This window comes from Exiguobacterium sp. s133 (assembly GCF_018618595.1).
Lineage (GTDB): Bacteria > Bacillota > Bacilli > Exiguobacteriales > Exiguobacteriaceae > Exiguobacterium_A > Exiguobacterium_A oxidotolerans.
This window is the reverse complement of sequence record NZ_JACSMK010000011.1, coordinates 57,672-114,936: the sequence shown is the minus strand read 5'-3', so window position 1 is coordinate 114,936 and position 57,265 is coordinate 57,672. Positions and strand designations below refer to the sequence as shown.

Below are 57,265 nucleotides of genomic sequence, written 5' to 3'. Positions count from 1 at the left end.
CGATTTTTTATGATTTCGACATCGGTCATCAGCCGCCCCAATTGACACTCGTCAATGGTGCGACGGCAACAGTGACGCTTCAAGGAAAAGATTCACGGCTTGATATGACATTCAACTAAGGAGATTTCATATGGCGACACGACATTTTCAATCGCTTGGTGCATATAAGCGAATCTATATCAATCCGGAAACACGCCGGATGACGTTACCAGAACCTTTTTATGATGCACTCGGACTGACGGATGAAGTAATGATTGCGCAAGTCGGACAAGTCCTCGTCATGCGCAATCCAGACGAGATGGTCGAGATGGAGACCGAATTATTATCGCAAATCGTTGAAGAAGGATTTGCGGGGCAAGAGCTCATTCGCGAATTCGCTTACCGGAAGGCGCAGCATGAACAACGGTTGCGCCAGCACATATTACAAGATGATCATCCAGAGTCGTCAGCTCAACTAGAAATCGAACTATAACAACAAGGAGTGAGGACCGGATGCGAACAGGTACAAAAATTGGTTTAGGCGTGATTGGTTCAGGGATGCTTGCAGCAAGCTATTACTTTTACGAAATGGCGATCGCAACGAATCCGAAACCCTTCTTGACGAACAACCGTGATTTAAGTGACGAGATGGTCCGATTGATGCAACCGGGTCAGACATGGATTAAGGAACAACCGTTAGAACTCGTCGCGACGCAAGCAGATGATGGATTGACGCTTCGCGCACATTACTTACCGCCACTCGTTGCGTCCGATCGAGTCGTCATTCTCGTACATGGTTACGGTGGTGTCGGAACAGACTTAGCAGGATTCGCCTATCTGTATCATCAAGCGGGTTTTCATGTGTTGATGCCGGACAATCGTGGTCACGGAAAAAGTGACGGAAATTACATCGGTTTCGGGTGGCATGACCGGCAAGACTGTCTGCGCTGGATCGACTATTTAATCGGATGTGTTGGTACGGATTCTTCCATCTTTTTACATGGTGTATCGATGGGGGGCGCGACGGTTTTGATGACGAGTGGAGAAACATTACCTGCTCAAGTCAAAGGCATTATCTCCGACTGTGCTTATACATCAGTCAACGCAGTCCTCGCCTATCAGATGAAACGGATGTATCGTTTGCCGCACTTTCCGTTCCTTGCGATGACGAGTTTATTGACGAAATTAAAGGCTGGTTACTTCTTCAGTGAAGCTTCCGCATTAAAACAAGTCAAAAAGGCGGCGGTACCGATCTTATTCATTCATGGGGATGCAGATACGTTCGTTCCGACATCGATGGTCTATGAACTGTATGATGCTTGCCAAACGAAGAAGGAACTCGTCGTCATTCCGAATGCGGCACATGCAATGGCTTATTTTGAGGCACCCGATCGATACGATGAAGTCGTCGAGGCGTTCGTTCGGCGCGTAATGTCAGCATGACAAATGAAAGTGTATGAAGTGGAAGGAATGGATTGACAAAAATCAGTCCATTTCGTATTCTACAATCATATAAGCTATGTCGTCGTGGCGGAATCGGTAGACGCGCTAGACTCAGAATCTAGTGGTGGCAACACTGTGGAGGTTCAAGTCCTCTCGGCGGCATTTCCATAAGTTGAAGACCTGTTAGTAGGTCACAGACTGTAGACAAACTAGATGGAAGGTCACTTGCATGTGATTTTCTATCTTTTTTTGTTCTCTCTTTCCTTCCTAAGCGTCTTCCTGTGGCAAACATCGCGCCGCTACAGCGAAGCTGCAGGGTCGCTCCTGTTTGCTTTCCACTAGAAAGCGATTAGATCGAAAATCGCGACTTTTTTAGTTTTCTTTCAGATAATTCAGTTTTTTTACCAAAACATGTTTCAAAGGGACCATTATTAAGGAAAATATCCTAATAGAGGGCCGTGCCTTCAAAAGAAGGGGGTAAAAAGGATGAATAAACGTTTTTCTATCTTATTTTTATTGATGGGATGTCTGTTCGTATTAAGTGCGTGTAGCATCGGTTCAAATGATGATTCATCGTCAGAGGACAAAACGTACAAAGTCGGGATCGACGTCACCTATCCACCATTCGAGTACAAGGACGGGGATACGTACAAAGGAATCGATATCGATTTGATTCAAGCGATTGCAGACGACCAAAACTTCAAGATTGAATTTGAAGCGATGGACTTTAGCGGAATCATTCCTGCTCTGCAGGCGGATCAACTCGACATCGCGATTGCCGGGATGAGTATCACACCGGAACGTGAAAAAGTCGTTACCTTCTCTGACCCGTACTTTGAAGCCGGACTGATTCTTGTCGTCAAAGACAACAATGATGACATCAAGTCGGTTGATGATTTAAAAGGGGAACGCGTGGCAGTTAAAAAAGGGACGACGGGGGCAAAGTATGCAACGGATAACGCGGATAAGCTAGGCATTAAAGTTACACAATTCAATGATAGTCCAGCGATGTTCCAGGAAGTCAAAAATGGGAATGCAGCAGCCTTGATTGAAGACTATCCAGTCATCTCGTATGCCAACAAACAACAAAACCTTGGTCTGAAACTCGTGGGAGATCGTTTAAATGGTGATAATTACGGGATTGCCGTCCTTAAAGGGGAAAACGAAGACTTGATGAAAAAAATCAATACAGGTTTAGCGAATTTAAAAGACAGTGGCGAGTACGACGAAATCGTTGATCGTTATTTAAAATAATCACCCGATTGAGTGAATGATGAGGGAGTTGAGCTGCTGATGGAAGTAGCAAAAGCTGCATTTCCGTTTTTCTTAGATGGGTTACAAGTTACCTTATATATCTTTATCATCGCCGTCATCGCAGGATTCTTGATTGGTCTCATCGTTGCCTTGATGCGCTTGTCTCCATTAAAACTTTTAAATGGGATCGCAATCGTTTATATCGATGTGATCCGTGGGACACCGTTCATCGTTCAACTGTTCTTCATTTATTTTGGTTTGAACTCACTCGAATGGTTATCGATGGACCGGATGTACGCGGGGATTTTGACGGTCGCGATCAATGCAGGGGCCTATTTTGCAGAAATCATCCGGGCCGGCATCCAGTCGATTGACAAAGGTCAAACCGAAGCCGCACGATCGCTCGGGATGACGGGCCGTCAAACGATGGTCCAAATCATTTTACCGCAAGCTTTTCGGAGAATGTTGCCGACCATTACGAACCAATCGATCATTAGTTTAAAGGATACTTCGTTGCTCTCGATTATCGGCATCGCCGATTTGACGCAACAAGGACAAGTCCAGCAAGCGACGACGTTTGAACCGTTCATCGTCTGGTCCGTCGTCGGCTTAATGTATTTCGTCATCATCTATCTGCTGTCGATGTTAGCGAAATTCTTGGAACGGAGGTTTACGCTACGATGAGTATCATTCAAGTAGATAACTTAAAAAAGTCATTCGGAAAAAATGAAGTCCTAAAGGATATCTCCGTTGAAGTAGAAGAGAAAGAAGTAGTTTGCGTCATTGGTCCATCTGGTTCTGGGAAAAGTACGTTTCTTCGTTGTCTGAATCGTCTGGAAGACATTACAGGTGGGACAGTCATCATCGATAAGCACAATATTACGGACCCGAAAGTCGACATCAATAAAGTCCGAGAAGAAGTTGGGATGGTCTTTCAGCACTTTAATCTCTTTCCGCATAAGACGGTTTTAGATAATGTTATGCTCGCACCGATTAAAGTCCGTAAAACGGAAAAGGGACAAGCAAAGGAACGTGCGCTTGCATTACTTGATAAGGTAGGGCTCCGCGAAAAAGCGGACAACTATCCTGGAGAACTTTCAGGCGGACAGAAACAACGGGTCGCGATTGCCCGTGCACTCGCGATGAATCCGAAAATCATGTTGTTCGACGAACCGACATCGGCACTTGATCCGGAGATGGTCGGGGATGTCCTTGAAGTCATGAAACAATTGGCAATCGAAGGGATGACAATGATTGTCGTGACACATGAAATGGGCTTCGCCCGTGAGGTCGGAGATCGCGTACTCTTTATGGACGGCGGCTATATCGTCGAAGAAAATGTTCCGAGTGAACTGTTTGATTCTCCGCAACATGAACGGACCCAATCGTTTTTAAGTAAAGTGTTGTAAACGAGGACGCCGGTGCCTGAAAGATAGGCATGGGCGTTTCTTTTCGTGTGCAGAAATGACACTACCGTGAAAGAAATGTTTGTATCATAAATCACTGATGCTGACATCATAAGAAAAACTTATACATTTAGCACAGAGAAATTGGGAATTCGAAACGCACTGAGGCTTAAGAAGTAGTAAGATAATAACTAAGGCAAACACTTTGGTATAAACGCCTTCAGTCGTGGTCATCCATCTTAATTCATAGAGGAAGTGCCACTGTCGATTTTTTATGCCACTATATTTGAAAGCGCTAACAGGTAGAGAGTTGGGAACGGGCTGTGTTGAGCAGCTCAAAGGGTGAAATGAATGAAACGGGGGGAACCGTACATGGCAAGCCGGGAACAGGAGAAACAAGCATTTTATGGACCGAACCTTGGGTACATCATCGAGATGTACGAACGATTTTTAGAAGATGCTTCTTCGATTGACGAAGAGACGCGTGCTTATTTTGAAACACACGGTGCTCCGGTCACAGAAACTGTCACACCAGTGCACGTAGAAACAGGGGATTTCGAAAAATATTTAGCCGCGCATCGTCTCGCAGAACGTATTCGGGCGAAGGGTCACCTTGCGGCAGATATTTATCCGTTGAAAGATCATCCGCGTGAGAACGAATTGCTTGAATTAGAGCAGTTCGGATTAACGGAGGCAGATTTACGGACGATGCCGGTCTCACTCGTTTGTCCAGATCCACCTGCAGGTCTTTCGGACGCATTCGAAGCAATCGAGCACTTAAAAGCGCAATACACGGGAGCGGCGGCAGTCGAACTCCAACACGTTGATGATTTAGACGAAAAGAAATGGTTACGTCAAAAAGTCGAACAAGGCGCATTGACGGCGAAACTGACGAATGACCAAAAGAAACAACTTTTCAAACGACTAGCTGAAACGGAGTTGTTCGAGAAGTTTCTTCATAAAACATATGTCGGACAAAAACGTTTTTCAATCGAAGGACTCGACGCGATGGTTCCATTGCTTGATACGATTATCGGTCACTTGATTGCGAACGGTTCAGAAACGATCAATATCGGGATGGCTCACCGTGGACGCTTGAACGTGCTCGCTCACGTGCTCGGGAAACCGTACGAAATGATTTTCGCAGAGTTCCAGCACGCGCCAAATCATGACCTTGTCCCGTCAGAAGGATCAATCGGAATTACGTATGGTTGGACAGGCGATGTTAAGTATCACCTCGGGCTCAATCGCAAAATGGAACAACAATCGACGAACGTCCGCGTGACACTTGCGAACAACCCGTCACACCTCGAGTTCGTCGATCCTGTCGTCGAAGGGTTCACGCGGGCGGCGCAAGACGATCGCTCCAGCAAGGGGATGCCGACGCAAAGTCAAAATAAAGCAGCCGCGATTTTAATTCATGGTGATGCTGCCTTTCCTGGTCAAGGAATTGTCGCAGAGACCTTGAACATGACGAACTTGAAGGGGTACAACACGGGCGGTACAATTCATATCATCGCCAACAATACGATTGGCTTCACGACAGAGCCAACCGATTCACGGTCGACACGTTATTCGAGTGACTTAGCGAAAGGTTATGAGATTCCGATCTTCCACGTCAATGCGGATCAGCCGGAAAGCTGTTTAGCAGTCGCGCTCTTAGCAAGCGAATACCGTGCGAAGTTCAACAAGGATGTCTTGATTGATTTGATCGGATATCGCCGGTTTGGTCACAATGAGATGGATGAGCCGATGAATACGAACCCGGTCCTGTATGAGTTGATCCATAACCATGACACAGCGCGTGTCCTTTATGCAAAAGATCTTGTCGAACGCGGGGAAGTATCGCAAGAGGAAGTCAAAACGATCGAAGCTGAGATTAGTGATGTGATGAAAGCGGCGCGCGAAAAAGTACCAAACGTCGAAAAAGAATACGGGGGCATCATGCCGGATGTCGTATTCAAAGGGGTTCCGTCGATTGAGACGGGGGTCGAGAAGGACAAATTGATTCATTACAATGACCAGCTACTCGCATGGCCGAGTGGGTTCACGGTCTTCCATAAGCTTGAAAAAGTTTTAAAACGGCGAACGGATGCTTTAACGACGCACAAGGGAATTGACTGGGGACATGCAGAAACGCTTGCCTTTGCTTCAATCCTGTCAGATGGCACACCAATCCGTCTCAGCGGTCAAGATTCTGAACGGGGAACGTTTGCACAACGTAACATTAACTTGAATGACGTGAAAACAGGGAAATCGTTCTCACCGATGCACGAGTTAGAATCAGCGCAAGCATCATTCGCCGTCTATAACAGTCCGTTATCGGAAGCTGGCGTACTCGGGTTTGAATATGGATATAACGTCTTTGCGCCAGAGACACTTGTTTTGTGGGAAGCGCAATACGGTGACTTTGCAAACTCAGGGCAAGTCATCTTTGACCAATTCATCGCCGCAAGTCGCGCGAAGTGGGGTCAAACATCAGGTCTTGTCATGCTCTTGCCACACGGGTACGAAGGGCAAGGTCCAGAACACTCAAGTGGTCGCTTGGAACGTTTCCTGACATTGTCCGGTGAAAAGAACTGGACCGTCGCAAACGTCACGAGTGCAGCGCAGTACTTCCACTTGTTGCGTCGTCAAGCCGCTATTCTCGGCAAAGACGAAGTTCGTCCGCTCGTCGTGATGACGCCGAAAAGTTTACTTCGTCATCCGCTTGCGACATCTGACTTGTCGGAATTGACGTCGGGTTCGTTCAAGCGAATCGTCGAACAAGAGGGGTTAGGTCAATCACCGGAACGCGTCGAACGTCTTGTGTTCGCAACGGGTAAAGTTGCGATTGATTTAGCGGATGCACTCGCGAAGTCGGACGAGTCATATGACTGGCTGCATATCGTCCGCGTCGAGGAAATCTATCCGTTCCCGGCGAAACAGTTGAAAGAGTTAGTCGCGCGTTATCCGAATGTGACAGAAGTCGTATGGGTCCAAGAAGAACCGAAAAACATGGGCGCGTGGTCTTATATCGAACCACGTCTTGAGTCCGTCGCACCAAACGGGATCACCCAAGTGCGTTACATCGGTCGCAGACGCCGGTCGAGTACAGCTGAAGGAGATCCGACCGGTCACAAAGTCGAACAAGCGCGTATCATTCATGATGCGTTGACTCGGACAGCAGCACGGACGGAGAACGAACAACAAACATCGAATACGAACGCGTAACGAAAGCGATTTAGCAGAGATTGAACCATAGTCATAGGGGGACAAAAACGATGGAAATCAAAGTACCAGAACTTGCCGAATCAATTACAGAGGGGACGGTCGCTTCATGGTTGAAACAACCGGGCGATCACGTAGAAAAAGGGGAAGCAATCGTTGAGCTGGAAACGGACAAAGTAAACATCGAAGTACCGTCAGACGAAGCGGGAACATTATCAGAAGTGATGGCAGCAGAAGGGGATACAGTGCGTGTCGGGGAAACAATCGCCGTCATCACGGTTGGTGGAGAAGCGGAAGCACCTAAACAAGCAGAAGCGCCAAAAGCAGAACCGAAACAAGAAGAAGCCAAGCAACCTGAAAAAGAACAACCGGTCGCAGTCGCAGCAACTGAAAAAACGTCAGCGGCTGATCGTCCGATCGCTTCTCCGGCGGCTCGGAAATTGGCACGGGAAAAAGGAATCGATCTCGCACAAGTAGCGACGCAAGACCCACTCGGTCGGATTCGTGTTCAAGATGTCGCGACGTTCGAAGTTTCACCTCGTGAGCAAGCACCTGTTCAGGAAAAACAAGCAACACCAGCACCGAAAGCACCAGCACAAGCAGCTCCAGGTAAACCGGAAGAGCGGATTAAAATGTCACGTCGTCGTAAGACGATTGCCAACCGTCTCGTCGAAGTGCAACAGACGGCAGCGATGTTGACGACATTCAACGAAATCGATATGTCGGCCGTAATGGCATTACGGAAACGACGCCAAGAAAAATTCGTCAAAGATAACGACGTCAAACTTGGTTTCATGTCCTTCTTTACGAAAGCAGCCGTCGCAGCACTGAAAAAAATGCCGTACTTGAATGCTGAAATCCAAGGCGACGAAATCGTCCTTAAGAAATTCTATGATATCGGCATTGCCGTGTCTGCTCCAGACGGACTCGTCGTGCCGGTCGTTCGTGACGCGGATAAAAAGAATTTTGGTGAGATTGAAAAAGATATCATCAGTCTGGCTGTTAAGGCACGCGATAACAAATTAGGGCTGTCTGACTTAACGGGTGGGACGTTTACGATCACGAATGGTGGGACATTCGGTTCATTGATGTCGACACCAATTTTGAATGGTCCTCAAGTTGCGATTCTCGGAATGCATGCGATTAACTTGCGCCCTGTCGCAATCGATGCAGAACGGATGGCCAACCGCCCGATGATGTATGTCGCACTTTCATACGATCACCGGATCGTGGACGGAAAAGAAGCCGTGACGTTCTTGAAACACATCAAAGATTTACTTGAAGATCCAGAATCATTGATTTTTGAAGCGTAATCAACGTTACATGTGCGGCGTTCTCCTTTAAATAGGGAGGACGCCTTTTTGTTTGCTTGGGAAAAGGATGACATCAGTAGTTGCGTATTTGTCATCGTTTCTAAAAGCTTCTTCATCCGAACTACATGTTTCCTTCACAGTCATAGCGTAAGATTCAGTCTGTAAGTTACTTTTAAGGGGGAATCCAACATGATGAAACAGATTGGCGTTACCGTACTTACAGGAGCAATCGTTGCAACAAATTTCGGGAGCATCGATGCTTCGGCACATCAACAGAAACACGGGTTACTCGATCAGAATCGAGTCGTCAACATCGCCCACCGCGGTGCTTCTGGATACGCACCTGAACATACGATGACGGCGTACCAACTGAGTCATAAAAAGTTGAAAGCCGACTACATCGAAATCGATTTACAGATGACGAAGGATGGTAAGCTGATTGCGATGCACGATGAGACGGTCGACCGGACGACAAACGGAACAGGTGCCGTCAAAGATAAGACGTTAGCAGAAATCAAGCGACTTGATGCAGGAAGCTGGTTCAATACAGCGAACCCTGAATATGCGAAGGACGAATATAAGGGACTGCAAGTTCCGACTCTCGATGAGATTTTTGATACGTATGGCAAACATGCGAACTATTATATTGAAACAAAATCTCCTGAAGTCTACCTGGGAATGGAAGAAAAATTATTGAAAACGTTACAACGTCATGGTCTATCAAGTGATCACGTCAAACCGGGGCAAGTTATGATTCAATCATTCAGTCAAGAAAGTTTGTTGAAAGTCAAGCAGCTGGATGCACGTCTTCCGCTCGTTCAATTGATGGACGCGGCGACGGTCAAAGCGATGACGCCTGAGGCACTCGACGAGCTACAGACGTACGCAGTCGGACTCGGACCGTCCTTTAAAGGATTGACGCGGGAAAATACAGCGATGATCCGCGAGCGTGGGTTATTGCTCCACCCCTATACAGTCAACGAAAAAGTCGACATGGAGCGGATGCTTGACTTCGGTGTAACCGGAGTCTTCACAAACTATGCCGATCGATTTAATGAAGTGTTGCACGCCCTGAATAAAAGAAATAAATGAATACCAGAAAAATCAGTTGTCTCCCGTTATGGAAGGAGATAGCTGATTTTTTTATTGTTCATAAAAAAACGATCCAAGAGCGATGTGCTTACGTATGCTTGTATGAAAAACTGTTAATTCGCCGAAACGCGTGAGGATGAAAAAAATTTAAATCGGACATTTGATTTTCAGATTCTATCTAAAAAATGGTACGCTAGGCATAGAGAATTCGGATGAATTAAAACTTTTTAAGACGCTTGAGCGAAAGGACGGGTTGGATGCGCATCACACAATATACGGATTATGGATTACGGGTCCTGATTTATCTCGGTGTTCATCGAGATAAAGTTACGCCGATGCCGATGATCGCGAGCCATTATGGAATTTCAGCGAATCATTTGATGAAAGTCACGCAACAGTTGACGAAACTCGGGTACGTTGAATCGACGCGTGGACGGACAGGTGGATTACGATTGATAAAGGATCCGGCAAATATCAATATCGGACAAGTCGTACGTGAGATGGAACCGATGGAAATCGTTAAATGTTTTTCTAAAGAAGGCCGATGCATCATTGAGCCGAATTGTCATTTAAAAGGGATTCTTGGACGCGCTTTACGTGCGTTTCTTAAAGAACTCGAACAACACTCACTAGCAGAACTCGTTGAAAATAAAGAGGAGTTAACCTTTTTATTTGCATCAGAAACGACATCCGTTCAATCGTAAATACGTGACGACGTTCACGAAAAAGGACATCATCTCCCGTAAAAAATCGGAGGATGATGTCCTTTTTGCGTTGAATTAACAAGAATTAGTTATCTCGGTTGATGCGTTTTTTCGGCATGACATGTTCTTTGTTTTTCGAGAGGTCATCTTGAACAGATCCTTTCCATAAGGGAACATCACTGTAGTAGGCAGCACGGGCGATTAAATGACTTCCGATCGGTGCAGTCGTCAGAACGAACAGAATACCTAAAAATGTTCGTGATGAAAAGAGTCCTTCTTCTGTCACGAAGAAAATGATGACGCTGATCAAAATACTCATGACGCCGAGTGTGGCGCTCTTAGAGGCTGCGTGTGCGCGTGTATAGATATCGGGTAGACGAATCAGCCCGAGAGCCGCGACGATGCTGAAAAAGGCTCCAATTAAAGCAAAGGCGACTACGAAGATTTCATTTATTGCGATCACGTTCGATGATCTCTCCTTTCTCAATGAATTTCGAGAAGGCGACAGTCCCGATGAAAGCTAAAATACCGATTAACAAGATGACTTCTAAATAGTCACTTGTCCGTAAGAGAACGGATACTAAACCGACGATGGAGATTAAACTGATGCCGATTGAATCAAGTGCGATGACGCGATCAGCAATCGAGGGTCCTTTGATGACGCGGTAAAACAAACCGAGCATGGAAATGAAAACGCCTCCGAGTGCGATATAGATCAGCATTTCAAACATTATCGACTCACCTCCAGAATCGCTTTTTCAAAACTATTCCGGATGGCAGCGACAGCTTCATCCGCTTCTGGCATATGAAGCGCGTGGATATACAGTGTTTTATTATCATCTGAGATATCGACGACGAGTGTTCCGGGTGTCAACGTAATCAACATAGAAAGTAACGTAATCTCCCAGTTTTTCTTTAACGTCGTCTCGTACGCAAAGATACCGGGCTGAATATCGAGTCGCGGTTTTAAGATGACGGCCAGAACTTCGATATTCGCAACGACCAATTCGTAAAGAAACCGAATCGAGAGGCGAACTAGAGCGATGACCGGACCGAGATAAAACCGGCTACTGAAACCACGACGCATCGCGAACATCGCAATCAACCCGAGTAGATAACCGACGATGAATGACGAAGTCGTGAAGGAGTTCGATAGAAACATCCATAAGATGGCTAAAAAAGCATTGAGCATTAATTGAAATGGCATCGATTAGCCCTCCTTCAGTACAGCTTGAATATAAAGTGATGGATCGACGAGCGGATCAACGGCTTGGGTGATGAATGGACGAACGGCTTCTGCCCCGACCCCATACGCGACGGTAATCATTACTAAAAGAATTGATGGAGCGAGCAATTGTTTGACGAGATGACGTCGTGAACCCGTATACGTCTTCGGTGTACCCCAAAATCCGCGAATGAAGATTTGCATGACGGAATAGAGGACAAGCAAACTTGACGCAAGGACGATGAACGGTCCGACGAGGTCACCGGCTTCAATCCCGCCACGGACGATCAGTAGTTTACCGATGAACCCGCTGAACGGCGGGATACCAGCCAAGGACAAGGCAGCGATGAAATACGTCCAGCCAAGCAACGGATAAGCCTTAATCATTCCACCCATGCTTTTAAGACGGCTCGAGCCCGCAATTCCGACCATGATACCGACGAGCAAGAAGAGAGCTGCTTTGATTAACATATCATGTAACAGGTAGAAGACGGCTCCTTCGAGCGACTGACGAGTCATGACGGAAACGCCGTAAAGAATGACGCCGACGGCAACGATGATGTTGTAGATTAAGATTTGTTTCGCATCTTTTGTCGCGAGGGCGCCGATGACACCGATGATGATTGTCGCCAGTGCCAATCCCCCAAGAAGCGAGTGGATGATCCCGATTTCGTTCGAAAAGAACAAACTATACGTCCGCAAGATGCCATAGACACCGACTTTCGTCAAGAGAGCACCGAACAAGGCGAGGACGGGTGTCGGTGGCACTTGATACGAGCCAGGTAACCAAAAATAAAGCGGGAAAATCGCTCCTTTTAAGCCGAAGACGACTAAAAATAAAATCGCGATGACACTCAAGATTCCGGGCTGATTGATTTCAGAAATCTTTTGCGAGATATCTGCCATATTGAGCGTGCCGATGATGCCGTATAAAAAAGCGACCGTCATGACGAACAAAGCAGATGAAATGACATTGACCAACAGATACTTCAACGACTCGCGTAACTGCGCCGGTTTACCACCGAGCACAATCAAGACATACGATGAAATCAAGAAGACTTCAAAGAAGACGAACATGTTAAAAATATCACCGGTCGTAAAGGCGCCATTGACACCGACGAGCAAAAACTGAACGGCGATGTAGTAATAAAAACGTTGATGTTGCTCCGACAGATACGTCATCGAATACCAAATGACGAAGAAAACGAGCACGCTCGTCGTCAAAACGAGTAATGCGGATAACATATCTGAAACGAGTGTGATGCCGAACGGTGCCGGCCAACTGCCGAGTGTGACCGTCAAAATCCCGTTTGCCTTGACTTGAGAGACGAGGTAAAGCGAGACACCAATCGTCAACAGCGTCGACAAGAAGGACACGATACGTTGCATCCACAGACGTTTCGTGAAAAACATCAACAAGACACCAGTCAGCAGTGGAATTAAAATCGGTAATAGCGGTAAATTAATCATTCGTATCGGTTCCTTTCATTTCCTCGATATTATCGGTCCCAAGCTCTTGATACGCTCGGTAGGCAAGAACGAGGAAAAATGCTGTTACCCCGAAACTAATGACGATTGCGGTCAAGACAAGCGCTTGCGGGAGTGGGTCGGTATATTTCGTCACTCCGTCTTCAAGGACGGGCGCAGCACCAGTCTTCAGTCCACCCATCGTCATGACGATTAAGTGGGCAGCGTGACTGAGCAAGCCGGTTCCGATGATGATGCGTAAAATACTTTTTGAAAGAATGAGATAGACGGCACACATCGTCAAGATGCCTGCAGCTATCGCCATGATAATCTCCATCTGTTAATCACTCTCCCCAATCGTTTGAATGATCGTCATCGTGACGCCGACGACGACGAAGTAGACACCTAGGTCAAATAACATGGCCGTATGCAAAGACGTTTTTCCGAACAATGGTAAATCAAAGTACCCATGGGCGTGGGTGAAGAACGGTACATTAAACAGTAAGGCACCGGACGCCGTCAAAACAGCGATCAACATCCCGACGGCTGTCACCATCTTGTAGTCGAACGGCAGGATTTGCCGAAGCGTCTTGATGTCGAAGGCAAGCAAAATCAACACGAGAGCAGACGCAGTGACTAGTCCACCGATGAATCCGCCACCTGGCGTATAATGTCCAGCGAAGAACAAGTAGACGGCAAACAAGAAAATAATGAAGGTGATGAACGTCGTCGCCGACTCTAGAATGACGTCATTCGTATTCTTTTTCATTGGTTTTTTCATTTGTCGATGCCTCCTGTCTTTCTGAAGTGAATCATCGCGTAGATGCCAAGACCAGCAATGGCAAGCACGCTGATTTCGAACAGTGTATCAAAACCACGGAAATCAACGAGGATGACGTTGACCATGTTTCCGCCAGCCGCCAATTCATACACGTTATCAATATAGTACTTAGCAATTGAGGCAAACGAGCGTTGGCTGAGTGATGACAAGGCAACGAGTGTCACGCTGAGACCGACCAATACTGAAATCGCAGCATTTCCAAGTTTAAATTTAATTCGTTCTTCTTTACGACTGATTTCCGGCATGTGATAGAACACTAGCAGGAACAGTGCGACAGAAACTGTCTCGATGACGAGTTGCGTCAAAGCGAGATCCGGTGCCCGGAACAAGACGAAGAACAAAGCGACCGAATAACCGGCGACTCCGAGCAAAATGATTGATGTCAAACGCGACCGAGCGAACGTGATCGAAAGCGCACTGCTGACGAGGACGAGCACTAAGATGATTTCGTAAGCGGAAATCGAGCTTAAGGGATCGACGTCGAAGGCGAAGGCATCGAAGAAAAACAGGCTCGATAACACAAGGAGGACAATGAATCCGAAAATATAAACGAGATAAGACCGCATGTATCCGGTCATGACCGCATCGTGAATCGCCGTCGAAACTTTTTCACCGCGGCGTAACAAGCCATCATATTGATGGTTCAGCGAGAAACTTTTCGGCATCCGGTTATAGAGTGACTGCCATTTCGGGAAGGTCTTGAACAAGATGAACCCGACCGTAATGATGATGACGGTGAAGAGAAGTTCAAGATTCAATCCGTGCCAAAGCTTAATGTGGACATCAATTTCACCACCAGCAGCTAGGACCTGCGGTAAGATCGCTTCGGCCGCCGGACGGATGATCGTTTCCGACAACATATTCGGGAAAAGACCGATCAAGATGACGAGTGAAGCCAAAATGATAGGTGAGATCAACATCCCGATTGGTGCTTCGTGTGGTTTTTTTGGTAACTGATCGTGCTGTTTTGGTCCAAGGAACGTCCGGTAGACGATCAGTAAACTATAAACAAACGTAAAGATACTTCCGACGACGGCGAAAAGTGGGAATAAGAAGCCGAACGTTTCCAAGTGGAATAAGCCGGATTCAGATACTTCGTTGACTCCAGTCAAGAACATCTCTTTACTTAGGAAACCGTTGAATGGTGGGACACCTGCCATCGACAATGTTCCAATCATCGCAATTGTAAACGTGACCGGCATCAATTGTGATAGACCACCGAGCTTACGTAAATCGCGTGTTCCGGTTTCGTGGTCAACGATTCCTGCCATCATGAACAAGCTTCCTTTAAAGGTTGCGTGATTAATCAAGTGGAAGACGGCCGCGACGGTCGCGATCGTATATAAACTGTCAGGCAATGCCTCGACCTGCAAGGCGGCGGCTCCTAAACCGAGGAGCGACATGATGAGACCGAGTTGAGAAATCGTCGAGTACGCTAATATTGCTTTTAAATCGACTTGTTTGACAGCGTTGAGAGATCCCCAGAATAGCGTGAACATTCCGACGCCAGAGACAAGATAGAACCAAAGTGGCGTCTCGGCAAAGATCGGACTCATCCGAGCGACGAGATAAAGACCGGCTTTGACCATCGTTGCCGAGTGGAGGTAAGCACTGACCGGTGTCGGCGCTTCCATCGCATCCGGTAACCAAATATGAAACGGGAATTGAGCCGATTTCGTAAAGGCTGCCAATAAAAAGAGGACGAGTGCAACAAGAAACATCGGATCATTACTGTACGTACCGAGTGTACTGAATGACTCGCGGATACTAAAGGAGCCGGATAGTAACGAAAGAATCGAGATTCCACCGAGCATTGAAAGTCCACCAAAGACGGTGATCAACATTGATTTTTGAGCACCATAGCGGGAACGTTCCCGTTCATACCAATACCCGATCAACAGGAATGAAGAAATCGAAGTCATCTCCCAAAACATGTACATGACGATCATGTTGTCGGAGAGGACGATTCCGAGCATCGCCGTCATGAAAAGAAGCAAGTAGACATAAAAATTATGCAGCGCCTCTTTTTTTGCATCAAGATAATAGACGGAATAGAGAACGACGAGCGTCCCGATTCCTGTGATCAACAGGGCGAACAATAGTCCGAGACCATCGATGTAAGCGACGAAGTTGATTCCGAGTGACGGGATCCACTGCATCGATTGCGTGACAGTCTCCCCAGCCATCGTCTGACTGATGTATTGACTAAAGTAAAGAACGAGCGAAAGAGGGACGAGCAAGACGAACCATCCCGTATGCACGGAGCGAAACTGTTTGTACAAGAATGGGATGAAGGTACTAGCAAGTAATGGCAACAAGATGGCCAAATGAAGCAATGACACAAGATTCCCTCCTTTGAAATGAACCGAGTAAATGAAAGAAGGACTTCGTACGCAAGCGTTTGTTCTGCTTGGGACTTGTCCTCTCAGCCATATTCATTCGATTTTATGATTGAGCACCTGTTAAAAGTATAGCGTACATTTGCCGTCTCTGCATGACTAGAACCCTCATGAAGCAAAGGAGACCAGTGTTTTTAGATTGAAATATTAAATATGTAGAAACACGGGTGAAAAGGATTGAAAAAAATTTTTAGCCTTGGTTAGAAAGTGATTAATCTGCAATCATTGAGGGAACATTATTCAAGTAAGATCATTTACTATGGAAAGCAGGGGGAACCAAATCATGAATACTACATTAAAGCGCAGTCTGTTTGTAGGTAGCTTAGCCGCAGTGTCTGTTTTCGGAATCAAGCAATATAAACGTTCATGCGCGAAACAAAATCAAAGCATCAGTGATTCAGCTGAGCTCGATCGTCGTCCGAGTGTCGATCAAGGTCAAGATGAATCGGAAGTTGGCTTAACACAACTCGATTCTATCCAAAAAGCAGAGTGGCAAGCGAATGGTTTCCCGCAAACACATGCGGAACGTGAGCGTCTAGAAAACGAAGAAGTGTAAAAAAACAGCGCGTCCTGTAATGGGAGGCGCTGTTGACATGTATTAGAAAACCACTTAAGCACTCGTACTTTCGAGGGCTTGAATTCGTTCGCTATGGGCAGTATAGGATGAAAGATGTTCGAACTGATGTAACGTCAGTGTCGTCATCCGGCGTTGACCGGTGCTTGATTCGAGGAGTAAATACGCCTCGTTTTGATCTTCACCACCACCGTCGAAACGGATGTGAGCAGTAATTAGGCGACCATCGTTCGTCTGCATATAAATATCGTAACCACCAAAGTCGACCCGATTAAAGCGAGTAGCCTCGTTGACGATGTGTTTAAAAGTTTCAATGACTGCATATGACATGATTATTCCTCCTTCTTCTCTTACAAAACAAACGGGCTATTCCAAAGATTAACCGTTCCGATTAATAATTTTCCCATTAAATTGAAGAACTAAACATAAAAAAAGAATCTTTTTTTTGCTTGTCATGAAACGCGTTTCATATATGTATTTTGTAAATAAGGTAGCGCGTAATTGGAAGGATAGTTAAACCAAGCGTCAGCTAAAAAAGGAAAAAGCAGCCAAAAGGCTGCTTTTTTATCGTTTAAAGTTCAACGTTATGATAGACCTGTTGCACATCTTCTAAATCTTCGAGTGCATCGACCATTTTTTCGAATTGCTGCACATCTTCTTCAGATAAAGCGACTTCGTTTTGAGCGAGCATAACGAGCTCGGCAACTGAAAATTCCGTCACACCGGCATTTTTTAATGTTTCCTGGACCGTGTGGAACTGATCGGGTTCCGCGTAGATGATAACGGCTTCCTCTTCTTCTAGGATGTCACGGACGTCGATATCCGCTTCCATCATCAATTCAAGAACATCATCCGCCGATTTTCCTTCAAAAGCAAAAATGGCAGTCGCGTCAAACATATAGGCAACGGAACCACTGACACCCATGTTGCCTCCATTTTTCCCAAAGGCAGCCCGCACGTCTGAGGCCGTCCGGTTGACGTTGTTCGTTAATGTCTCGACGATGACCATCGAGCCGCTTGGTCCGAATCCTTCATAACGGAGAACATCGAAGTTCTCTTCCGCGCCGCCTTTTGCTTTTTCAATCGCCCGATCGACGATTGCCCGTGGCACGTTATACGTCTTCGCACGCTCGAGAACAACTTTAAGTGCTTGGTTTGATTCAGGATCCGGTTCACCTTGTTTCGCAGCGACATAAATTTCACGACCGAATTTCGCATAAATCCGGCTGGTGTTTTTGTCTTTCGATGCCTTTTTTTCTTTAATGTTATTCCATTTACGACCCATCAGAATCCACTCTCTCTTTCACATGACTTCGATTTTAGTTGGAAACCAGACGGCTTCCTCTGCGTTATCAGTATACATCAAAAACAGGGAAATACTGAATCAAAATGGTGAGGGAATAGCTGACTTTTTGCGGAAAACGTTTATAAGAGGTACGAAGTCGGGAACAGGAATTAAATCTATAGCTATTCTGAAGGGGTGACGGATCATTAATAAGCAGGCAGTTTTTCACCGGGCGATGTCGCCATATGTCTACAAGTACGATCAAGAAACAGTCCATATCAGGTTGACGACAGCAAAAGGGGATGTCGACCGTATCCGACTGATTCATGGCGATCCATACGAATGGGATGCAGAACGAGAAGAAGATCGGGACTGGAACTTTGATCCGGATAAAGAAAAGTTTTGGAAAACGCAACAAACACCGATGATTCGGACAGGTGCTGACGCGACGCACGACTATTGGTTCGTCGCCATAAAACCGAGTCGAAGACGTGTCCGTTATGGATTCGAGTTGTCGACTGCTGAGGAAACGGCAATCTACACGGAACGGGGATGGTACGACGAGATTCCGCTTGACCACCCCGGTTATTATTTTGCCGTTCCGTACATCAATGCAGTCGACGTATTCGATGCACCGGCATGGGTCAAAGAGACGGTCTGGTATCAAATTTTCCCTGATCGGTTTGCGAATGGAGACGTTACGAACGACCGACAAGGAACGGTCCCGTGGGCGTCGGAAGCACCGGCTTACGAGAATCACTTTGGTGGCGATTTTCAAGGTGTGATTGACAACATCGGTTATTTGAAAAACTTGGGGATCAACGGGATTTATTTCTGTCCGGTTTTCGCTGCACCCTCCAATCATAAGTACGACACGCTTGACTACTTGAAACTCGATCCTGCATTCGGGACGGAAGAGAAGTTTCGTGAGATGGTCGAATTGTTACATGCGAACGGGATTCGCGTATTACTCGACGCCGTCTTTAATCATGTCAGTGTCGACCACCCGACGTTCCAAGATGTCATCAAGCGGGGGGCTGATTCAGAATATGCCGATTGGTTCATGATTGATTCGTTTCCGATCGAGATGGACCCGCCGAACTATGAAGTATTTGCTTTTGAAGCCAACATGCCGAAGTTGAACACGGCGAATGCAGATGTCAAAGCCTATCTGTTGAAAGTCGGACGATACTGGGTCGAAGAGTTTGGAATTGACGGCTGGCGGCTCGATGTCGCGAGTGAAGTCGATCATGCCTTTTGGCGTGACTTCAGAAAAGAAGTACGTATGGCAAATCCGGAAGCCTATATCGTTGGAGAATGCTGGACGGATTCGCAAGAGTGGTTGTTTGGAGATCAATTTGATGCCGTCATGAACTACGGACTGACGGAAGCGTTCTTGACCTTCTTTGCGACGCGAGAAACGACAGCCTCTGAATTTAGTGATGCCGTCGTCCGGAACTTGAACGGAAACGCGATGAACGTCAACGAGGTGATGTTTAACTTAGTTGGCTCTCACGACACACCACGTGCATTGACACGAGCGGGTGGCGATAAGGAACGGATGCGACTGCTGTTATTATCGCTCTTAACCTTCACGGGAAGTCCTGTCATCTATTATGGTGATGAAATCGGTATGACCGGTGGGCAGGATCCGGCAAACCGGAAATGTATGGAGTGGGATCAAGAAAAACAAGACACAGAACTGCTTAGCTACGTAACGGAATTGATTGCGTTACGAAAAGCCCATCCGGCGCTCGCGAATGAAGCATCGTATGTCTTTGAGCAAATCGATGACGAAAAAAATCAGTTCGTTATCCGGCGCTCCTCACCACATGGGGACTATCTCATCCTCATCAACAATGGGGAGAAAGAAGCGCGGTTCGAATTTTCAGGACGTGCAGTCAACTTACTGGACGGAACAGAGTGGGCTGGTGAAATCAACGTAGGGCCAATCCATGGGACGATCTTACAAATAAAGAATGGATAAGAAAAAGGATTGGCGCAATTTTTGCGCCAATCCTTTTATATTGTCAGCTGAAAAAGCGATGAATCAGTAAACCGCTACGCAGTTTTGGTTCGAACCACGTCGATTTTGGCGGCATGACTTGATTTGCATCCGCGACTTGCATCAAATCCGTCAAGTCGGTCGGATGTAAGTGAAAGGCAACTGCCATCGTCCCGTGATCAACGAGTTGTTCTAGTCCAGCATACCCACGGATGCCACCGACGAATTGAATCCGTGCATCGGTCCGAGGATCTTCAATCCCTAAAAAGGGTGTCAAAAGTTCATGCTGAAGGATAGAGACGTCAAGATTGTCTTTGACAGTCGTCTGTTGCGCCGTGTAATCGAGCGTATACCATTGTTGCTTAAGATACATCTCAAACCGGTGTTTTTGCGTCGTCTCAGCACGACCAACCGTCACGGTGAAGCGTTGACTGATCCGTTCGAGTAATTCGTCGACCGATTGTCCGTAAAGATCTTCGACAGCGCGATGATACCCCATGATCTTTAATTGATCACTTGAGAAGGAGACAGCAAGGAACAGTTGTGCCTCTTCGTTGTCCGGATGTAATTTTGCAACTTTTGATGCCGCTTCTGCCCGGTGATGTCCGTCCGCGATGTACAGTGCGTCATGACGAGCAAACTGACTCCCAATCGTCAGCATGTCAGAGCGATTTGTAATTTTAAAGATTGTATGTTCAATCCCGTCCTCGGTGGTGAACTGATAGAGCGGGACATTCGTACTCTGTTCTGCAACGATTCGATTGAGTTCATCATCCGGTTGATGGGCGAGTAGGATGGGGCCGGTATGTGCCTCTAACGCATCGATTTGACGGACGCGATCTCGCTCCTTATCAGGACGCGTAAATTCGTGTTTACGGATGAAGCCGTCGTCGTAATCAGTTACGGACACGCAACCGACAAAACCTGTTTGGACATGTTCGCCATCACGGAGACGATAGAGGTAATAGCATTCGTCTTCGTCAAGCTTTAGGATTTGACTATCGCGTGCATCCTTGAAGTGGAGGGCAGCTTGTTGATAAACACGCATGTCGTGCTCATCGATTAGATTAGGTAGCGTCACTTCAGCTTTGTCGATCCGAAGGAAGGATAAAGGGCGACGGCGTACCTCGACCCGTCCTTCAGCCCGGTTGAAGACATCATAAGGTAGCGAAGAGAACGTTTCTGCATATTTACTTTGTGGTCGTAGTGCCTGGAAAGGTTCGAATGTTGGCATGAGATCACTCCTTTAAAGTAGTCGCGTTTTTAAGATGCCGGGAATCGCATCGAGCTGTGTCAAGGAAATCGTTTCGTCAAGATGGTTATCGATGTCGATGATCGTATAGGCAATCGGCCCTTTGCTACCGTTAATCATGTTCGCGATGTTAATACGCTCCGTCGCGAGGACAGAAGCAATCTGACCGACCATGTTCGGAATATTTTGATGGGCAATCGTCAAGCGACGTTTACCTGAATCGGCGAGTTCGACTGACGGGAAGTTGACGGAATGACGGATGTTGCCGGTCTCAAGAAACGTTTTTAGCTGATCGACGGCCATGATGGCGCAATTTTCCTCCGCTTCAGCCGTCGATGCCCCGATATGCGGCAACGGGATGACGCGCGGTAATGATAAAATGAAGGCATTCGGGAAATCGGTCACATAGTTCGCGAGGCGACCAGATTTCAGGACGGTTGCGAGTGCAGCTTCATCAATCAACTCACCACGCGAAAAATTAAGTAGCGTCGCACCTTGCTTGACTTTCGACAACAAGCGTTCATCGAGCAGGTGATGTGTTGCATCGACGAGTGGAAGGTGAAGCGTGACATAGTCACTCGTCGCAAGAAGTTCTTCAAGATTCGTCACCCGATGAATTTGATTTGAGACCCGCCATGCGGATTCAATCGACATATGCGGATCGTAACCGGAAACGGTCATCCCTAACTCATGCAGCGTATTAGCAAGATTTGCCCCGATTGCCCCGAGGCCAACGATGCCGATTCGTTTACCTAACAGCTCTGTCCCGACAAATTGCCGCTTGTTGGCTTCGATCCGTTCCGGGATGTCTGGTCCGCGTAAATTATTCGTCCAAAGGATACTCGGTATCAATTTTCGGGCTGTTAAAAAAAGACTGGCGATGACGAGTTCCTTAACGGCATTCGCATTCGCACCGGGCGTCGAAAAGACGGGGATCCCACGATTTGCGAGTTGGTCGAGCGGGATCGTATTGACACCGACGCCAGCACGGGCGACCGCCTTCAAGGAGTCGGCGAACTGCATCCCGTGTAAGTCCTTGCTTCGAACGAGGAAAGCATCTGGTGCCTCAACTTGGCGATGGACGTGGTAATCGTCCGTAAAGCGACTCAGTCCTTTTTCAGACAAATCATTCCACAACTGGATTTGGTACATTTAACGTTCCCCCTGTTCAAATTTACGTAAGACGGATAGTAAAGCTTCGACACCAGTGGTCGGCATCGCGTTATAAAGGCTAGCCCGCATACCGCCGACAGAACGATGTCCTTGTAGGTTCACTAAGCCGTGTCGTTCGGCGTATGCGATAAAGGCATCGTCTAAGGCTTGTTGTCCTGTCGAAAACGGGATGTTCATCAAACTTCGATCTGCGTGAGCGACTTGATTCGAAAACAGGTCGGAGTGGTCGAGCGCATCATAAAGCGAGGCGGCTTGAGCACGGTTGCGTGCCGTGATTGTCTGTAATCCGCCCTCTTGTTTTATCCATTCGAGAACGAGTTTCGTTAAATAAATACTATACGTAGGTGGTGTATTGTAGAGTGAATGGTGTTTCGCATGAACGTCATAACGTAAGTATGAACCGAGAGCAGAAGGTGTCTGCTCGACTAAACTTTTTTTGATGATGACAAGTGTCATACCGGCAGCACCGAGGTTTTTTTGGGCGCCTGCATAGATGACGTCGAACGCGCTGACATCAATCGGTTCTGATAAAATTGATGAAGAAAAATCAGCGACGAGCGGGACGTTGACACGTGGAGCTTCCTGAAAAGTCGTCCCTTCAAGCGTGTTGTTCCATGTCACGTGTAGATAATCGGCATCCGAAGTAAAAGGACCGGCCGGAATCGACCGATAGTGATCGTCTCGGGAAGAGGCGATGATGCGTGTCGATGCATAAGGAGCAGCATCGGCAATCGCCTTTTGCGACCAGCCGCCCGTATCGATGAAGTCGACACGATGAGTCGTCGCAAGGTTCAGTGGCAACATAGAGAATTGGAGCGTTGCGCCACCCTGTAAGAACAAGACATCATAGTCTGACGGCACTTCAAGCAGTTCGCGGACGAGCGACGTTGCATCGTCTAAGATTGCTTCGAATAGGGCGGAGCGATGACTGAGCTCGAGGACAGACTGATGGGACCCTCGATAATTCAATAATTCCGATTGTGCTTTACGTAAGACAGGTTCAGGTAAAACGGCTGGACCTGCGGAAAAGTTAAAAACAGTCATCCAATTCCTTCTTTCTCGTTAATTTTCAGAAAATACATGCAACTTCAGTGTAACGGAATGAAAACGGATTTTCAAATTGCTTTCAGATAGATTTCAAGTACCGAATTCGAATAAATAAAGAGGCTGACTCAAAAGTTGCTCCAAAACCAATTGCAGTGACGGACGGTTCCGGTTTTACGCGGCTTTTACAGAATAAAACGGAAGAGCTCGCACCGTCAGATACAAATAGGCCCGTTTCCCTGTCCATAGTGAGCAGGGAAACGGGCTTTTGTCTCACCCGAGAAAAAGTGAGAGAGCCATTCCTTGTTAAGGCCGTTGATCGTCATCGCAGTAAATGAGAGGAGTGGATCCATGTCATTTAATTTTGATCAAGCGACGTCGCTTGCGAAAAATGCCACTTCCAGCCTGTGTCCGTCAGTTGATAAAGAGAAACGATACGAAAACGTCCTACATAAGACGTCGTTCCATATTGAAACTGGTCTTCTGTCAATGTTTGTACCAAGGCAGTCGTCTCAAAAAGCTCGACAGTCATCGATTCATCTATAGAAGAAACCCATTTTATCAAATCAACGTCAACATAGTGGTCTAAATAAGTTTCTGCGTCGAATTGTCGTCCAAGTCCATCGATGAACGAGAAACTAGGAGTTAAAAGTTCGTTCATCGCTTCTCGGTTTCCAGCCATCAAATGGTCGTGTCTTGCTTGTAAGACATGTTGCAGTTGTTCTTGTGTTGAGAGTTGCATGGAAATTCTCCTTTCTATACGTATGAAGTTTATCATGAATGAAATTAAAAAAAGACCTTGCATCAGCAAGGTCTTAAAAAAATTAAAGTTTAGTAACGTTAGTTGCTTGCGGTCCGCGTTGGCCTTCTTCAACTTCGAAAGAAACCTCTTGACCTTCGTCAAGTGATTTGAAGCCATCAGTTTGGATAGCTGAGAAGTGAACGAAAACGTCGTCGCCGCTTTCACGTTCGATGAAGCCAAAACCTTTTTCTGCGTTAAACCATTTTACTTTACCTTGTTCCATGTGTGTTGCCTCCTGCGTGTGACTGAGTCACACTGATTATTACTACCGTGATCAATTTCATCGAGTTAAAAGTGTAACCTTTTTATCTCCACCGAACAACAATAATTACTTAATAATATACCATGGATCGATTGAAAAAGAAAGGGGAGATAAAAAAGAATTAAAAAAGAGGATTTGCATCAGCAAATCCTCTAAGGAAATTAAAGTTTAGTAACGTTAGTTGCTTGCGGTCCGCGTTGACCTTCTTCAACTTCGAAAGAAACCTCTTGACCTTCGTCAAGTGATTTGAAGCCATCAGTTTGGATAGCTGAGAAGTGAACGAAAACGTCGTCGCCGCTTTCACGTTCGATGAAGCCAAAACCTTTTTCTGCGTTAAACCATTTTACTGTACCTTGTTCCATGTGTGTTGCCTCCTGCGTGCGACTAAGTCACACTGATTATTACTACCGTGATCAATTTCATCGAGTTAAAGCGTAAACTTTGTATCTCCACCGAACAACAATAATTACTTAATAATATAGCATGCCTTCGAAAAAAAAGGAAGGAATAAACAGAAATATCGTTAACTTTTGTTAAAAAACTTGAAATGACTTCAGATGTACTTAAATTTTAAAGGGTTCGGCGTCAACCTAACGAATAAAAGTGGCAAGGTCTGTTTGTAATCAATGGACAGGCTGATGAGGGTGTCGGACGTGCTTAATTGCTGCCATGACATAACCGTGAATGGAAGCATGCCGGCGTGGCTCCGTCCAAACGGCTTTAAAAATATGTGTCAACGTCCGTTGAATCCGTGTTTCATCCGTTGTCACGCGTCTAAGTAGAAGGTAAAGAGAAGTTTCATACCGATCGTAAAGTAACTCGAGGGCATGACTATTTTTTAATTCGATTTGTTCGAATAGTTCTTGGTCTGTCTTCATGCTCTCCTCCTTAATGTCATGTCGTTAAATGATTGTCATTGAATTGTCATCTGTTCTGCTTAGGTTGTTTTCCCCAAGACATAATAATCAAACGTTTAAACTGTTTAACTTCAAGATATTTATAGGGCGTGTTACTTAAAAAGGAGCTGTTTAAGGATGAGTCGTGTTTTTATTAGACCTTATATAGAAGAAGATGCATTAGAATTGCTGGAACTGAACGTACGAAACCGGGGGCACTTTGAATTTTGGATGCCACTTAAGCCGAAAGAAGATCAATATTCACTTGGAGCCCACCAAGAACGGATTCGTCAAACATTACAAAAGATGCAAGATGATCGTTACTATGCGTTTGGTGTTTTCCTGAAGGAGAACAATGCATTAATCGGCGAAGTATCTGCTTCGTTCATTGAACGGTTTCCGGCTGAAACATGTATGATCGGCTATCAACTTGATCGAAATTACAATGGTCAAGGATTGATGGCTGAAGCGGTCATTCAAGCAGTTGCACTGCTCTTTGACAAGTATGCATTTCATCGGTTACGAGCGGAAGTGATGCCTGAGAACATTGGATCGAGCCGTGTTCTCGAAAAAGTAGGCTTTCGAAGAGAGGGACTTGCTAGGAAAAGTCTATATATTAATGGAAACTGGGAAGACTTCACGATGTTCGCACTATTAAAAGAAGAATTTTTAGTGTGAGGAGAAAATGATTGTTGTCGATGTCGACGTAGTATAGTGCATGGTGCAAAAAACTAAAACGCCATTACTTTTTAGTCTTTTGTCGTCGCGATCATCCGCGGGTACAATCGAATAAGGTGAACCTCTGTGTATGCAGTCATTCGCACGTTATATGAAGAAACTGGATTATTCATTCGACTAACACGCCTGATTGGCTGTTTTAATGGTGAATCGCTTGAATGGACGTACTTTCATTTTGAAGAACGACTATCATTCGCTAGACTGTAGACAACGTGCTATCGGGAGATACAGCGTCTTTTTTCGTTGCTTTCCTCGGACGAGGCGCGCCATTGCTCCTTGGATCCTAGCGGACGACGAGCAGGGTCTTGCCTGCCTCTGAAAGTGCGTTAAAAACGTACTTTGCCCCGTAGGAGTCAACGAAACATGACGATTTTCAGGCAATACCGTGACAGAAATCCAGTCATGCAGACAGTTTAGAGCGCAATCCGTCTCGAATCGCTTTAGACCGCGAAAAGCAATCGGTCGCGACCCTTCAGCTTTGCTGTAGCGGCGCGATCAGTTGCCGCTTTGAAGACGAGGCGAGACAGGGAAGCGCGAACGGATTGCCTCTCGTTATAGCCTGTTCACGCTTCATAAGAGTTTGTCTACACGCTCATTCGCGTTGCATGATCTAACATCGATTTTCATCCGAAATTCAAAATTAAGATATTTTGACTGGTGAAAAGACTGATTAGAGCGATTAAGACATAAAATCGAATGAAAAAACGAACGATAACTCATTTATAAGATAAAAACATTTGTTTTTAGATGACAAATTACTCTAAATCCTTTGACATGACATTCTGCATTCGATATAGTGTTCAGGTACGAACGATTATAAACGATAGTTTAAAAAATATTCGTTATTTGGAGTGTTGAAAATGGATGTAGTATTTGATTATGAAGATATTCAATTGATTCCCGCAAAGTCAATCGTTGGCAGTCGATCTGAGTGTGATACGACGGTCGAGTTTGGTGGAAGACGATTCAAACTGCCGGTCGTCCCGGCGAACATGCAAACCATCATCGATGAATCGATTGCGACGTACTTAGCCGAAAATGGTTATTTCTATATTATGCATCGCTTTGAACCAGAAAAACGGCGGACGTTCGTTGAGACGATGCAAGCAAAAAACTTAATCGCGTCGATTAGTGTCGGCGTCAAGATCGAAGAATACGTGTTCATCGAAGAACTCGCACAGGCAGGGCTCGTGCCGGAGTATATTACGATTGACATCGCGCATGGTCATTCAGACGCAGTCATTCAAATGATTCAGCACATTAAACGATTTTTACCGAACAGTTTCGTCATCGCCGGAAATGTCGGAACGCCGGAAGCTGTCCGTGAACTTGAGAATGCAGGTGCGGATGCGACGAAAGTCGGAATCGGACCCGGGAAAGTCTGCATCACGAAGATTAAAACAGGATTCGGAACAGGCGGTTGGCAACTGGCAGCACTTCGTTGGTGCGCTAAAGCTGCGAGCAAGCCGATCATCGCGGATGGAGGAATTCGGACACACGGTGATATTGCGAAATCCGTCCGTTTTGGTGCGACGATGGTCATGATCGGTTCATTGTTTGCCGGGCACGAAGAATCGCCTGGTGAGACGCATGAAGTCGATGGTGTCCGCGTCAAAGAATACTTTGGTTCGGCATCAGAGTTCCAAAAAGGTGAAAAAAAGAACGTCGAGGGGAAAAAGATGTTTGTTGAGCATAAAGGGAGCTTAGCCGATACATTGACGGAGATGGAGCAAGATTTGCAATCGTCGATCTCGTACGCCGGAGGAAATAAACTGCAAGCGATTCGGACGGTCGACTATGTCGTCGTCAAGAACTCAATCTTTAATGGGGATAAAGTATTTTAAGGCAATTAAAAGTAGAAAAAGCAGACGGTCTTGACGACGTCTGCTTTTTTTTTGCATACTTCCCATAAAAACAGGGTAATAGTTAAATGGTTATTTTTTCAGAAAATTACATTAAAAGGGGTGGCATAGCATATGAACACAGAAACGACAACGTACTTAATCGAAAAGTTTACGCGAGTCCGTGATAAGACAATTGAATTGATTGATCCACTTGAACCAGAAGATTTCGTAATCCAAGCAAGTGCTGATGTAAGTCCGGCTAAATGGCATATCGCGCATACGACATGGTTTTTCGAACGGATGATTTTACAGGAATACGATGCAGCGTATCAAGTGTTTAATCCACAGTTCAATTATCTGTTCAATTCGTATTACAACTCAATCGGTCCGTATCAACCGCGCCATCAAAGAGGTGTCTTGTCGCGGCCGACTGTAAGTGAAATCATCGCCTACCGCTCGTACGTCGATGCGGCAATCGATACGTTCTTGAGACAAGATCGCGACGCGGCGAGTCAAAAGAAAATTGAAGGTTTGATTGAGATGGGATTACAACATGAACAGCAGCACCAGGAACTTATTTTGATGGATATGAAATTTAACTTGTTCGTCAATCCCTTGTTACCGGCCTATCAAAATAAAGCGGTCGTGCCGACTGCTGAAACCAATGTCAGTCCTGCTTACAAAACATTCGATGGAGGATTGATTGAAATCGGCCATGATGGGACCGGCTTTGCGTTTGACAACGAAAGTCCTGTCCATAAAGTATGGTTGAATCCATTTGAACTGGCAACTGCGCCCGTGACGAACGGGGAATACTTAGCTTTCATCGAAGCTGGAGGTTATGAGACGTCTGAATATTGGCTTTCTGACGGGTACCAAGCCATCAAGCAACTCGGCTGGAAAGCACCGCTCTACTGGATGAAGGATGAGTCGGGGGACTGGTCTGTCTTCACATTAAGTGGTGTCGAACCACTCGCACTCGACGAACCGGTTTGTCACGTCAGCTTTTATGAGGCGGATGCTTATAGTCGCTGGAAAGGAAAACGTCTCCCGACGGAAGCGGAGTGGGAGCATGCGGCAAAAACGGTCGCAAGACAAGGGAACATGATGGGACGAGGAACGTATCATCCGGCATCGGTTGTACGGGCCGAGCACGAATTGACAGGAATGTTTGGTGACGTTTGGGAATGGACGGCCAGTGCCTATTCATCATACCCGGGCAGTCGACCGCTTGAAGGAGCACTAGGTGAATACAATGCAAAGTTCATGTCTAACCAGATGGTGTTACGGGGTGGCGCGTGTGTGACGCCGGACGATCACATCCGTGAGACGTACCGTAATTTCTTCCCGCCGGATAAACGGTGGCAATTCAGTGGGTTCCGTTTGGCAGGTGACCTGTAAGATGAGTCAGCAAGTGAAAAGCTTTGATTTATATACGACGCAGCAAAATATGTTAGAAGAAGTCATAGCTGGTTTATCGAAACCGGCTAAAACGCTTCACGCCAAGTATTTTTACGATCAAACGGGGTCGGAACTGTTCGAGCAGATTACGCAACAACCGGAATATTATCCGACGCGCACTGAACTCGAGATTTTGACGACGCACCAAACGACGATTGCAGATAAGATTGGTCCTGTCCATACATTGATTGAGTATGGGAGTGGCAGTAGTCGGAAAATCAAAAGTCTGCTCAGTTCGCTGCACGGGTTGGAAGAATATGTCCCAATCGATATCTCGAAGGACTATTTACTACAGTCGGCGGCGGAGTTGTCTAAAGATTATCCAAATCTCTCGATTAAAGCGGTTTGTGGCGACTATTCGACACCGATCACACTACCGGTCGACCGCGCACTGAAAAAAGTTATCTTCTTCCCGGGATCGACGATTGGTAACTTTGATCCGGCGGAGGCGATGGAGTTCTTGCGCCATTCATCTCATTTACTCGAAGTGGGAGACGGCTTTTTAATCGGTGTCGATACGAAAAAAAATCCGGACATTCTTCATCGGGCGTATAACGATATGGCCGGCGTCACGGAAGCGTTCAACTTAAACATCCTGACCCACATCAATCGTGTCTTAGATGGAACATTTGATCAAACAAGGTTTGAGCATGTAGCATTTTATAATGAGGCGCAAGGTCGAATCGAGATGCACATCCGCAGTCGGATTGACCAGATCGTACAAATCAACGGTCAGCCGTTTACGTTCCAGGAAGGTGAAACGATTCATACAGAAAATTCTTACAAATATAGCATCGAAGAATTTCAGCAGTTGGCAGGTAAAAGTGGCTTTCGGGCCGTCACTTACTGGACGGACGCCAATCATCACTTCAGCGTCCATTACCTTGAGAAGACGAACGGCTAACGCGATCATGACGATGGAAGAAAGGCTGGCACACCGCTAACTGACGATAAAATAGAAGGGATTGCCATCTTAAAGTTGATGGGCAATCCCTTCTATTTGCGTGTAGATAAAGTTGCATTGGATTTTCCGCTTGAAACTGTTTAACCGAAAAGACGCGGCATGCAGAACTATCAGGCGAAGTCTCAGCTGACGCGACTTCCGTCCGGAATTGGATGTTCCGGACATACGAGGACGGGCATCAGTTGATCGAGCGGACCGAGTTCAAGGATACGACCTGTGAAACCGGCGCGTACGCCCTCGACGTTCAGGATCGCGATGGCTTGTTTCCCTAAAATTTCTTCATAGTCGAACCGGGTTTCGACCCAGTCGAGTAAAAAAGAGTGATCGTGTCCATCGAAGTCGACCGTCACGTTGAGAAGGTGTGTTTCATTCTCGTCACGGATGAGAGAACGAATCGTCCCGACACGAATATCTAACGCGGTAAAGGTTTCGACGGGTACAAATGGTTTAATCGGATCCATGGGTCATCTCCTATCGTCAAACAAATTAGTTGTGATAAGTCGGAACGTAATCACTTAACGGAATCTCGAGCGGTTGATTTAACGCCAGTTCTGCGAGCTCGCGTCCGAGATAAGGGCCGATCGTCAATCCGGATGCACCGAGGCCGTTCGCGATGAAAACGTTCGGGTGAGCATCGAGTGAGGCGATGACCGGTAACGAATTACTCGTGTAGGGACGTAGACCAACCCGCATTTCATAGATGTTCGTTTCTTCGAGTCGTGGTGCGACAGGGAGGGCACGCGTTAAGAGCGCATGCATCCCTTTGACGGTCGGTTGTAAGTTGTAATCAAGTTGTTTTTCATGGGTCGAACCTAAAGCAAGGCGACCATCTTCCGTCGACACGAGATAGAGTCCACGTTGCCCCATGATGACGGGCCAATGTTTCGTTTTCATTTCCTCTAAATCAAGATGAAGGATTTGTCCTTTTTCCGTCCGGATATCGAGTTCGAGCTTGAGCGGACGTAACAATTCATTGATCCAGACCCCAGCCGTCAAAATCACGTGCTTCGCGTAATGCGGTTGTCCATCGATTGAAATACCTTTCACTTGTCCTGTTTCGATGAGTAATTCAGCATCCGCATCAATAACGGTCGCCCCGTAATGGATTGCCGCCCGCTCGAGTGCGCCACGCAAGGCACGACCATCGACGCGAGCCCCGCCGGAGACGAACAACGCGTCTTCGACAGTATCGATCAATGGAAATAGAGATTTGACCTGAGAAGCGTCGAGTCGTTCGATGCGTCCGATGCCTGGGGCTTCCGGGAATCGATTTTCAGCAATCGTATTCATCTTCTCGATTTTTGATGATTCATGTAGCGCGATCGTGCCCACTTTTCGGTACCCGGTCGCGGTTTCGCCAAGCGCTTCCAGTTCTTCGATTAACGTATCGTAATAGTGAGCGCCATTATTTGCTAAGCGGTACCAGGCTTTATTGCGACGTTGTGTCATCCAGGGGCAGATGATGCCGGCTGCTGCATCGGTTGCGCGTCCGCTCTCTTTTCGGTCAATCAAAAGCACGGTCGCCCCTTGTTTTGATAGGTGATAGGCTGTCGATGCACCGAGAATACCGGCGCCGACGATGATGTGTGTGTACATGTCAATTCAACTCTTTTCTAATGACGGTCTTTCTTTAGTCTAAAGAAAAAAGGGCAAAGCGACAAATCTAAATTCAAATGTGTCATTGAAGTGTGGGGAATGATGGGAAATTGAATCTTTTTTTCGGAATATTTCGTATACTTTACATACGGACGCGTATAATTGCAAAATAGACGATTAGAAACCGTCCAATCAGGAAAGATACCCTTATAGGCATCACGTCCCGACATCAATGGCTTAGCACTCAGTCACTTTTGAAGGAGGGGAAGGCAATGAACATTAGTCAAACCATCGTACGCAAACGCTACACGGACCACACTTTGTTTTATTCCGCCATCCTGATCTGGAAGTTGCTCTTCTTCTTACCCTTATTGATGTTCATGAATAGTGGCTCCGACAATGTATTCCAACTTTATTTCGTACCGTACTTGACCGTGATCATTTTGTTCCGGGTCATGACATATTACGCGACGTATAAAGCTTCCTTCATGGAGATGACGGAGATGGGGCTGTCTGTTTTCCTCATCATCGCCGATCTTTATATCATCGCGCTCTTCCAAATTCCGCTTCCATTCGGAATGATCATCATGTTATTTTCGATTCTCCATTTTAGCGCCGCATTTAGCCGTTTTCGTTGGTTTCGGCGCCGTATGTGGTTGAACCGCCATCTTGAAATACTCAATTACTTGACGGATCATGGTGAAACGCCGATCAAGATTGCTGTCGTCTCGGAAGATGAGATGCTCGTGACAACGAAAAGTGGGAAAGAATTCACATATCGCCAAGTCTATTGGAGTGGCTTTTATTTTGAACGCGGGTGAACGATTAAGGACTGTGTTGCTAATTGGCGCAAGTCCTTTTTTTGATGATGGCTATTTAAGGTCGGTTTTGCCATACTAAAGTGAGAAAATAGCAAGGAAGGTGTTCATTGGTGATTCGTGCCCTCATTGTCACACAGGACAATCATGTTTTCGTCGATACGAATCTCGATCGCTTAACGCGGTCGGACATTAAGTGGTATTTCGTTGATTTCGACCAACCGACAGAACAGGAGAAACAGTTACTCGTCTCCTCGTTTACGTTTCATCCGCTCGCGATAGAAGATTGTTTTCAATACTTACAGCGACCGAAACTCGAATATTATGACGGGTACAGTTTTTTTGTATTGCATGCGGTTGAAGAACCTTCGTTAAAAGGGAAAGAAATCAATCTATTTGCGAGTGAACAATACGTCATTTCGTATCATGAGCAGGCGTCACGGGAAGTGGACTTCGTGTTTCGGGCATTTCAAAAATTGACAGGGCATGAAGAACATCTAACGGTCGAAGTTGTCCATAAAATCATGGATAAAATCGTCGACGGGTATTTCCCGATCGTTCATAACCTGGAAGACCGCATTTTTTCACTCGAAGGTCGATATGAACAAGCAGGCAATGACAAACAAATCATGGAAGATATCTTTGACATCCGCTCAGACTTGCTTGAACTCGCACGGACGGTCTTACCGATGCGGGATTTACTGTATCGGGTCATCGAATCGAAACGACTGGCGATTCATCCGAACAAACAAGCATTTTTCCGTGACATCTACGACCATTTGCTGAAGTTAAACGACATGATTGAATACAATCGGGCGATGACGTCGGAATTCCGGGAAAACTTCATATCTTTGAACTCCTACCGCATGAATAACATCATGAAGACGTTGACGATCTTTACGACGATTTTCATGCCGTTGACGTTCATCGCCGGCATCTACGGGATGAACTTTCAATATATGCCCGAGCTGACGGTCCGCTATGGTTACTTCATTACGCTTGGCGTGATGGCGCTCGTCGCAATCGGGATGACGGTTTATTTTATCCGAAATCACTGGTTTGAAGAGTAGGCGTGAGAAATCGTCGTTCCTTTCCCGCCGGTCACACAAAAAACGCCGATGTTTCCGTTTTACACACGGGGACAGCGGCGTTTTCCATTGTATAGTCTTCTCATTCATGACGGATACCTGAACAAATCTTAAAGCGTCAGCCCACTGTTTTAGTGAACCGATTGCTCAAATACGTCATGCAGTTTCGCTTGGGCAGCCTTGAATGAGTCCAGTGGATGCACATCCGTCAAAGTCGAACGTTCCGTCTCAATTTGGCTCAATAATGTCTCTGTCCATTCGGCATAGAGTGTCGCGAAGACCTCGTCGAGATGTTGCTCCGTTAGATGACGAAGGCGCGACTCTTCGCCTTCGAGATAACTAACGGCATCCGGTTTCGTCAACGCGACCAGCGCGTCTTTTAAGTGCTCCTTCTCGTTCCGTTCGAAGAAAGCCTTTGCGTTCCGGAAGTAGCTTTTGACGGAACGGTATTTCGTGTCATCTTGGAACGGACCGCTGAACGTCATCGGAGGTAGCGTTGGCGGATCGAGTGGTGATAGTTGGAACGACGGGTTCAGTTTCGCAGCATACATCGCCTCTTCGTCAAGACGCTTTGCGATGGCACGTTGGACCCAGCTATCGATCCGGAAATGGGTGACACGTAATTCTTGTTCAAAATCATACCGCAAAAATCCGAGTAATTCGATGAGTGCTTGTTGCAAAGCGACTGCTTTCGTCGCGTTCGCAAACCGGACCGGATGATAGGCTTCCTTGAAAAAGTCTGGGAAGCGGTAATAGATGCGTTGATTGACGTGATGTAACAATTCATGAATCTCAGCAAATAGCTCATGGTGAACGAGTTCGACCCGACCGTTCGAGAAGTGTGCCGTGATCTCTTGTTCGAGCGCACCGAGTTCCGTCAATCGGGCATCTTTTCTGGCAATGTTCCGTTCTGTCTGATCAATCAATTGATTAAGGCGGTAAATTGTCTTGTCCGTCTCTTCCGTCAAGGATTGAAGCGCGAGCCCTTTCAAATCATGGTTCAAGAAGTGATGGAAGGCTTGTTCGAACGAATCGATGCCGGATTGTTCATCAATCCCTTGTTGTTTCTCGGCAAGGGCGTTGAGGCTCGAGACGCCGAACAGGCGTGGTGCACGGATGCCGAACCGTTTTAGTTCCGTGCCGACATAGTGTAGGACATCTTGCTGTTCCGCTGTCGAAGTTGCGAGATCAATCGCATTGACGACGAAAAACATTTTGTCGAGCTCGAATGCATCCTTAACCCGGCCGAGTTGAATCAAAAATTCACGATCGGCTCGGGCGAAGGCGTGATTGTAGTAGGTGACGAACAGAATCGCATCCGCATTTTTAATGTATTCAAATGCGACGTCCGTATGCCGGGCATTGATGGAATCGGCACCCGGTGTATCGACGAGCGTGATTCCGAGACGTGTCAACGGGCTGTCGAAATACAGGTCGATTACATCGACGAAACAACTGAGGTGTTCCTGTGCGACATACTCCTCGAATGCCGATTGAACGACTGTCTGTTCTGTACCGATGAAAGGTTCGACCGTCGGATATCCTTTTAGGAACGCGCGTAAGAAAGAGGCATCGTTCAAGTCGCTTGTCGTCCGTTCGCGCAACCATGTGACGACGGCAGTGACTGACGGCATCGTTGCGTCAAACGTTTGCAGGGCTTTGTTCAAGTCGTTGAGAAGGTCAGTCTCCGATTTAAACCGGATCGTTGCGGTCCCGTGGACATGCGTCGCCGTGACCGGTTTAATCCGATTGATGGATGCCGTCGTCGGGTTCGGTGAGACCGGTAGGACACGATGACCGAGCAAAGCATTACAAAACGAAGATTTGCCGGCGCTGAAAGCACCGAATAAGGCAATCGTAAAGTCGCTTGTCGTCACGCGCGCAAGCTTTTGTTGCAAATACTTCGTAGCGTCCTCGAACCCGCGAACACCGGAGAGAATGGTCTGGATTTGCTGCATCTCTTCTAATGTATAACGGGATGGGACAGCTTGAAGCGTTTCTTCATGCGTAGTCTCCATCTCTTGTGTCATGACTGGATTGATCCCTGTAAACGTCTCAATGTCGAGCGTCGCCTGCGTAAGCTGCGTACGCCACTGTTCTAGTTGCTCACGTGCCGCTGTCATATCGTCAGTGGTCGGTTCGTTCGCTCGTTCGAGGTAGCTTATTAACACCTGTTCCGCATTCTTGAACGTTGTCATCACGTCACATTTTTGTTCGAGCGTTTCAAATTCAGCTTGAAGCGTCGCTTTCGCAGGGATGTTTTCATGCGTCAACTCCTGGCGGACCGCTTCTCGCCAATGGTTCGTTTCCTTGACGTACCAAGCACTGACCGATGCAACGACCCGATTCGTGAATTGCAAGACCGATTCCCCGGTAATCGTGATGCCGTCTTGAAGTGCTTCCTCAATGACGGCTAATGGTGGATCAAGTGGGAGTTGATCGATTCGTAACGAGTGCTGGTCAGACAGCAAATCAATTTCCGCTAACGATTGTTTCATAAGTTTTCGAAGGTGAAGCGCAATTTCAGAAGCAGTGACAGACTGGAGTGCGCGCAGGACATCGTCAGCGATGACTTGTTGCGTCGCCTGTGTTTTTTTAGCGCTCCGGAACAATCCGACCTTGAATGCAGGTTGCCGAGATTCGAGGAACGTTTTCATCTTTTCGCGCAATTCAAACGGCATCAGCGTCGCATTGCGAAGTAAACTTTCCCGGTGTGCCGAAAAACGGCTGCTCCATTGTTCAGGAGCAAACAGGGTCAATTGATGTTTGACTTGTGCATGCCGGTCAAACACACGCTCCGCTTCTGCGCGTTCGGTCGCCGAGACCGTATCCCGCATCGCGTCAGATGCTTCTTCAATCATGTCTTCTAAATAGTTGATGTGTTCCTGGTGTAAGACCTCGAGCGTCGTTTGAGCGGATTCGATCAATTTCGGCTGGGCGTCACGAATGCTTTGGTCGACCAATCGCTTGACGGCAGAAAAGTCGTTCCCCGCGAATTCCGGCTCACGCAGGCTCGTGAAGAAAATGCCTTTCGGCTGAACACCATGTTCAGTAAACGATTTTTCGACGGATCGTTTAAAGGCATCGAATGACAGCTCGGATGTTTGGTGTTTGTCGATTTGATTGACGATTAAATAGAGTTCAGGAACAGAAGCGAGCAAGTCTTTTGTGACGCTGAAGTTCAGTTCAGATTGGACATGGTTATAGTCCATGACATAAAAGATTAAGTCGGCGACATGTAACGCCGATTCAGTCGAAATCCGGTGGGCGTCATCAACGGAGTCGACGCCTGGCGTATCCATCAGGACGAGACCAGGTGGTAAAGTGGATGTCGCATGGGTGATGTCGATTTGTTGGACGGTGCCGTCACGGCCGAAATGGCGTAAGTGTTGCAAATCATCTTCCGAGGCTAGACGGACTGCTTTTCGATCATGGAAGGAAACAATCGCTTCGTCGGTCTCGCCTTGACGAAGCGTGACGATATTTGCACTCGTCGGAATGGGACTCGTCGGGAGAATGGATTCGCCCGTCAAGGCATTGATCATACTGGATTTACCGGCAGAAAAATGACCGGCGAAGGCAATCGTATAGTCGCGTCGTAATAACTTCTTTGAAAATGTATCTAATTTATCGAGTCGGAGCTGATCGCGTGAAGGTTGAATCAGTGTCGCGAGAAGCGCCGTCGCTTCCAGGTGGTTCGTCAATCGTTCTTCAAATGAGCGCATGCAAATTGTAACCCCTTTCTTACAGTCAATTGTAAGTGTATCATGTTTATTTTGCTTTCGTCATCTTACGGTTGCACACGAAAAAAGAGGCGCTCACGAATCGTGAGAAGCCTCTAAAAACAGTGCTGATTCAGTTCGGTTCAGGAACGATCATGTCTGATTCGTCGGGCTGTTCTTCTGTCGTCTGCATCAAGCGTAGCAGGTGCAGTTTAAAGAGATACATGACGATGAGGTGGACATTCGCCTGGGTCGTTTTATAGAGCAACCATGGTAATGCGGGAACATATTCATGAATCGCGATGATACACTCTTGCGAACCCGGGATTTGCCGGAACTCGATGCGTCCATTGCTATCTTCTTTAACTTGAGCAAACAAGCCGCCCGTAATTCGGTACGTTGCCTGTTGATCGTCTTCGAATGGTTCTTTCGTCAGTTCAAGCAACGGGGCGTCAAGCAACGGAACATGAATCCGAACGACCGTTTCTTCCGCTGTCTTCGATGTAAGAAAAGGTTTCGCGAACGTCGATAACCAATCGACATAATTGTCGGCAGCCCAGTTCGCGTTCCGGTCGTCTGGAAGACGGACACGTTGGACGGACCGGACATCAAGCGTTTGTGATTTCTGGTGCGATGAAGAGCTTCCTGATTTTTTTGATTTCGACTCTTCTTCTTCTTCTTCCATCGCCATCCGTACGGATTGCTCGAATGAAATTTTTCCGTCACTGATGCCCTCGACCATCTTGTCGGGATCCGCCACCATCTCATGGACCATACTTTCGACGAGCGGATAAACGGTTTCTTTCGGTTCTCCAGAGATGAGTGTCACCCAAAGCCGCGACAATTTGACGGTCATCAACGGTAAGTCGAAGGTCGGTTGTTTTTTGTCCATTACTTCCGCCGTCTTCAAAATCATTTCCTTGTACGTCATCGCTTCCGGACCGCCGATATCGATGGCACGATCCTTGAGGTCCTCGCGGTCGACGCTAGATCCGAGCGCATGAATGACGTCCGGTAGCGCGACGGGATGTGTTTTGTTACGCGTCCAGCGCGGGAGAAGCATGACGGGAAGTCGTTTGACGAGTTTTGACAGAATCGGGAACGAAGACCCTTTCGGACCGACGATGAGCGCAGCGCGAATCGTCGTGACCGGTGTACCGTATGCACCGAGGACGCGCTCGACCTCAAGGCGACTTTTAAGATGACGTGATAAATTTTCCGTCTCGTCCGGAATGATGCCACTTAAGTAAACAATCTGCTGGATGCCGTTTGCTTTTGCAGCGCGTGCGTAATTGTCGGCTAAAATCAAGTCCATGTCTTCAAATGAGCCTTGCGTCAACTTTGCTGACGGCATCATCGAGTGGACGAGGTAGATGGCGATGTCTGCTCCTTTTAATCCGGCTGTCGTATCCGCTAACGAAAAAAGGTCACACGAACGCCATTCGACATTCGCTTCATCTTCCTTATCGTCACCATTGCGAGACAAGGCAATGACGTCGTACTTTTTCTTCAATTCATTTAATAGGTTATGTCCGATATAGCCTGTCGCACCGGCAAGTGCCAGGCGTTTACGTGGTTGCGTCATGTCAATTCCTCCTCATTAGCTGCTTACTACAAAGATTTACCCAAACGACCTGCGATTTAATCAAACGAATGTTATAGTTAAAAACAAATGCTTCATCTTTTTAAAACAGGGAAAACAAATAAAGAAGATTTGCGCACTGTTTTGGAGGGATGGACAGTATCATTTTTTAGGGGAGGGAGACGGATATGAATGCTGTCTGTTTTTTGGACGAACGTCATCATACACGTTACCAGATGATATTGAAGCGATTGAATGCACGAAACCGTAAAAAGTATTCTTTTCAATCAATCTTATTTTTAGCGACGGGTAATCTAGCGCTTATGCAATTGTTCAGTGACTATTTTTTTCCGGAGACGGGTGAATTTTTTTACCAAGAATTATTAGCGGAACCTGTCGAAGATTTAACCGTCGATGTCGAACGTCAATTACTCGTTCAGTTGTATAACGGCAGGACGACATTGACGATTATGGAAATCATCGATCAGTTAGATGAAACGGAGTTAGAGCTCGTCCTCGGAGCCATCCAAATCCGGTCATTCGGAAATCAAAACATGCAAGTACACTAAAGAAGGTAGCCGTTGTCAGATGGACTTCGGTTATCTTTTTTTTTGTCATTTCAAGGACCGTTAACTTACATTTGTGAACTGAAGTTATTAATGTAAAACAGCATCTAAATAAAAGCTAAGCTTATGCCTTAAGATTTGGTTGTCTAGCGGCAGGACTGGAAATAAGATGTAAGTAACAGGCAAGGTGTGGCGACTGCTGACAAGTCGCGCGTCGAATGATGAGGAAGGGGAGTGAACATATGCAACTCAAAGAATCGATTTATTTCCATTCACCGATTTTCATTCAGAATATCCTAACGACGCTTTACGGACGGGTCTTGTACCAGGAACGTTACGGGTCCGCCTACCGTAATCGGTTCGAAGAATTGAAGCGGAAAGAACGGCAAACGATTGATCCCGAGCAGGAGCAATTATCCCGCCTGAATCAGTTTTTACTGTTTTGTCAGGCCTATAGCCCGTACTACAAAGAGTTGTTCGATAGGAACCGGATTGAGCTTCCGCTTGCGCAGTTGTCAGAGTTAAAACAAATTCCCTTGCTCGATAAGGAGACGCTACGGACAAGGAATGCCGACGTCCATGCGCGGATTCATGCGCCGATTCTTGGAAAGACGGGCGGGACGACCGGGAAATCGATCCAAGTGCATTATACGAGAGAGGACATGCAAATCCGCATGGCGCACCTCGACTATTTCAAATGGACGCATGGAATCGAACAGGGAATGCGCCGGGCGAGTTTTACGGGACAGACATTAGCGGCAGAACAACAAAAGTCACCCGTCTATTGGCGGATGAATAAGGCGATCAATCAAATGCTTTTTTCAATTAAGAATATTAACCCGTTGACAATTCCCGCTTACATCGAACAATTGAACCGATTTAATCCAGTGTCGATTGATGGTTTACCGTCGGGAATGATTGAAGTTGCACGATACGCCAAAAAACATGCTGTCGACTGTACATTCCGTCCGAAGGCGATTTTTCCGACGGCTGAAATGTTGACACGGGACGAACGTGCTTTAATCGAGGAAGTATTTCATGCACCGATCTTTGATCAGTACGCCTCCTCGGAAGGGGCACCGATTGTCGCCGAATGCCGCTACGGTAAAAAACATCTCCATTATGAGATGGGTATCATCGAAGTCGAAGCAGACGGTCAAATTCTCGTGACGAGTTTTGATACACATGGTACGCCCCTTGTCCGTTACCGGATTGGTGACCGGATGACGCTTAGTCACGAGACGTGTCCATGTGGGCATGGTGGTCCGATCATCGCATCGATTGACGGACGCGGACGAAGTTATATCCAGTTGAAAAATGGGCATCGAATCTTTGAAGGGGAACTCGCTGGAATCGTGCGGCGGTTCCCGAATTGTATCGAACGAGTCCAGTACATCCAAGAAGAAGCGGATGAAGTTGTGATGTTGTACGTACCGGACGAACGTTGGTTTAAACAAGAGCATGAAAAGGAGTTATACTTCGTGTTAGAGCGTTTGTTCGGTGGACAAATGGATGTCCTCTTAAAAGCGGTCCCGGAAATTCCGAAAGAAATCAGTGGGAAGACGTTGTTGATTAAACAATTGATTCCAGACAACGAACGAGCCAATTGATTGGACTAGCCGAAATCAGAGCTAGTCTTTTTTGTGACGAATTGTAATATTAAGTGCAACACCTAGGAGAAAACAAAAAAAGCTCATGACGACCTCGTGTAAAATCTAATGGTCGAATAGTGACTGTAGGGAGTATGGGGTACGATGTGGGGATTAAAACTATCAAATTTGATGACATGAATTGGGATAAGGGTTATCAAGGAAATAATGTGTATAGTCAAAGTAAACTGGCGCAAATTATGAGTATCTATGAATTGCAAGACCGCCTGAAAAAAGCAGGTAAAACCAATGTTAAGGCATATGCCTGTCATCCCGGTTCGTCTTCTACGTCATTAATAACAACAAGCGGCAGCTTAGGTTTGAGAATCGTATTTGGTTTAATGAAATTGTCACCTATGGTTCAATCAGCAGAAAAAGGTGCATACCCTGAACTCATGTGTGCAACAGAGGGCAATCTAGATGAGAGTGGATTTTATGGTCCTACAGGAAGAGCCAACTGGGTAGGTCCTGTTGGCAACTGTGGTATTAAAGATCACGCCTTAGATAAGAAAGTATCAAAAAGACTATGGGAAGTCTCGGAAAAGGAAACGGGAGTTAGTTGGAATTTATAATTCAAAAAATTACTTTACTAGAGTATGGATCAATACTAGAAAAATTTATATTCAGCAGGTTTTTTAGAAGAAGTTCAAGCGAGAGCTTCCAGACTGTAGAAAGGAGCAATGTAATTGATTATAAAATATCAATTAACGTTCGAGGATTTAATGTCTTTACAGAAAGACCTGATTGAAAACACAAAGTATCATAAAAAAAGACGCAAATTTTTGTTGATCTATACGGAGATTTTAGCATTCTTCTACGGGTTTACATCGATCTTGTATTTCTTACCTAGAACGATCCCCTTTGCAATTTTCTGCTCCATTGCTGTAGCAGTAGGGATTTTGTTCTCTATTCTACTGAGGCCTCTTTTGAAAAAAATGTATCTGCCAATCGCTATGAGACAAGGCAGGTACTTCTTGAAAAAAATAGTAGTTGGCCGAGAAATGTGACGTTGAATCTTCATGAAGCGGGTATTGATTGGAATTCTGACGATGGGAAATTGAATCGAACACTTAAACTTGCTTGGGAATCGATTGAAAAAGTAAATGAAGATGAAAATCATATCTATCTGTATTATCAAAAATCTGAAGCATTAATTATCCCAAAGAACATACGTGTATTAAGTTTGACAGAGCAAAATGAGTTCAAACAGCTCATACGAAATCACTTAAATATTTCTCTATAAGTAAGAGATAGATTTGTTCCAAACCAGAAGGATATAGAATCTAATATAGTTCAATTGTAATTCAATCTTAAAAAGAGAAGAAATTTTGCAAGTTCATGTGTGAGATTGAAAGTTGTATGGTGGCAAAATTCTTATAGAACCGGTGTTTTTTTATAAGGGTGATAACGAAAATTGCGATTAACTGTTGTGAGGTAGCTTTATATTTCTAATGCTTACGACGAAGGGTACGAAGCATACGAAGCGTGATAAAATCAGAAAAAGTCTAATACTTCTAATCTAAAATCTATAAAAAAATCGGGAGGGCTTTATGAAATTTAAGTCATAAAAGATGGATTCATTTTGAAAACTTTAAAAATTCAATAAGCTCCCGAGACTAACTGAATTTTGACGTTACTCTTATTTGCTTTACTCTTTATCAAAACGTTGGCTTTTAATGGATGTAACAATCAGATAGCATACTTTCTCGAGATAGTTTAATTAGGTAAAGACTCAATGTACTAGAGTTGACGGTAATAAAGTACTTACGATAAATAAAAGATTCTTTGTTTAATAGCAAACTAACTTATTCTGAGAAGAGGAGCTATCTAATGAATTTAGAGTATCAAATGACTTTCGAAGACTTTATGGCCTTACAAAAGGACTCTCTAAAGCGAATTCATTATCACCAAGCAAGATACAATATTACTTTTGTAGCGCTCTCCATGATTGTATTTTTACTAGGTATGATTGTTTTCACTTTACTGGTGCGGATTTTTCTCGACTTTCTCTCAGAAAATGTAAGGGACATTCTTAAAATCTGCTTGTCTTTTATTCCAGTTATATTATTAAGACCAACTTTAACAAAATACTATGAATTCGTTACAATTCGACAGTTAAGGTCTTCACTTAAAAATGATAAGCGATGGCCGAGAAATGTTTCATTAAACTTTCATACAGCTGGTATTCAAGTAAATTCATCTTATAACGGTATAAATAAAAATACAGACATAGCATGGAAAGAAATTAAAAATGTTGGTGAAGATGATGACCGTTTCTTTTTATACTATGAAAATACGGAAGCGATTATATTACCAAAAAAGAATTCAACATTAACTGAGTCTGAAAGAACGAAACTTGGTGAATTGATGAAGCAGCACTTGAATTATGAATTTAAACTGGAATAAAAATATTAATTTATTTCTGCTTCTCATTAAGTCATAAGAACTCACATATAGTTCTTGTATAGAAAGATGTATATAAATCTATAAAATAAAATAAAATAAAGCCACCAAGTGCGAAGGAACTTCGCTCGGTGGCCATTTTTTGTACAAATGTAATTTATACTCTGTATTTAATACATGTCATTTCGATTGTATTTTGCAATAGGTTTGTGGTTCTTACGCAATGTTAGTGAGGTGATGTTTTCAATACTATGGGAATAGAGTTGAAAAGGACTGATTCCTATGTACGAAATCGAAAAACTGGGTCTGCGTATTCGCATAATAACGATGGAGAAGAACGATCATGAGACTCACCTGATGGTGCATCTTGTTTCGTATTCTCGAACGTAACAGTTTCAAACTTCTTTTCGTGTGCTGCCATTAAAATACGGTAGCGTGTCAAATTGTTTTCATTCTCGATACGATTAAGAATTAAATCACGCATGAGGTGAGAAATTGTGATGTTCTTTGCTTCTGTGTATGTTTGGACCATATGTAGATCCTCTCATTGTGTGCAGAACATAATTGCATAAAGTGTGAACTGTGAGGAGGATATCTGATGACACGTTTCTTTGCTCGAGCTACTCCCAATTGATTTGTTGTTCGTAAGGGCTGACTGATTGTGTAAAAGCAAGGCAAGGTTCGTCTCCGTATAAAATCGAGACGAGCTGTTTGGTATGAAGGAAGTAGAAACTTTTATATGTCTTGAGACAACCGAATCATGTCTGTGCACCGGATACCGTTTTCTACAATCTCCTCTTCGTAGTGCCTCAAGAAGAAATTCAAGTCGACTCCGACGATCCGAAATCCACATTTTTGATAAAGTGCCAACTGACCGATGCTTGAGTTTCCTGTGCCGATTTCGATGGTTGCATAGTCCATCGCTTGCGCAGTTAGGATGGCATGTCTTAAAAGACGTTTTCCTATGCCGTTACCTTGATGTCTCGCCTCTACTGCAAGATTTACAATTTCAATCGTTTGCGGTCTTGTCGGCAGAAGCACATACACGCCAATCCGTTGATTCCTAGATTCAGCTATGAAACATCGACCTCTCTTCAAGTATTCAGCAACTATTTTCTGAGAAGGGTCTGCTGATAACAAAAGTTCCATCGGAGGGTTCTCATGAACGGACAGTTGACGGATGTTCATTTTCATAGACGGATACTCCTCGCGGATTAATTTTGACGTGCTTCCTTTTTTAATTCCTTTAAATTCACTGAGCTGACATGAATCGGTTCAGTTTTTCTACCGGATTTAATCTTTCGGCAAGTGTATGGATTATGCATCGCAGTTCGTCTTCTCCTTCTACTTGGACGGAAGTCAGGTCGAGTCGCCTCTGACAATCAGCGAGAGGTCTATTTTAACGAAACGGACTAGGATTAGCCTCCTGTTTACAGTAAAATGGAAATAGCAGAAAAGGGAGGTATATTCGATGATACAACGCGCGACCGTATTACTCGTCGGGACCGTTCATTTGGACCGTCCTGACAACGGGGACTTGTTTCGTCCGCGCATCTTTGATGTGTTTTCAGACGAAAGGCAGCAGGAGATTCAACAGGTCGTCGAAGTCCTGCAAACGTTTCGTCCGACAGAAGTTGCGCTAGAGATTTTGCCTGAGCAGGCGGACGCACTGAATGGCGACTACGCCGCTTATCTCAAGCAAACCTTTACGCTGACGGCGAATGAACGCCATCAACTCGGGTTTCGAGTGGCGCGCTCGGCGGGTCTGACCGGTCTGCAGGCGGTGGACTGGAATCAGACGGTAGAAGGTGTCCCGAATCTTGCGGAACTCGAACAGCTCGACCTGATCGCGTTTGACCGCTTGATGCGTGCCGAACAACAAAAATCCGAGTCACTCGAAGCGACATTGCTCGAGCAGACCTACCTCTCGTTCCTTGAACAACTAAATGACAAACAGGCGGTCGAAGCAAGTCACCGGACGTACCGGCAACTCGCCCGGCTAGATCCGGCGACGCACGTCGGGGCGAGGTGGGTCATCCAGTACTGGTACTACCGCAATCTGTTAATCGCGAACCGGATTCTTGATTTGGCGGAGCCGGGGGAACGGATTCTCGTCCTCTATGGTGCCGCTCATTTACCGTTAATACAATAATTTTTAGACGACAGTGGGGGCGTCGATGTGATGACGTTCCCTGAACTAATTGCGAAGGGGAGTAACGCCGATGTTGTTTCATTATCATCTTTGGACGCCGAACGTTGAGGCGACGGAGCAGTTTTATGAAAAATTAGGGTTTGCGGTCACGCAACGGATTGGAAAAACCGACGGCGCGTTTACCGCGTTTGATCCGCCATTGACATGGGATGACTTTCGGGACGACGGGATTCGCTTTCGAATCATCGAGATGAAACGCGGCGCCATCAACGTCACGTTCGGTCACGGGAAAGCCGTTCGCTTCGACCATCTCGGTTTTCTCGTGACACCCGAACAACGGACACTGCTTCTCGAACGTGCACAACAGATGGGCTGGACCATCCAAGCGAATGACCGGCGGACGTTCATCCAGACCCCGTACGCCTGTCGGATTGAACTGCAGACGTATCACGATGCGATTTTATCGAACGGTCCTCATCTGAAACGGCTTGAACTGGCGACGAAACAAGTCGGCTTTGAACAGGAGTTGAAGCGGTTGTTCGGCCATGCAATCGATGAAGTGACGACGGTGCCTGGTGATCATACCGTCTTACAGCAAGTCGTCTTTACGGGGGAAAACATCGAAGCCGTCGATCCGAACGGCGTGTCTGTCAGACAAACACGGTCACCAGTCGTAGCTGACAAACACTTTTAACGGTTTTGCACCTGCCTGTAAAGCCTCGAAACATGGAATCAAGTCCGACCAATCGACCGACTGCTCAAACAGCTTGAACAAGGCAGGCGTCTTTCGGGCGGCCGGCAAAAACCAGTCCGCATGGGCGCGGTAATCGAGCCCGTCACTCGATCCGACGATCCGTAACTCTTTTGCATAGAAGCTTGGGCAGAGCGACAAGACGTCGTAATTGCCGTCAGAGAGAATGCAGAGCTGACCATGGGGGACGAGTGCCTCCTGAAGATGCGCAAACGCGGTTTGCCGTCCCGAACATTCGAGGGCAGCGGCATAGGTATTCAGCTCGAGGTCGTTTCCGGACGTAACCGTGCGGGTTGCCCCGAGCTGTTTTGCGAGTGCATGTCGCCTTTCGTCCGGGTCGACGGCGTCAATGCGCGAGAGACCGAAGTAGTGACGTAGGTAAAAGACGGTCAATAACCCGATCGTCCCGAGCCCGGTCACGGCGACGGCATCCGACGGACGGGGATTAAGTTTATGGACGCCTTTTGCGGCGTCACACGATAAAATCGTCAACAAGGCGAGTTGCGGCGGCAGGTCGCGCGGGACGGGAATGACTTTTGCTGCGCGGACGGTGGCGATGTCGTGATGACCGTAAAAAGCGACGACGCGGTCACCGACACGGATGTCTGAGACATCCTCTCCGATTGCCAGCACTTCCCCGTAACTCTCGTATCCCGTTTCCTTCGGATAGGTCGGGGCGAGGTCTGACCGGTCAGTCGCCATGACTTGCGGCAATTCCGCGCCGATGCTGATTGCTCCATGTAATGTCTGGATGAGTAGTTCATCTGCTTGCAAGGGCGCTAGGGGTTGCTCGACCCACTGGAGCGTCCGGGGGGCCGTCAATTGCAGTCTGTGTGGCATGCGTTCAGTTCCTCCGTTTTCTTAACATGAATATCCTGATAATGGAATTATAACATGAAGGTAAATCAGTATATGACAATTTTGTAAGGTTGAAAGAAACATCGATTGCCCGATTTTCAAAGTGTTTTCTGCTATGCTGAAAAGGTAGAGCGGAGCTCACGAGTATCTAAAAAGGAAGTGGCGAACATCGAGCAGATTGAGATGTCGATCCATCGTGGATTAGTGGAATTAAAAATGTTAGATAAACGGATTAAAAAAGGTCAGCTTGGTCACTTTATCGGATTGCATACGGGAGACAAACCGCCTGTCGGTTTTCCGAACGTCGAACAGTTCGCGACGGAAGCGGCGGCAAATCTCCAGTCGATTCGCGCATTGATTGAGCGTCGAAATCAAATCAAAGCAGCGATTACCGCATCGAATGCCGTGACGCGTGTCCGAATCGCCGGGACCGAGATGACGGTCGCGGAAGCGATTGATCGTCGCGATACGGGTCTTGACTACGATCGCCAATTGTTACAAACGCTCAAAACACAACTGCATGAAGTGGAGCAGACGATTGAACAGGAACGTATCGAGATCGAGCGGCGTGCAGAAAATCATATCGAAGCGACATACGGTGCGCGTGAAAAAGGGGACGCGGAAGAAATTGAAAAAACGCGTCGTCTGTTCATCCAACGATTAGAACCGAAATTGATTGACCCCTCCGGTCTTCGGCAAGTCATTCAACAGTTAGACGAGTCAATCGACGCATTTGATGCCGAAGTCGATTTCAGTCTATCTGAAAGTAATACACTTACGAAAATATTAATCTAAACCTACCGTCCTGTTTGTCTGATGATTTCATAACCGAACACGCGTCGTCCGTGCGATAACGGACATCTTCTAATCGGTTGACCGATTAGCATCCAAGATGGTCCTTGCGACCGTCCGGTCAAAGCTGAATGTTCAACGATCAAAGGACAACGCTGACGCTTCAACACTCAGACAGATTACTGTTCAAACATCAACGGTCACCGTTCGATTAAATCCATGAGAAAACGGGAAAAGAGAGGGGATGTTCGTTGCCTCTGAAGTCACCGCATGGCTGGGCAGACAGGACGTTTCATCGTTTTGCATGACGCCCCTTCTTTCTTCAGAAAAAGAAGGGGCATTTTTTTAAATTCAAATCGAGAAAGGATGATTTAAATGGAATCCCTCACAAAACGAAGAATCGGAGCGGCTGTCGTTAACTTGATGGTGAACGCTGTCATTGTAAATGTCCTTGAAGAAACAGTTCTCAAACGGGTCAAACGTCCCGTCATCCGTGGCATCGTCACCCAGTCCGTCGTCGATGTCGTCATGGAAACGGTTCAATTACGCTTGACGGATGGCCGAACGGTCGGCAGTCGTGTTATGGGACTCCGTGTCGTCAGTCAAGACGACCAACCGTTGAAAACGACACAAATCCTTAAACGGATTGCTTACCGTGAAGTATTCACAGCAGGGAAATTCTTTAAGGACCGTCAGCGTTATCTAGAGGATGCCTCCGTTTTACCGGAAGATGAGTTTGCGAAAACACGTGTCATTCGTGAAGGACGGTAAAATCGCTTATTTCATTGATCCATGTACGCTATAACCCGTATCGCGCTTAGTCTGTTGAAGCGATGCGGGATTTGTTCGTGTCTTGAGCAGACTGTAGAGATCACAAGAACGCAGAGGAGGTGAATGGCCAATGAATCCTTTCATGACGATCGAAGACATTAATGACGCGAATCTGGCCGCGGTTCTCGGATTAAAAGTCGCAGCCGCGCAGCGCGCATATATCGAAACGAACGCGCAGTCGCTTCAGGAAGCGATGAACGATCACGACCACGGTTGGCGTTGTTATGCCTTATGCGAAAACAGGCAGCCGGTCGGGTTCATGATGATTGGTGCTGAAAACCGGACGGACAAGTACATCTGGCTTGACCGGTTCATGATCGGTCAGCAGTATCAAGGACAAGGGCTAGGAACGCAGTTTTTAAGACGAGCAATCGGTTTCATCGAAGACCATTTCGAAGTCGATGAAATCGTGTTGAGCTTACACACAGAAAATACGCATGCCAAGTATTTTTACGGGCAAGCGGGCTTTACTGATATCAAACGGATTGATGAAACGAACGGCGAAGAAATTTGGGTCTATCGTCTGACGTGATGTCCGCGATTCGTTCATCTGTATGGTGTAAGCCTTGTGCATCTGTCGAACCTTCTCGCTGTCCGCGCGGCAACCGTCCCTGCTACACTAGAAAAAACGACCAAAAAGGTGAGGTGGAGTGGTGTGGCAGTCATTGAATTTAAGGATGTCCAGTACAAATCGATACTCAAAGGGATCTCCGGGACGTTTCGGGAAGGAAAAATCACGACGCTCGTCGGACCGAGCGGCGCCGGGAAAACGACGTGTCTGAAACAAATCAACGGATTACTTTCCCCGGACGCCGGGACGCTTTATTTTAAGGGAACCGATTTAAAAGACATCGATATGATGGAGCTTCGAAAAAAGATTGGCATGGCCTTTCAAAGTGCCCCGATGATTGCGGGGACCGTGTACGACAATTTGAATCTTCCAAAAGCGATCTTCAATCAGACATTGGAACAGGAAGAGGCCAAGCGTCTGTTGGAGCGGGTCGACTTAAAAGAGCTACCGTTGACACAAAACGTCAAGGAACTGTCGGGTGGCGAAAAAAGCCGCATCGCGATCGCGCGGACACTCGTCAACCGACCGGATGTCCTGTTGCTCGACGAGATCACGGCCAGTCTCGATTACCGGATGGTCAAGGAAATCGAGGCGCTCGTCCGAAAGATTCAACGGGAATTCAACGTGACGGTGATCTGGATTACGCATGATCTCGAACAGGCGCGCCGTGTCAGTGATGACATGTGGTTCTTAAAAGACGGGCAATTGATTGAACAGGGAACGATTGAATTGATTGAGGGCTCGGATAATCCCGCCATCGAAGCGTTCGTCAAGGGGGTCGACCAATGAGTTACGTGCAACTCGCTTCCGCCTTAGTCTTTATCTTGATTCCGTTAGTGCTGACATATACGTTAAAGCTTGGACTTGGCAACGATATTTTGATAGCGACGGTCCGGTCGATCGTCCAGTTGTTGATTGTCGGTTATCTCTTGACGTTCGTTTTCGAAAGTGACAGTAAAATTTACATCGGGTTGATGATTCTGTTGATGATTGTCGCGGCAACGCTCAACATCATCAAAAAGGGTGACGGAATTCCCGGGATTACGGGCATTATTTTACTGACGTTAGTCAGTGTCGAAGTCTTGACGATGGGCATCATGCTCGGTCTTCGAATCATTCCGTTCGAAGCGCAGGAAGTCATTCCGATCAGCGGGATGGTGATTGGCAACTGTATGATTTTGTCGCTTTTGTTCCTGAATAAGTTCAAGGATGAGGTCGAACGGGGCGATGAAGTCATTGAGCTGATTTTAGCGCTCGGAGGTACTCCGAAAACAGCGATTGACCGAAGTTTGAAAAGCGCCATCAAGACGAGTATGATTCCGACGATCGAGGCGCAGAAAACGATGGGACTCGTCCAGCTTCCCGGCATGATGAGCGGTTTGATCATCGGTGGGGCCGATCCGATGGAAGCTGTCATGTACCAGTTATTAATCCTGTTCCTGATTTTGACGAATGCTGCCGTGTCTTCCGTCATGGTCGGCTACCTGTCCTACCGGAAACTGTTTAATCAAAAAGCCCAATTCCTTGGGTTGACCAATCGAAACGACTGAGCTACCCTAGAAAAATACGTCATGACGCTAACAGATTTCGGAAGTATCCGAAGTCTGTTTTTGTTTACTAACATAAAGAAGCATCAAACTGAAGATGAAACAGCGACGTGCTACTAAAAGGGATGTGAAGAAGAAGTGATGACGATTGAACAAGTAATGGCGATGTTACCGGTTGAGGAAGAAGAAATACGATTGACAGATGTCGATGGATTGCCACGTTATGCATGTGTTCATCCGGTTGATCTGTTTGAGGAATCACAAGCGATTTTTCGGAGTATCATTGAAGTCGAACACCATCAAGCGGATCGATTAAAATCATGGTACATTATCGGATACGAAGACATGGATGGGGACCTGTTATGTGTGGATCTCGTAACGAGCGAAGTGATGGTCGTCGGTCATGAAACACTGGAACGCGAAGAAGTCGTCGCTCCGTCCTTGACTCAATTTTTGCAGGGATGACGTCTGATTCGTATGCAACATAAGAAAACGAAAAAGGTCACCGGACGTCATCGTCCAGTGACCTTTTCGTTCGCCGACTAACGGATTATGCCATTATTGACGGATAAAGCCACCTTCCGAATGCAGAACTTGCCCGGTGATCCAGGCACCTTCGTCACTAACGAGAAATGAAATCAAGCGGGCGACGTCGTTTGGTGCCCCGATGCGGCCAAAGGGAAATTTCGGTAGCAGGGCGGAGCGGATCTCATCCGTCATCCAAGTTGAGTCGGTCGGACCGGGGTTGACGGCGTTGACCGTCACGCCGAACGGGGCAACTTCCTGGGCGAACGTCTGCGTAAAAGCAGAAATCGCACCTTTCGTCGCGACATAAGCAAGTTCACCCGGCATCGGTCCGCGTTCCTGGCCGGATGTCATGTTGATGATCCGTCCTGATGATAACGGTGACGCTTGCAGGTGGCGGGCGAACTCGACCGATAACAGTAACGTCGAGCGGATATTGACCGCATAATGAGTGTCGAGCGCTGCGGCGTCGAGCGACAAATAGTCGGTCTGCGTCGAGTGAGCGGCGTTGTTGATTAAAATCGACGGTTGGCCGAGCGTCCCAACGACGGTTTGATGGACAGTTGCCGCCGCCGCCGGATTGGCTAAGTCAATCCGGAATCCTCTTGCCCGGACACCGAATGTTGCTAACTCCGCTTCAAATGATGGGATCCAGTCGGCTTCCGCTTGCCAGGCGGTGAAAAAAATCTCGATGCCTCGTGCGGCAAGCGTCCGACAGATCGCTGCCCCGATATCCCGTTCGTGACTGGCACCGGTCACGAGTGCGATTTGTCGTTGTTCAGTCATGCTGCATCTCCTCCTTGAATTCCATCCATTAACATATTTTAACTCATTTAGATAATCCTTACTATCGTAATCGTGCTAGTGTACACTAAAACCAGGATTAACGAGCGGGTATTAAAAGGAGGCAAGAATGACGATGGGTGAAATGTTGTTATTGTATGGATTATTGACGATTGGAATGGTCATCCGCTTCCTCTTAACCGGCATGTTCAGTTGGCTGGAATTTGGTCTGATTTCGCTGCTTCTGCTCGCAGCACTTGGTGGCGCGCTTCTCGATTACTGGCAAATCAGACGCGACATGCGGTACGTGGGACGCACGAAGACGATAGCGACACGTTGCGTCGAACGGACGACACGGCGACCGAAATACGTGCTGGAAGGTGCACAGCAGATTGGATCCTATCGACGGAGCTATCCAAAAGGATGGCAATTTTTGTTTGTTCAGCTCTCGGCAAAGCTGCGGGGGTGGTTCTTGAATCTGAACTTCAGTTTTTCCGACCGTACGTTTTCTTACGTCGAACAACGGAGTTCTCTTCTAGCGCGGAATCAAAAGTGGCTCGTCTACGAAAACGGTGAAGTCGTAGGCACGGTCCGGACCGACGCGTCACTGAAACGGATGAGTACGTTTAAAGAAGTCATGCTCCTGTCCTATCAAGACGTCGAGTACGAAGTCACGTCCTCGACGTTATCCTCGAAGATTAAAGTCTGGCGAGGGACTGAGGTGATTGCGACGAGTAAAGCGAACTTGCGGTCCGACGTAACGTTTAAAGTCAAGGAGCAGCAAAATCAGTCCCTGATCTTGTCGGTGCTCGTATTGTTCCATTATCATTTTCAATCGTAAGTCGAAAGAAATGAGTGTTCATGAAGCGCGTAATCATTCATTGGTGTATGATTTAGGAACACTTCAGTGAAAGACGGGAGGCATCGAGATGGATAAAACAGATGGCTGGATCATCGTCAGCGTATTGGTCGGATTGTATTTCGGGTTATTCGCTAAACCGAAACGCGTGACTGGAAAAAAAGCAAAGTGACAAAAAACCATGGAGGTCGTCCTCCATGGTTTTTTGTCAGGTGCACATCAGGGCTCACGTTGCTACGTTCTTTTTATATAGCAGAGGTCCATTATCGTGCTTTTTTTGAAACACTGCCGTCCACAGTCCAGTACGACCGAAAGTCGTCGCGGACGCCGGCATCATCGGCATCGGTCTGATTTCAATCACGTCGAAGTCAGCAAAAATCAACCGTAACTTCTCTTCCGTGAATCCTAATCCACCGTTTAAGCTGCGTGTCCGGTACACTTCCCAGTCGGAGATGTCGGATCCGCCGAGCTCACCGCCTTCGATAAAACAAGTCAGGGCGAAATGTCCGCCATGCTTTAAGGAATCGGTGACGAGCGTAAGATAATCGCGTCGGCGGTGCGGAGCGATATGGTGGAAGCAACCGGAATCGTAAACGATGTCATACGCCTCTTTAGCAAGGGAGAAATCAAAGATGTTCCGTTCGATGAAGTCGACGTCGAGCTGCTCCTCCTGCGCCCGTTCGCGCGCCCAGGCAAGCGACTGACGTGATAAATCGACAGCGGTCACGGTGCAGTCTTGTCTTGCAAAATACAGCGCGTTACGCCCCGGGCCGCAACCGAGCTCCAAAACGTGACCCGGTGCGATGATACCGCGTTCAAAATAACGGACGAGATTTTCGTCCGGCTTGTTGACGAAAAAAGGAATCCGTTTGTCACGGTCGGCGTAAAAATCATTCCAAAATGCGGTCGGTTCACGCAGTAAATCGTCAAGCATGTCAAGTAAATCATCGTGCGTTTGAATCATTTCTTTCATCTGTCGACCTACTTTCAAACAGGGTATGAATTGCTTTTCATCTATCCTGATTATACCAAAAAATGTATGACGAAAACGGATGAATTCTCCTGTTTCAGTAGTCGAGTTATGAAGTGAATCAGGAAAAACGTTACCTTATCTCATCGTTCATAAGATACGTTACCGCTTCATCTATCAGCGTCACCCGGTATTACGGTGTGACTCGAACATCCGGCGTTTATAAATATCGGCGACTGTGTTCAGAAAAGCCTCCGGCAGCTTTTTCGGAAAATACGATTTGCAATAAAAGTAATCATACCCGCGCTTTAAGTCGTCCCACTGTGAGCACGGTTCTGTCTGACGGAACCGTGCGACGTCGATGATCCGTGTCCCGTCTTTCGTCAGCATGATGTTGCGCAAGTGGATGTCGGACGGGTTTAAGCCGACGGAGCGTGCGTCCGCTAAAGCTTGATCGACAGAGCGGATGACGTCCCGGGGAATCAACGTCCCGTTGACGAGACAGTCGAACAACGTCTGTCCCTCGATGTATTCGATGACGAGGTAATCCGCCCCGTAGGCGTATTGTTTGGCGTACGTCGAAAACGACGACAATTGCTCATAAATCGCTCCTTCAAGGACGGCAAGATGACGATGGCTCGGGAAAAATTTTTTGATGACGCGGTCCGTTCCTTGAATCCGAAAGACGAAGGCACTTCGTCCCGTACCAATCCAGTCTAACTCAGGTGGTTGACCGGTAATCAGTTGCGTTTGTCCGTTTGACTCGATGGTGATGGCTGTCGCCAGTTCTTGATCTGTTTTCACGTGTGGTCCATCCTTTCTCCGTTACATTGATTATATAATTTATACGTTCAAATGACCACAAAGGTTTCAGGAGATCTTCCTGTATGAATGTTTTGAACATTTTGTGATATGCTAAAAAACGTAGACCATTACATATTTTAAGGGGGATTTTAGAATGAATACGTTACAACAGTGGCGCGACCATTTCGACGCACTCGGTGCCTATGAGGAAGCAGTCGCTTTACTCTACTGGGACATGCGGACATACATGCCGGAACAATCAGCGCCGAACCGCTCGAAATCACTCGGTTTCTTATCGACAGAAAGTTTCCGTCGCCGGACAGGCACACAGTACCAGTCCTTGTTAGGCGCGATGGGGCAAGAATCGTTGACGGGACTCGATGCGATCTCGTACGAGAAAGCGAAACAGGCATTTGATCGGGACTCAAAAATTCCGGAAGCGGAATATCAAGCCTTTGTGACATTGATTTCGGAAGCGGAAAGTGTTTGGGAAAAAGCGAAGGATGCGAATGACTGGGCGATGTTCGAACCATTCTTAGAAAAAATCGTCGCGACAGAACGTAAATTCGTCGAGTACTGGGGATACGAAAATCACCCATACGACGCATTGCTCCATGACTATGAGCCAGGAATGACGGTCGCTCAGCTCGATCCATTGTTCGCGGAGCTCCGTCAAGCAATCATCACGTTGCTCACCGATCTTGATGGGAAAACATTCCCGAAACTCGATTGGTCAGCAGACCGCGAGACACAAATTAAGCTCAATCACGAGTGGTTGAACGATATCGGTTATGATTTTACAGCCGGTCGCTTGGACGAGACGGTTCATCCGTTCCAAACGACAATCAATCGCAAAGATGCCCGTGTCACGACGAAATATGATGAAGCGGATTACCGGAACTCTGTTTTCGGGACGATGCACGAAGCCGGTCACGCGACGTACGAACAAGGCATCGATCCGGAACTCGACTCCCTTGGTCTCGGTGAAGGGGCATCGATGGGGATTCATGAATCACAATCATTGTTTTTTGAGAACTTCATCGGACGCAACCGTGGTTTCCTCGAAGCACGTTATACAGGGTTGCAAGCTGCGATTCCTTCATTGACGGACGTTCCATTCGAAACATTTTATGCTGCCGTTAACGAAGTCAAACCATCGTTGATCCGGATTGAGGCGGATGAACTGACATACGCGATGCATATCATTATCCGCTACGAACTTGAAAAACGTCTCATCACGGGTGAACTCGAAGTCAAGGCACTGCCAAAGGAATGGAACCGCCTTTATAAAGAATACCTTGGAGTCGATGTCCCATCGAACGCACAAGGTGTCTTACAAGACGTTCACTGGTCAGGTGGTTCGTTCGGTTACTTCCCGAGCTATGCGCTCGGACTCGTCTACAGTGCCCAGTTGAACGAAGCGATGCGTCGGGATGTTAAAGACATCGACGAACTGATTGCAAGCGGTTCGTTTACACCGATCAAAAATTGGTTAAAGGAAAATATCCACCAACACGGAAAAGCGAAGACGCCGGCCGAATTGATTGAAGCAGCGACCGGGCAATCGATTACGGTCCAACCGTTGATTGATTACTTGACGAAGAAATATACACGCGTCGTCGAAACGCTGTGATGCAATGGTTTGCCCACCGCGGCGCAAGTGACGCGTTTCCGGAAAATACGCTCGAGGCGTTCAAAGCAGCCTTACCGGACGTCGATGGCATCGAATTCGATGTCCATTTCTCAAAAGACGGCGTCGGAATCG

At 46.6% G+C, this 57,265-nt stretch carries 60 protein-coding genes and 1 tRNA gene (2 of these 61 only partly in view); 35 read left to right on the top strand and 26 right to left on the bottom strand.

Annotated features, from left to right (window positions below):
- From KNP96_RS13760 to KNP96_RS13710, 11 genes are all read left to right on the top strand, one after another.
- A protein-coding gene (locus KNP96_RS13760) for a S66 family peptidase (RefSeq protein ID WP_088837253.1) crosses the window boundary here: on the top strand, positions 1-119 show its 3' portion. It extends 898 nt beyond the left edge of the window; the window shows 119 of its 1,017 coding nt (coding positions 899-1,017); its start codon lies beyond the left edge, outside the window; it ends in the stop codon at positions 117-119.
- A gap of 11 nt (positions 120-130) precedes the next feature.
- Positions 131-472 (top strand): hypothetical protein, encoded by a 342-nt coding sequence (locus tag KNP96_RS13755; protein ID WP_088837252.1) that lies wholly within the window; start codon positions 131-133, stop codon positions 470-472.
- A gap of 20 nt (positions 473-492) precedes the next feature.
- Positions 493-1,422, top strand: coding sequence for an alpha/beta hydrolase (locus tag KNP96_RS13750; RefSeq protein ID WP_214771158.1), 930 nt, complete (start codon positions 493-495; stop codon positions 1,420-1,422).
- Between the two features lie 78 nt (positions 1,423-1,500).
- Positions 1,501-1,584, top strand: a tRNA-Leu gene (locus KNP96_RS13745).
- A 324-nt stretch (positions 1,585-1,908) separates the two neighbouring features.
- Positions 1,909-2,676 carry a transporter substrate-binding domain-containing protein gene (locus KNP96_RS13740; RefSeq protein ID WP_088837250.1) on the top strand — a complete coding sequence of 256 codons (768 nt, stop codon included), beginning with the start codon at positions 1,909-1,911 and terminating at the stop codon, positions 2,674-2,676.
- A gap of 39 nt (positions 2,677-2,715) precedes the next feature.
- Positions 2,716-3,360 carry an amino acid ABC transporter permease gene (locus KNP96_RS13735; RefSeq protein ID WP_088837249.1) on the top strand — a complete coding sequence of 215 codons (645 nt, stop codon included), beginning with the start codon at positions 2,716-2,718 and terminating at the stop codon, positions 3,358-3,360.
- Complete coding sequence (locus tag KNP96_RS13730) at positions 3,357-4,085, top strand: amino acid ABC transporter ATP-binding protein (protein ID WP_029330448.1); 729 nt, start codon at positions 3,357-3,359, stop codon at positions 4,083-4,085. The genes KNP96_RS13735 and KNP96_RS13730 overlap by 4 nt, the downstream gene beginning before the upstream one ends.
- A 348-nt stretch (positions 4,086-4,433) precedes the next feature.
- Positions 4,434-7,295, top strand: a complete 2,862-nt coding sequence (locus tag KNP96_RS13725; RefSeq protein ID WP_214771156.1) for a 2-oxoglutarate dehydrogenase E1 component — start codon at positions 4,434-4,436, stop codon at positions 7,293-7,295.
- A gap of 50 nt (positions 7,296-7,345) precedes the next feature.
- Entirely contained in the window at positions 7,346-8,605 is a 1,260-nt protein-coding gene (gene odhB / locus KNP96_RS13720) for a 2-oxoglutarate dehydrogenase complex dihydrolipoyllysine-residue succinyltransferase (RefSeq protein WP_214771154.1), read from the top strand.
- A gap of 189 nt (positions 8,606-8,794) precedes the next feature.
- Positions 8,795-9,697 (top strand): glycerophosphodiester phosphodiesterase, encoded by a 903-nt coding sequence (locus KNP96_RS13715; protein WP_483297870.1) that lies wholly within the window; start codon positions 8,795-8,797, stop codon positions 9,695-9,697.
- 257 nt (positions 9,698-9,954) lie between these two features.
- Positions 9,955-10,401 (top strand): Rrf2 family transcriptional regulator, encoded by a 447-nt coding sequence (locus KNP96_RS13710; protein WP_214771151.1) that lies wholly within the window; start codon positions 9,955-9,957, stop codon positions 10,399-10,401.
- 85 nt (positions 10,402-10,486) lie between these two features.
- On the opposite strand, the gene mnhG is transcribed toward KNP96_RS13710, so the two are convergent.
- The 7 genes from mnhG to KNP96_RS13675 are packed head-to-tail and all read right to left on the bottom strand — an operon-like array spanning position 10,487 to position 16,276.
- Positions 10,487-10,864: a monovalent cation/H(+) antiporter subunit G gene (gene mnhG, locus KNP96_RS13705; RefSeq protein ID WP_088837244.1), complete on the bottom strand. Its 378-nt coding sequence runs from the start codon at positions 10,862-10,864 to the stop codon at positions 10,487-10,489.
- Entirely contained in the window at positions 10,848-11,123 is a 276-nt protein-coding gene (locus tag KNP96_RS13700; RefSeq protein WP_369834785.1) for a Na(+)/H(+) antiporter subunit F1, read from the bottom strand. Before KNP96_RS13700 ends, mnhG begins: the two co-directional genes overlap by 17 nt.
- An 8-nt stretch (positions 11,124-11,131) precedes the next feature.
- On the bottom strand, positions 11,132-11,608 hold the full coding sequence (locus KNP96_RS13695) for a Na+/H+ antiporter subunit E (protein WP_088837242.1): 477 nt from the start codon (positions 11,606-11,608) through the stop codon (positions 11,132-11,134).
- Positions 11,609-11,611: 3 nt separating this feature from the next.
- Positions 11,612-13,096 carry a Na+/H+ antiporter subunit D gene (locus KNP96_RS13690; protein ID WP_088837241.1) on the bottom strand — a complete coding sequence of 495 codons (1,485 nt, stop codon included), beginning with the start codon at positions 13,094-13,096 and terminating at the stop codon, positions 11,612-11,614.
- Positions 13,089-13,430, bottom strand: coding sequence for a Na(+)/H(+) antiporter subunit C (locus KNP96_RS13685; protein WP_088837240.1), 342 nt, complete (start codon positions 13,428-13,430; stop codon positions 13,089-13,091). The genes KNP96_RS13690 and KNP96_RS13685 overlap by 8 nt, the downstream gene beginning before the upstream one ends.
- Positions 13,431-13,433: 3 nt before the next feature.
- Positions 13,434-13,874: a Na(+)/H(+) antiporter subunit B gene (locus KNP96_RS13680; protein WP_200872396.1), complete on the bottom strand. Its 441-nt coding sequence runs from the start codon at positions 13,872-13,874 to the stop codon at positions 13,434-13,436.
- Positions 13,871-16,276 (bottom strand): Na+/H+ antiporter subunit A, encoded by a 2,406-nt coding sequence (locus KNP96_RS13675; RefSeq protein ID WP_214771148.1) that lies wholly within the window; start codon positions 16,274-16,276, stop codon positions 13,871-13,873. Before KNP96_RS13675 ends, KNP96_RS13680 begins: the two co-directional genes overlap by 4 nt.
- Before the next feature lie 340 nt (positions 16,277-16,616).
- Between KNP96_RS13675 and KNP96_RS13670 the strand changes: the two genes are divergently transcribed.
- Positions 16,617-16,889, top strand: a complete 273-nt coding sequence (locus tag KNP96_RS13670) for a hypothetical protein (RefSeq protein ID WP_088837238.1) — start codon at positions 16,617-16,619, stop codon at positions 16,887-16,889.
- 54 nt (positions 16,890-16,943) lie between these two features.
- Here KNP96_RS13670 and KNP96_RS13665 read toward each other — a convergent pair whose 3' ends face one another.
- Together KNP96_RS13665 and KNP96_RS13660 are read right to left on the bottom strand one after the other, a co-directional pair.
- Positions 16,944-17,237: a hypothetical protein gene (locus tag KNP96_RS13665; protein WP_088837237.1), complete on the bottom strand. Its 294-nt coding sequence runs from the start codon at positions 17,235-17,237 to the stop codon at positions 16,944-16,946.
- Between the two features lie 241 nt (positions 17,238-17,478).
- Complete coding sequence (locus tag KNP96_RS13660; RefSeq protein WP_029330405.1) at positions 17,479-18,192, bottom strand: YebC/PmpR family DNA-binding transcriptional regulator; 714 nt, start codon at positions 18,190-18,192, stop codon at positions 17,479-17,481.
- A gap of 205 nt (positions 18,193-18,397) precedes the next feature.
- Here KNP96_RS13660 and KNP96_RS13655 point away from each other — a divergent pair, with 205 nt between their 5' ends.
- Positions 18,398-20,179 carry a glycoside hydrolase family 13 protein gene (locus KNP96_RS13655; RefSeq protein ID WP_214771182.1) on the top strand — a complete coding sequence of 594 codons (1,782 nt, stop codon included), beginning with the start codon at positions 18,398-18,400 and terminating at the stop codon, positions 20,177-20,179.
- Positions 20,180-20,222: 43 nt separating this feature from the next.
- Here the strand turns inward: KNP96_RS13655 and KNP96_RS13650 are convergent, their stop codons facing one another.
- From KNP96_RS13650 to KNP96_RS13620, 7 genes are all read right to left on the bottom strand, one after another.
- Entirely contained in the window at positions 20,223-21,431 is a 1,209-nt protein-coding gene (locus KNP96_RS13650; RefSeq protein ID WP_214771145.1) for a DUF1015 domain-containing protein, read from the bottom strand.
- Between the two features lie 12 nt (positions 21,432-21,443).
- Entirely contained in the window at positions 21,444-22,601 is a 1,158-nt protein-coding gene (locus tag KNP96_RS13645) for a phosphoglycerate dehydrogenase (protein WP_088837234.1), read from the bottom strand.
- On the bottom strand, positions 22,602-23,666 hold the full coding sequence (gene serC / locus KNP96_RS13640; RefSeq protein WP_214771142.1) for a 3-phosphoserine/phosphohydroxythreonine transaminase: 1,065 nt from the start codon (positions 23,664-23,666) through the stop codon (positions 22,602-22,604).
- 358 nt (positions 23,667-24,024) lie between these two features.
- Complete coding sequence (locus KNP96_RS13635) at positions 24,025-24,408, bottom strand: nuclear transport factor 2 family protein (protein WP_088837232.1); 384 nt, start codon at positions 24,406-24,408, stop codon at positions 24,025-24,027.
- A gap of 82 nt (positions 24,409-24,490) precedes the next feature.
- Positions 24,491-24,691, bottom strand: coding sequence for a cold-shock protein (locus KNP96_RS13630; protein WP_012370557.1), 201 nt, complete (start codon positions 24,689-24,691; stop codon positions 24,491-24,493).
- 200 nt (positions 24,692-24,891) lie between these two features.
- Positions 24,892-25,092 carry a cold-shock protein gene (locus KNP96_RS13625; protein WP_029330387.1) on the bottom strand — a complete coding sequence of 67 codons (201 nt, stop codon included), beginning with the start codon at positions 25,090-25,092 and terminating at the stop codon, positions 24,892-24,894.
- Between the two features lie 261 nt (positions 25,093-25,353).
- Positions 25,354-25,608: an RNA polymerase sigma factor gene (locus tag KNP96_RS13620; RefSeq protein WP_088837231.1), complete on the bottom strand. Its 255-nt coding sequence runs from the start codon at positions 25,606-25,608 to the stop codon at positions 25,354-25,356.
- Between the two features lie 156 nt (positions 25,609-25,764).
- Between KNP96_RS13620 and KNP96_RS13615 the strand changes: the two genes are divergently transcribed.
- From KNP96_RS13615 to egtD, 4 genes are all read left to right on the top strand, one after another.
- A complete protein-coding gene (locus tag KNP96_RS13615) occupies positions 25,765-26,304 on the top strand; it encodes a GNAT family N-acetyltransferase (protein WP_088837230.1) in 540 nt (179 codons plus the stop codon).
- Between the two features lie 920 nt (positions 26,305-27,224).
- Positions 27,225-28,208 (top strand): GMP reductase, encoded by a 984-nt coding sequence (gene guaC / locus KNP96_RS13610; RefSeq protein ID WP_088837229.1) that lies wholly within the window; start codon positions 27,225-27,227, stop codon positions 28,206-28,208.
- Between the two features lie 132 nt (positions 28,209-28,340).
- A complete protein-coding gene (egtB, locus tag KNP96_RS13605) occupies positions 28,341-29,609 on the top strand; it encodes an ergothioneine biosynthesis protein EgtB (protein ID WP_088837228.1) in 1,269 nt (422 codons plus the stop codon).
- 1 nt (position 29,610) lies between these two features.
- Positions 29,611-30,573 (top strand): L-histidine N(alpha)-methyltransferase, encoded by a 963-nt coding sequence (gene egtD, locus KNP96_RS13600; RefSeq protein ID WP_088837227.1) that lies wholly within the window; start codon positions 29,611-29,613, stop codon positions 30,571-30,573.
- A gap of 182 nt (positions 30,574-30,755) precedes the next feature.
- On the opposite strand, the gene KNP96_RS13595 is transcribed toward egtD, so the two are convergent.
- Both KNP96_RS13595 and KNP96_RS13590 read right to left on the bottom strand, forming a co-directional pair.
- Complete coding sequence (locus KNP96_RS13595) at positions 30,756-31,094, bottom strand: hypothetical protein (protein ID WP_088837226.1); 339 nt, start codon at positions 31,092-31,094, stop codon at positions 30,756-30,758.
- Between the two features lie 25 nt (positions 31,095-31,119).
- The gene (locus tag KNP96_RS13590; protein WP_088837225.1) at positions 31,120-32,229 is read right to left on the bottom strand and encodes an NAD(P)/FAD-dependent oxidoreductase; all 1,110 of its coding nucleotides are present in this window, start codon (positions 32,227-32,229) and stop codon (positions 31,120-31,122) included.
- A gap of 272 nt (positions 32,230-32,501) precedes the next feature.
- Here KNP96_RS13590 and KNP96_RS13585 point away from each other — a divergent pair, with 272 nt between their 5' ends.
- Together KNP96_RS13585 and corA are read left to right on the top strand one after the other, a co-directional pair.
- Positions 32,502-33,050, top strand: coding sequence for a hypothetical protein (locus tag KNP96_RS13585; RefSeq protein ID WP_088837224.1), 549 nt, complete (start codon positions 32,502-32,504; stop codon positions 33,048-33,050).
- 110 nt (positions 33,051-33,160) lie between these two features.
- Positions 33,161-34,117 (top strand): magnesium/cobalt transporter CorA, encoded by a 957-nt coding sequence (gene corA, locus KNP96_RS13580; RefSeq protein ID WP_214771179.1) that lies wholly within the window; start codon positions 33,161-33,163, stop codon positions 34,115-34,117.
- 149 nt (positions 34,118-34,266) lie between these two features.
- On the opposite strand, the gene KNP96_RS13575 is transcribed toward corA, so the two are convergent.
- Positions 34,267-37,860, bottom strand: a complete 3,594-nt coding sequence (locus KNP96_RS13575; RefSeq protein WP_214771139.1) for a dynamin family protein — start codon at positions 37,858-37,860, stop codon at positions 34,267-34,269.
- Between the two features lie 130 nt (positions 37,861-37,990).
- The gene (locus KNP96_RS13570) at positions 37,991-39,442 is read right to left on the bottom strand and encodes an NAD(P)H-binding protein (RefSeq protein ID WP_088837222.1); all 1,452 of its coding nucleotides are present in this window, start codon (positions 39,440-39,442) and stop codon (positions 37,991-37,993) included.
- 185 nt (positions 39,443-39,627) lie between these two features.
- On the opposite strand from KNP96_RS13570, the gene KNP96_RS13565 reads away from it, so the two are divergent.
- The 5 genes from KNP96_RS13565 (at position 39,628) to KNP96_RS13545 (ending at position 44,060) form a co-directional block, all read left to right on the top strand.
- On the top strand, positions 39,628-40,008 hold the full coding sequence (locus KNP96_RS13565; RefSeq protein ID WP_029330360.1) for a hypothetical protein: 381 nt from the start codon (positions 39,628-39,630) through the stop codon (positions 40,006-40,008).
- 239 nt (positions 40,009-40,247) lie between these two features.
- Entirely contained in the window at positions 40,248-41,615 is a 1,368-nt protein-coding gene (locus KNP96_RS13560) for a phenylacetate--CoA ligase family protein (RefSeq protein WP_214771136.1), read from the top strand.
- Positions 41,616-41,761: 146 nt separating this feature from the next.
- Positions 41,762-42,226 (top strand): SDR family NAD(P)-dependent oxidoreductase, encoded by a 465-nt coding sequence (locus tag KNP96_RS13555; protein WP_214771133.1) that lies wholly within the window; start codon positions 41,762-41,764, stop codon positions 42,224-42,226.
- A 431-nt stretch (positions 42,227-42,657) separates the two neighbouring features.
- Complete coding sequence (locus KNP96_RS16965) at positions 42,658-42,897, top strand: YcxB family protein (RefSeq protein ID WP_353048364.1); 240 nt, start codon at positions 42,658-42,660, stop codon at positions 42,895-42,897.
- 587 nt (positions 42,898-43,484) lie between these two features.
- The gene (locus KNP96_RS13545; protein WP_214765036.1) at positions 43,485-44,060 is read left to right on the top strand and encodes a YcxB family protein; all 576 of its coding nucleotides are present in this window, start codon (positions 43,485-43,487) and stop codon (positions 44,058-44,060) included.
- Between the two features lie 277 nt (positions 44,061-44,337).
- Here KNP96_RS13545 and KNP96_RS16960 read toward each other — a convergent pair whose 3' ends face one another.
- Positions 44,338-44,589 (bottom strand): DUF6290 family protein, encoded by a 252-nt coding sequence (locus tag KNP96_RS16960; RefSeq protein ID WP_353048363.1) that lies wholly within the window; start codon positions 44,587-44,589, stop codon positions 44,338-44,340.
- A 203-nt stretch (positions 44,590-44,792) separates the two neighbouring features.
- A complete protein-coding gene (locus KNP96_RS13540) occupies positions 44,793-45,245 on the bottom strand; it encodes a GNAT family N-acetyltransferase (RefSeq protein WP_088838496.1) in 453 nt (150 codons plus the stop codon).
- A 283-nt stretch (positions 45,246-45,528) separates the two neighbouring features.
- Between KNP96_RS13540 and KNP96_RS13535 the strand changes: the two genes are divergently transcribed.
- Together KNP96_RS13535 and KNP96_RS13530 are read left to right on the top strand one after the other, a co-directional pair.
- Entirely contained in the window at positions 45,529-46,209 is a 681-nt protein-coding gene (locus KNP96_RS13535; protein WP_214771127.1) for a DUF5694 domain-containing protein, read from the top strand.
- 70 nt (positions 46,210-46,279) lie between these two features.
- Positions 46,280-46,903 carry a VOC family protein gene (locus KNP96_RS13530; RefSeq protein ID WP_214771124.1) on the top strand — a complete coding sequence of 208 codons (624 nt, stop codon included), beginning with the start codon at positions 46,280-46,282 and terminating at the stop codon, positions 46,901-46,903.
- Here the strand turns inward: KNP96_RS13530 and KNP96_RS13525 are convergent.
- Positions 46,874-47,800 (bottom strand): zinc-binding dehydrogenase, encoded by a 927-nt coding sequence (locus KNP96_RS13525; RefSeq protein ID WP_214771121.1) that lies wholly within the window; start codon positions 47,798-47,800, stop codon positions 46,874-46,876. The genes KNP96_RS13530 and KNP96_RS13525 overlap by 30 nt on opposite strands.
- Positions 47,801-47,977: 177 nt before the next feature.
- Here KNP96_RS13525 and KNP96_RS13520 point away from each other — a divergent pair, with 177 nt between their 5' ends.
- From KNP96_RS13520 to KNP96_RS13495, 6 genes are all read left to right on the top strand, one after another.
- Positions 47,978-48,613, top strand: coding sequence for a hypothetical protein (locus KNP96_RS13520; protein ID WP_353048362.1), 636 nt, complete (start codon positions 47,978-47,980; stop codon positions 48,611-48,613).
- 372 nt (positions 48,614-48,985) lie between these two features.
- A complete protein-coding gene (locus tag KNP96_RS13515) occupies positions 48,986-49,381 on the top strand; it encodes an RDD family protein (protein ID WP_088837214.1) in 396 nt (131 codons plus the stop codon).
- A gap of 130 nt (positions 49,382-49,511) precedes the next feature.
- Entirely contained in the window at positions 49,512-49,973 is a 462-nt protein-coding gene (locus tag KNP96_RS13510; protein WP_214766174.1) for a GNAT family N-acetyltransferase, read from the top strand.
- A gap of 123 nt (positions 49,974-50,096) precedes the next feature.
- Positions 50,097-50,801 (top strand): ABC transporter ATP-binding protein, encoded by a 705-nt coding sequence (locus KNP96_RS13505; RefSeq protein ID WP_214771118.1) that lies wholly within the window; start codon positions 50,097-50,099, stop codon positions 50,799-50,801.
- The gene (locus tag KNP96_RS13500) at positions 50,798-51,562 is read left to right on the top strand and encodes an ABC transporter permease (RefSeq protein ID WP_214771115.1); all 765 of its coding nucleotides are present in this window, start codon (positions 50,798-50,800) and stop codon (positions 51,560-51,562) included. The genes KNP96_RS13505 and KNP96_RS13500 overlap by 4 nt, the downstream gene beginning before the upstream one ends.
- 135 nt (positions 51,563-51,697) lie before the next feature.
- Complete coding sequence (locus tag KNP96_RS13495; RefSeq protein WP_157898485.1) at positions 51,698-52,024, top strand: SMI1/KNR4 family protein; 327 nt, start codon at positions 51,698-51,700, stop codon at positions 52,022-52,024.
- Between the two features lie 93 nt (positions 52,025-52,117).
- Here KNP96_RS13495 and KNP96_RS13490 read toward each other — a convergent pair whose 3' ends face one another.
- Positions 52,118-52,870 (bottom strand): SDR family oxidoreductase, encoded by a 753-nt coding sequence (locus tag KNP96_RS13490; protein WP_214771112.1) that lies wholly within the window; start codon positions 52,868-52,870, stop codon positions 52,118-52,120.
- A gap of 127 nt (positions 52,871-52,997) precedes the next feature.
- Here KNP96_RS13490 and KNP96_RS13485 point away from each other — a divergent pair, with 127 nt between their 5' ends.
- Positions 52,998-53,708, top strand: a complete 711-nt coding sequence (locus KNP96_RS13485; RefSeq protein WP_214771108.1) for a tubby C-terminal domain-like protein — start codon at positions 52,998-53,000, stop codon at positions 53,706-53,708.
- Positions 53,709-53,952: 244 nt separating this feature from the next.
- Here KNP96_RS13485 and KNP96_RS13480 read toward each other — a convergent pair whose 3' ends face one another.
- Together KNP96_RS13480 and KNP96_RS13475 are read right to left on the bottom strand one after the other, a co-directional pair.
- Positions 53,953-54,699 (bottom strand): SAM-dependent methyltransferase, encoded by a 747-nt coding sequence (locus KNP96_RS13480; RefSeq protein WP_214771105.1) that lies wholly within the window; start codon positions 54,697-54,699, stop codon positions 53,953-53,955.
- A 180-nt stretch (positions 54,700-54,879) separates the two neighbouring features.
- Positions 54,880-55,500, bottom strand: a complete 621-nt coding sequence (locus tag KNP96_RS13475) for a lipopolysaccharide core heptose(II) kinase RfaY (RefSeq protein WP_088837206.1) — start codon at positions 55,498-55,500, stop codon at positions 54,880-54,882.
- A 154-nt stretch (positions 55,501-55,654) separates the two neighbouring features.
- Between KNP96_RS13475 and KNP96_RS13470 the strand changes: the two genes are divergently transcribed.
- Positions 55,655-57,133 (top strand): carboxypeptidase M32, encoded by a 1,479-nt coding sequence (locus KNP96_RS13470; RefSeq protein WP_214771102.1) that lies wholly within the window; start codon positions 55,655-55,657, stop codon positions 57,131-57,133.
- Positions 57,133-57,265: the start of a glycerophosphodiester phosphodiesterase gene (locus KNP96_RS13465; protein WP_239456723.1), read on the top strand. 593 nt of this gene lie beyond the right edge of the window; only the first 133 of its 726 coding nucleotides appear in the window; its start codon is at positions 57,133-57,135; its stop codon lies beyond the right edge, outside the window. Before KNP96_RS13470 ends, KNP96_RS13465 begins: the two co-directional genes overlap by 1 nt.

What these genes read in the sequence shown, in the direction of transcription:
- KNP96_RS13755 (WP_088837252.1), top strand. Translation starts at nt 131, where the DNA reads ATGGCGACACGACATTTTCAATCGCTTGGTGCATATAAGCGAATCTAT.
- KNP96_RS13750 (WP_214771158.1), top strand. Translation starts at nt 493, where the DNA reads ATGCGAACAGGTACAAAAATTGGTTTAGGCGTGATTGGTTCAGGGATG.
- KNP96_RS13740 (WP_088837250.1), top strand. Translation starts at nt 1,909, where the DNA reads ATGAATAAACGTTTTTCTATCTTATTTTTATTGATGGGATGTCTGTTC.
- KNP96_RS13735 (WP_088837249.1), top strand. Translation starts at nt 2,716, where the DNA reads ATGGAAGTAGCAAAAGCTGCATTTCCGTTTTTCTTAGATGGGTTACAA.
- KNP96_RS13730 (WP_029330448.1), top strand. Translation starts at nt 3,357, where the DNA reads ATGAGTATCATTCAAGTAGATAACTTAAAAAAGTCATTCGGAAAAAAT.
- KNP96_RS13725 (WP_214771156.1), top strand. Translation starts at nt 4,434, where the DNA reads ATGAAACGGGGGGAACCGTACATGGCAAGCCGGGAACAGGAGAAACAA.
- odhB (WP_214771154.1), top strand. Translation starts at nt 7,346, where the DNA reads ATGGAAATCAAAGTACCAGAACTTGCCGAATCAATTACAGAGGGGACG.
- KNP96_RS13715 (WP_483297870.1), top strand. Translation starts at nt 8,795, where the DNA reads ATGATGAAACAGATTGGCGTTACCGTACTTACAGGAGCAATCGTTGCA.
- KNP96_RS13710 (WP_214771151.1), top strand. Translation starts at nt 9,955, where the DNA reads ATGCGCATCACACAATATACGGATTATGGATTACGGGTCCTGATTTAT.
- KNP96_RS13700 (WP_369834785.1), bottom strand. Translation starts at nt 11,123, where the DNA reads ATGCTGATCTATATCGCACTCGGAGGCGTTTTCATTTCCATGCTCGGT.
- KNP96_RS13695 (WP_088837242.1), bottom strand. Translation starts at nt 11,608, where the DNA reads ATGCCATTTCAATTAATGCTCAATGCTTTTTTAGCCATCTTATGGATG.
- KNP96_RS13690 (WP_088837241.1), bottom strand. Translation starts at nt 13,096, where the DNA reads ATGATTAATTTACCGCTATTACCGATTTTAATTCCACTGCTGACTGGT.
- KNP96_RS13685 (WP_088837240.1), bottom strand. Translation starts at nt 13,430, where the DNA reads ATGGAGATTATCATGGCGATAGCTGCAGGCATCTTGACGATGTGTGCC.
- KNP96_RS13680 (WP_200872396.1), bottom strand. Translation starts at nt 13,874, where the DNA reads ATGAAAAAACCAATGAAAAAGAATACGAATGACGTCATTCTAGAGTCG.
- KNP96_RS13670 (WP_088837238.1), top strand. Translation starts at nt 16,617, where the DNA reads ATGAATACTACATTAAAGCGCAGTCTGTTTGTAGGTAGCTTAGCCGCA.
- KNP96_RS13665 (WP_088837237.1), bottom strand. Translation starts at nt 17,237, where the DNA reads ATGTCATATGCAGTCATTGAAACTTTTAAACACATCGTCAACGAGGCT.
- KNP96_RS13660 (WP_029330405.1), bottom strand. Translation starts at nt 18,192, where the DNA reads ATGGGTCGTAAATGGAATAACATTAAAGAAAAAAAGGCATCGAAAGAC.
- KNP96_RS13650 (WP_214771145.1), bottom strand. Translation starts at nt 21,431, where the DNA reads ATGCCAACATTCGAACCTTTCCAGGCACTACGACCACAAAGTAAATAT.
- KNP96_RS13645 (WP_088837234.1), bottom strand. Translation starts at nt 22,601, where the DNA reads ATGTACCAAATCCAGTTGTGGAATGATTTGTCTGAAAAAGGACTGAGT.
- serC (WP_214771142.1), bottom strand. Translation starts at nt 23,666, where the DNA reads ATGACTGTTTTTAACTTTTCCGCAGGTCCAGCCGTTTTACCTGAACCT.
- KNP96_RS13635 (WP_088837232.1), bottom strand. Translation starts at nt 24,408, where the DNA reads ATGCAACTCTCAACACAAGAACAACTGCAACATGTCTTACAAGCAAGA.
- KNP96_RS13630 (WP_012370557.1), bottom strand. Translation starts at nt 24,691, where the DNA reads ATGGAACAAGGTAAAGTAAAATGGTTTAACGCAGAAAAAGGTTTTGGC.
- KNP96_RS13625 (WP_029330387.1), bottom strand. Translation starts at nt 25,092, where the DNA reads ATGGAACAAGGTACAGTAAAATGGTTTAACGCAGAAAAAGGTTTTGGC.
- KNP96_RS13620 (WP_088837231.1), bottom strand. Translation starts at nt 25,608, where the DNA reads ATGAAGACAGACCAAGAACTATTCGAACAAATCGAATTAAAAAATAGT.
- KNP96_RS13615 (WP_088837230.1), top strand. Translation starts at nt 25,765, where the DNA reads ATGAGTCGTGTTTTTATTAGACCTTATATAGAAGAAGATGCATTAGAA.
- guaC (WP_088837229.1), top strand. Translation starts at nt 27,225, where the DNA reads ATGGATGTAGTATTTGATTATGAAGATATTCAATTGATTCCCGCAAAG.
- egtB (WP_088837228.1), top strand. Translation starts at nt 28,341, where the DNA reads ATGAACACAGAAACGACAACGTACTTAATCGAAAAGTTTACGCGAGTC.
- egtD (WP_088837227.1), top strand. Translation starts at nt 29,611, where the DNA reads ATGAGTCAGCAAGTGAAAAGCTTTGATTTATATACGACGCAGCAAAAT.
- KNP96_RS13595 (WP_088837226.1), bottom strand. Translation starts at nt 31,094, where the DNA reads ATGGATCCGATTAAACCATTTGTACCCGTCGAAACCTTTACCGCGTTA.
- KNP96_RS13590 (WP_088837225.1), bottom strand. Translation starts at nt 32,229, where the DNA reads ATGTACACACACATCATCGTCGGCGCCGGTATTCTCGGTGCATCGACA.
- KNP96_RS13585 (WP_088837224.1), top strand. Translation starts at nt 32,502, where the DNA reads ATGAACATTAGTCAAACCATCGTACGCAAACGCTACACGGACCACACT.
- KNP96_RS13575 (WP_214771139.1), bottom strand. Translation starts at nt 37,860, where the DNA reads ATGCGCTCATTTGAAGAACGATTGACGAACCACCTGGAAGCGACGGCG.
- KNP96_RS13570 (WP_088837222.1), bottom strand. Translation starts at nt 39,442, where the DNA reads ATGACGCAACCACGTAAACGCCTGGCACTTGCCGGTGCGACAGGCTAT.
- KNP96_RS13565 (WP_029330360.1), top strand. Translation starts at nt 39,628, where the DNA reads ATGAATGCTGTCTGTTTTTTGGACGAACGTCATCATACACGTTACCAG.
- KNP96_RS13560 (WP_214771136.1), top strand. Translation starts at nt 40,248, where the DNA reads ATGCAACTCAAAGAATCGATTTATTTCCATTCACCGATTTTCATTCAG.
- KNP96_RS13545 (WP_214765036.1), top strand. Translation starts at nt 43,485, where the DNA reads ATGAATTTAGAGTATCAAATGACTTTCGAAGACTTTATGGCCTTACAA.
- KNP96_RS16960 (WP_353048363.1), bottom strand. Translation starts at nt 44,589, where the DNA reads ATGGTCCAAACATACACAGAAGCAAAGAACATCACAATTTCTCACCTC.
- KNP96_RS13540 (WP_088838496.1), bottom strand. Translation starts at nt 45,245, where the DNA reads ATGAACATCCGTCAACTGTCCGTTCATGAGAACCCTCCGATGGAACTT.
- KNP96_RS13535 (WP_214771127.1), top strand. Translation starts at nt 45,529, where the DNA reads ATGATACAACGCGCGACCGTATTACTCGTCGGGACCGTTCATTTGGAC.
- KNP96_RS13530 (WP_214771124.1), top strand. Translation starts at nt 46,280, where the DNA reads ATGTTGTTTCATTATCATCTTTGGACGCCGAACGTTGAGGCGACGGAG.
- KNP96_RS13525 (WP_214771121.1), bottom strand. Translation starts at nt 47,800, where the DNA reads ATGCCACACAGACTGCAATTGACGGCCCCCCGGACGCTCCAGTGGGTC.
- KNP96_RS13515 (WP_088837214.1), top strand. Translation starts at nt 48,986, where the DNA reads ATGGAATCCCTCACAAAACGAAGAATCGGAGCGGCTGTCGTTAACTTG.
- KNP96_RS13510 (WP_214766174.1), top strand. Translation starts at nt 49,512, where the DNA reads ATGAATCCTTTCATGACGATCGAAGACATTAATGACGCGAATCTGGCC.
- KNP96_RS13500 (WP_214771115.1), top strand. Translation starts at nt 50,798, where the DNA reads ATGAGTTACGTGCAACTCGCTTCCGCCTTAGTCTTTATCTTGATTCCG.
- KNP96_RS13490 (WP_214771112.1), bottom strand. Translation starts at nt 52,870, where the DNA reads ATGACTGAACAACGACAAATCGCACTCGTGACCGGTGCCAGTCACGAA.
- KNP96_RS13485 (WP_214771108.1), top strand. Translation starts at nt 52,998, where the DNA reads ATGACGATGGGTGAAATGTTGTTATTGTATGGATTATTGACGATTGGA.
- KNP96_RS13480 (WP_214771105.1), bottom strand. Translation starts at nt 54,699, where the DNA reads ATGAAAGAAATGATTCAAACGCACGATGATTTACTTGACATGCTTGAC.
- KNP96_RS13470 (WP_214771102.1), top strand. Translation starts at nt 55,655, where the DNA reads ATGAATACGTTACAACAGTGGCGCGACCATTTCGACGCACTCGGTGCC.